We start from the raw sequence: 56330 nt of genomic DNA, 5'->3' as shown, positions 1-56330 counted from the left end.
GGCCAGAATCTTCAGGGGGTCAAGGGCCTGGCGGGCGCTACCATTACCGGCGATGGTGGCATTGCACTCATTCTGGATGTCTCGGACCTGGTCACCCTGCTGGTGAATCAGGTACCGGGCAGCGGGCGCGCGCGCCGGGCCGCCCGACGAGCTGAGGGCTGAGGATGCCGGTCAAGGTTCTGGTGGTGGATGATTCCGGGTTTTTCCGACGCCGGATTGCGGAGATCCTGAACGCGGATATCGGGATCGAGGTCGTGGGTACGGCCGAGGATGGCCAGAAGGCGGTCGACGCCGTGAAGGAACTGGACCCGGATGTCGTGACCATGGACATCGAGATGCCGGTGATGGACGGCATCACGGCGGTCCGCAAGATCATGGCCGACCATCCGCGACCGATCCTGATGTTCTCCAGCCTGACCACCGAGGGTGCCCAGGCAACCCTGGACGCGCTGGAGGCCGGTGCGGTCGACTTTCTGCCCAAACGCTTCTCCGACATGGCCGGGGACGAAGACAGTGCGCGTGCCCTGCTGCGCCGGCGGGTCCGCAGCCTGGCACGCAGCCGCGCTCGTTCCTCCAGCGCGCCGGGAGGGGACCGGCCGAAAACCGAGGCACCGGTCTCGGAACGCCGTCAGGCGGCGGACCGCAAGGCGAGCGAAACCGCGCGCGAGACCCCCAAGCCGCCGGTGGCCCGTCCGCCGGCACCGCTCAGCTCCCTGCGCGCGGTGCTGATCGGGACCTCCACCGGCGGGCCGGTGGCGTTGCAGGAGGTGCTCAAGCACCTGCCGGCGAACTTTCCGCTCCCGGTGGTGCTGGTCCAGCACATGCCGGCAAGCTTCACCCCGGCGTTCGCCGAACGACTGGACGCGATCTGCCCGATCCGCATCAAGCAGGCGGTGGACGGCGACTTCCTGCGTCCGGGCACGGCTCTGCTGGCCCCCGGTGGCCAGCAGCTGACGCTGGAACGCGGTTCCCAGACCCGCGTGCGGGTGACCGAGAGTCCGGCGGGCACCATCTACAAGCCGAGCGTGGACGCGGCCTTCGAATCGGCCGTCGATGCGCTGCGCGGCCAGGTCCTGGCCGTCATCCTGACCGGCATGGGGGCGGACGGCCGCGAGGGCGTGCGCGCGCTGAAGGGTTGCGGGGCCCAGGTGTGGTCACAGGATGCGGCGACCTCGGTGGTGTACGGCATGCCGGCGGCCGTCGCGGAGGCCGGATTGACGGACCACGTGTATCCGTTGCCGGAGATTGGGCCGGCACTGGTCAAGGGGTTCTGCTGACGTGGATATCCTGAGCCTCATCGGGATTCTCCTGGGGCTCGTTGCGGTGCTGGGCGGCAGCATCGCCAAGGGTAGCGGGATCGGTGCGCTGTGGAATGCCGCGGCGTTCATCATCGTGGTGCTGGGCACCCTCGGCGCGACGCTGGTGCAGGCGCGCCTGGGAGTCTTCATGCACGGCATGAAGATGCTGCCGTGGGTCTTTCGTCCGCCGGCGATCGACAACGCCGCGATGATTCGCCGCGTGGTGGAATGGTCGAACATCGCGCGCAAGGAAGGACTTCTCGGACTGGAGAGCGTAGCCGAAGAGGAACGCGACCCGTTCGCCCGCAAGGGGCTGCAGCTGCTGGTGGACGGAACCGAGCCGCAGGTGATCCGGCAGATCCTGGAATCCGACGTGGACAACCGCGAGGCCTTCGATCTGCAGGGCGCCAAGGTCTTCGAGAGCATGGGGGTGTATGCGCCCACGCTCGGCATCGTGGGCGCGGTCATGGGGCTGATGGCCGTGATGCAGAACCTGACCGATCCGGATCGCCTGGGCGCCGGGATCGCGGCCGCGTTCGTGGCCACGGTCTACGGGATCGCTTCGGCGAATCTGCTGTTCCTGCCGGTGGCCAACAAGCTGAAGGCACTGGTGCAGGAACGCTCCCGTCACCAGGAGATGCTGATGGAGGGTCTGATCGCGATCGCGGAGGGAGAGAACCCCCGCAATATCGAGAGCAAGCTCGGCGGCTACGTGCACGGGTAGGACGAACATGGCCCGGCGCAAACATCAGGAGGAGGAAGCCAACCACGAAGCCTGGGCGATCCCCTACGGCGACCTCGTGACGCTGCTGCTCGCATTTTTCGTGGTGATGTATGCGATCTCCTCGGTCGACGAAGGCAAGTACCGGGTGCTGTCCGACTCACTGGTGGAAGCCTTCGGGACCCCGGGGCAGCTGGAGCCGATCCAGGTCGGCGATCCCGGTGTGGTCGCGCCACCGTCGGACGCGGACGTACCGCGTTCGCTGGCGCCCATCGACATCCGGCCGGGGCTGCTGGACGAGGGCCCGCAAGCTCTGGACCGGGCGGCCTCGGGTCTGTTCGAGGAGCGCGGTGACGAAGATCTGCAGGGCCTGCTGGACGAGATCGCCGAGGTCGCCGCCGAGATCGAATCGGCGATGGCACCGATGATCGAGGACGGGCAGGTGGACGTGACGCGGGACACCTACTGGCTGGAGATCGAGATCACCAGCCAGTTGCTGTTCCCCAGCGGCGAGGCCACTTTGAACCCGGACGCGGAGCCCGTGCTGGAAGATATCGCGGGGGTGCTGGCGCCGCGCGCGGCGCGCATTCACGTCGAGGGGCATACCGACAATGTGCCGATTACCACCGCGGTCTATCCTTCCAACTGGGAACTGTCCGCCGCGCGGGCGGCCACAGTGGTCAGGATGTTCGAACAACAGGGCATGGACCCGGCCGACATGGTGGCGCTGGGGCACGGGGAATATCGACCGGTGGCGGACAACGAGACCGCGGCCGGGCGGGCGGAAAACCGCCGGGTGGCGATCGTGGTGCTGCCCGGGGCTCCCCCGCGCGAAGACGGACAACGGGAACCGGAACAGCTGCGCGACGAATTGCCGTCGCCGTAGCCACGAGAGGACGTCGCATGAAGATCTGGGCAGTGGCCAACCAGAAGGGCGGGGTGGGCAAGACCACCACGACGGTGACCCTGGGCGGACTGCTGTCCGGTCCGGACCAGCGTGTGCTGCTGGTGGACATGGACCCTCACGGCTCGCTCACCGCGTATTTCGGACACGACCCCGAGACCGCGACGCGTGGCGTGTACGAACTGTTCAATCAGGCGGTGGAAGGCGAGCGTCCGGACCCGGCCGGGCTGATACGCGAGACACCGTTCCCGGGACTGGATCTGCTGACCGCGAGTACCGCGCTGGCGACGCTTGACCGTCAGCTCGGTACGCGGGGCGGCATGGGGCTGGTGCTGCGCCATGCCCTGGAGGGCGTGCAGGACGACTACGACTATGTCCTGATGGATTGCCCGCCGATGCTGGGCGTGCTGATGGTGAACGCCCTGGCGGCCTGCGACGAACTGCTGGTCCCGGTACAGACGGAATTCCTCGCCCTGAAGGGGCTGGAGCGCATGATCAACACCCTGACGATGGTCCAGAAATCGCGCAAGGCACAGCTGAACTACCGCATCATCCCGACCCTGTTCGACCGGCGAACCCGCGCGGCGCACGAGGCGCTGGCCGAGTTGCGGCGGCAGTACGGCGACGAGGTCTGGTCCGGGGTGATTCCGGTGGATACCAAGTTCCGTGATGCCTCCAGCGCAGGACAGCCGCTGTGCTTCATGATCCCGGATGCCCGCGGCGTGCTGGCCTATGCCGACCTGCTGGAAACCATCGGCGGACGGCTGCCCCGGACCCATGGGGAGAGGAGACAGGCAAAATGAGCCGTCACCGGCAACAGAACGGGCCGCTGCTCGCCGAGCCACAGGCCCTCGAGGACTACTTCGGCGACCTGCTGGATGCGCCGGAGCCGGCCCCCGCCGAGCAGAAGGAGGAACGGACCGCGCAGGATTCGCGTACACCGGTGGCCGAGGCACCGGCCGGCCCGCGCAGCCTGATGCGCGACGACATCCTGGAGCCGGTGGACACCCCGGTGGAGGTTCCGGCGAGCGAACCGGCGCCGGTTTCCGGCCCCGCCGCACCGCCGCCGGAAACTCCCGTGGGTCCGACGTATCCCCGGCCGGAGAAACCATTCTCGGCCCTGGTGATCGAAGCCGGGCCACTGACCCTGCTGGCCCCCCTGGTGGACCTCGGAGGCGTGACACCGCTGGATCAGCTGAACATCCGCCCGACGCCGGCGCATTCCCCCTGGTATCTGGGGATCGCGGACAGCAAGCAGGGGCGGGTGCAGTTGATCGACCTGGCCGCCATCGTGACGCCGTCGGACCGGGAGTACGAACCGGATACCGCGCGTCAGGTGGTCTTCCTCGCGAACTCGCGCTTCGCGCTGGCCTGCCGGGCGATCCACGGGACCCGCACGATCGATCCCGAGCAGTTGCGCTGGCGCAGCGAACGGCGCCGGCTGCCGTGGCTGGCGGGCGTGGATCGCGAGAAGATGGCGACCCTGCTGGACCTGACGGCGTTGCACGGCAGTCTCGAGGCCGGGGACTGGGAGTCCGGTCAGCAGTGAACCACCGGCCGGACCAGGTGGCATTCAAGCCGCCAGGACGTCGGCCGTTACATTGAAAAAGAATCCATGTTGCGTGTCCGTCCCGGCGGACACGACCGCTCCAAGAGGATGAGCATGAGCGCACAAGACGTTGAATCCATGGCCAAGGCCGATACCGCTCCGTACGTGACCTTCAGCCTGGCCGACGAGACCTACGCCATCGACGTGCTCCAGGTCCAGGAGGTGCTGAAGGTGTCGGACATCGCGCCGGTACCCGGCGTACCGGATTACATCCTCGGCATCATCAACCTGCGCGGCAACGTGGTCACGGTGATTGATGCGCGTCGGCGCATGGGGCTGGAAGACCGCGAGCCGGACGATGCCTCGCGCATCGTGATCATCGACGTGGACGATCAGAACGTGGGGATCCTGGTGGATTCGGTGTCCGAGGTGGTGCGGATTTCGCCCGACAGCGTGGAGGCGGCGCCGGAGGTCGGCAACGACGAAAGCAGCCGTTTCATCCAGGGCGTAACCAGTACCGAAGCGGGTCTGACCATCCTGGTCGACCTGAACAAGCTCCTCTCCGACGAGGAGTGGGCGCAGCTGCGGGAGCTGTAGCCCGGCGCTGGCTTCGCCCGGTCGGGCGGGACGGCGCACCGATGCACGGGCAGACCGTGCGGGAGGTAAAAAAATGGTGGACGAGCTCCAGCACGACCGTTCCGTACGGCCGCTTTACCCGGTCCTCAGGCCACCTCGCGACGTGCGTCCGGTGCACACCAGTGTGGCCGGCCACGCCCTCAGCGACGACCATGATCGCGACCCGATCCTGCGCCCCGGGATCCCCCCGGCCCAGCAGAAACCGCCACGCCTGGCCGAACGCGAACGGCGCCGGGGCGGGCGGATCGACGAATACGCCTGATTGCCGTCGCATCGCATCTCCGGACTGGCCTCGGACCGTGACTTCACGCGACAATCGGGCCAGCCAACGGGGAGCACGGGTTGATGGGAGAGAATCTACTGGTCTGGCTTGCGGCGGGGATCGCGCTGCTGGCCACCATCGTGGCGGGATTCGCCGTTGCGCTGGTGCTGCTGCTGCGGCGGCAGCTCACGGCTCTGCGGCAGGACTACCAGCGCCAGGCGACCTCCCTGATGGCCCTGCAGGGGGCGATGAAGGTCCTGTCCGAGGGGGTGATCAATCACGGTCAGGCGCAGGCTTCGGTACAGCGGGCGCTGGAACGCCTGCACGACCAGCACACCGAGCTGCGTGCGCGTGACCCGGACCAGGGGTCGTACGAGAAAGCCATCCAGCTGGTCCGCGAGGGTTATCCGCGCGAGGAAGTCCGCCGGCTCTGCAGCCTGACCGCCGCGGAACTGGACCTGATCTACAGCCTGCACGGTGCCGGGAGCGCGCGTGACGACGACTGACGGGGGCTGATCAGGATCGTCCGAGGTCCTCCGGCGTGATCCCCGCCAGCAGGAACACGAAGGCCAGTACCTCCGCCACGGCAACGTAAAGCTCCTCGGGGATCTCCTCGCCCAGCGGCACCTGGGCCAGGGCTTCGGTCAGGGCGGTGTCATGATGCAGCGGGATATCGTGTTCCTCGGCGATCCGGAGGATCTCCTCCGCGGTCACTCCGGCGCCCGACGCGGTGATGCGCGGTGCCTGCCGGCGATCCCACTCCAGGGCGACGGCCCGGTCATGCCCCGGTGCCCCCGTGGCCCCGCCCGTTCGCCTGTCGCGGCCACGGGTCATGCTTGTTCGTCCAGCATGCCGTGCGCCCGGTCCGGCCGGGCCTGCGGATCGGTATCCACGTCGCCCTGGCGCACCGCAAGACTCGCCGGTTCCAGGTCGCGCGCGGCCAGGTTGTCGCGCAGGGACCCCTGGCCGGCCTGCAGGCGTTCCACGGTCTCCGCACGTTCGGCGGTAAAATGTACGTGCAGTTGTCCGGCCCGTGAATGCAGCACGATGAGGGTCGGACCCAGGGCCGGCAGATCGAGGGTCAGGTGACAGCGCCAGTCGCCTTCGGTGGCCCCGTCGTGCTCGCCGGCGTGTCGTTCGATCTCGCCATGCAGGCCCTGTACCCCCTGCGGGGTGCGAAACGGCAGTTCGAACAGCCAGCGCTGAGGATCCGCTCCGTCGCCGGTGGCCTGCAGCTGGAGACTGGCGAGGCGAGCCAGCATGCCCTCCAGCAGCGGGCCCGTCCCGCCCGCGGGGGCCGACCCGGCACCGCCGCCCGGGCCGGTACCGGGCATCTGCCGCAGGGCGTCGGCCGCCCGCAGCAGCCGGGCCTTGAGGTCGCCCGACACGTTCGGGCCCGCGCTGCCCGGTGTGCCGGACTGGGCCAGCATGGACTCCAGCCACACCCCGGAGGCACGCGTCGCCTGCTGCAGCCCTTCGGGGCGGGTCAGGCCGGAGGCGTCGGGGAGACCGCGCACCAGGGCGTCGATGCGCGTCGAGGCCGTGTCGGCGCGGGGGTCCGGAGGCGTTGCCGCGGCGGAGAGGGCCTGCAGCGTTGGCGCCAGGGCGCGCGCCGCGGGCAGGGTCCGGCGCAGCAAGGCCCCCAGGCGATCCGTCTCCGCCGGCGACCCGGTCCCGATGCCCGGTGAACCCGCGGCCGGCAGGAGCCGCACTTCCAGCGAGGGCGAGCTGCGCGTGACCTCGGCCATCAGGCGCTGGCCGCTTTCGGCACGGGCAGCCAGCGCCTCGGACATCGCGCCGGCCAGCCGAGCGACCATCACGCCGGGGCGATCGCCACTACCACCGCTACCACCCCCGGTGGCGGGCACTTGCAGCCGGACGTTGCCGTCCGCCAGGCGCTCGATCATGCGGACCTCCATCCGCTGTCCAACGGCGGCCAGCGGATCGCGGACCCCGCCGGCACGCGCACCGTCCGCGGAGGCGGGGAGGGGTAGCAGAGGACGCGAGCCGGTGAAATCGCCCATGGGAACGCTCTTCTCGCTGGAATGCCGGATCAGCATGGCACAAAGCCCGGCTCGGGCGGAATCTCGGGCACGAGCATGCCTGCTTGTCACAAGGGCCGCGGCCGGGCAGGCTCCTGCCGCGTCGAGTCATTTATTCATCAACAGAGGAAACAACACATGTCCAAGCTGCGTGTACTCATGGTCTGCATGGGTAACATCTGTCGTTCGCCGATGGCACATGGCGTATTCGAACAGCGCCTGCGCGAGCGCGGGCTGGAGAACGTGATCGAAGTCGATTCCGCCGGGACCCATGGCTATCACATCGGCTCCGGGCCGGATCCCCGGGCGCGCGATGAAGCCCGGGGCCGCGGCTACGACATCAGCCACCTGCGCGCGCGTCAGCTGGAACGCGAAGACTTCGATGAATTCGACTACATCCTGGTAATGGACGAGGCGAACGAGCGGATTGCTCGCCAGTTGCAGGGCAAGGATACGCGCGCGCGCCTGCAACGCTTCCCCGAGTACGCCGTGAACCGGCCGGAAACCGAGGTCCCGGACCCGTATTACGGTGGAGGGGAGGGGTTCGTCCATGTGATGGACCTGGTCGAGGCGGCCGCGGACGGCCTGCTCGCGCACTTCGAACGCGAGCACGGCATCAGGCCGCGGAAGGGATCCACTGGCTGACCGGGAATCCCGCCTCCACAGGTACATGCCTGCGGGGACGGGATTCATGGAACCAGCCCTCAGTCCTTCTTCGACCCGGAACCGTCTGCGTCCGTCTCGCCGCCGGTGTCTGCGGGCGCGCTGTCCGCGGGCTTGCTGTCCCCGGCGTCCGCCGCCGGGCTGGCGTCGGAGGCCTCGCTCGCGGGTGCGCTCTTGCGGGACCGGGTCGAGCTCGTGCGGCGACGGCGGCTGGACGGGGCCGTGCTGGCCTCCGGGGATTCGTCGGATGATCCGGCTTCGGGCGCGGATGCGGAAGCCGCGTCGCTGGCGGGCTCCGTCACCGGCTCCGCGCTGCCCTCGTCACTCGTATCGCCCTCCGCCTTTTGCGCGGCCCGCGAACGTCCGCGGCTGCCGGAGGAACGCCGCCGACGGCTGCTGCTTCCACCCGCGTCTTCGCCGGTGTCATCGCTGGCCGCCTCCGGAGCCTGCTCCGCCTGTGCCTCGGCAGGGGCCTGGTTGTCCGCGTCCCCTTCGCTGGCGGCGGATTCCTTCTTTTTCGCCGGCTTGCGGGTGCGGGGCTTCCGCCCGCCGGATGCCGATGCCGCCTCGCTGTCTTCCTGCGAGGGGCTTGCCTCCGGAGCTTCGGCGTCCGGCGCGGCGGCTGGCGCCGGTTCGGCGTCGGAGCGGACCGGGGTGGTGGCCTGCGATTCGGATTCGCTGCTGTCGGCTGTGGGCTCGCCGGAGTCGGTGCCGCTGGAGTCGGTGGCGTTGGCGTCCTGGTCGTCACGGGGCTCCTGGCTGTCCGCTGCCGCGTCGCTGCTGCGGGCACGGCCGCCGCGACGCCGGCCACCACGGCGGGAACGCCGGCTGCGGGTCCGCCCCTTGCCGTCATCCCCGCTGTCCTCGCCGCTACCGGAGGTCTCCGGCGCACGATCCGCGGCTTCCTGTGTGGTGGCCTCTACGGGCGTATCCGCGCTGGTTTCGGCCGTCTTCGGGCCTTCATTCGCGCCTTCAGGGGCGGTCTTGTCTTCGCTTTTGTCTTCACCCTTGCGGGACTTGTCGGCGCCGCCGGCCTTGCCGGAACGCCCGCCGCCAGCGGACTTGCCCTTGCCTTCGCCGGCCTCGCCGGTCTTCTCCTTGCGCGGCTTGTCATCACCTTCGGGCTTGCCGCCGTTCCGGCCGCCACCCTTGCCGGTGCGCGTTTCCTCCCCGGACTTGTCGGGTTTGTCGGACTTGCGGGACTTGTCACCCTTGCCGCCGCGGGAACGGCGGCTGCCATTGCCACCGCTGTCGCCGCTCCTGTCGCCGGACTTGCGGTTGCGATCCGGCCCGCGCTCGCCACCCTTGCCACGGCGCCGGCCACGCGCTTCGCCCTCTGCCGGCGTGTCCGCTTCGGTCGGCGTGCCGGCGGTGCTGGCCGGGGGACGGCTGTTGGGGAACAGCGCGGACCAGATGCGTCCGAAGAAGCCAGGCTGGGCCACCGGTTCCGGCGGCGGCCCGGCCGGAGCGGAGGGGCCCGCGCCGGTCGGCGGCGCGGCCGGGGACTCCGGCGGTGGTGCGGATACCCTGACGCCCTGAACCAGCGGCTTTTCCGGCTTCTGCCGACGCTCCTGGTGCGGGTCCGGGTCTTCCTCCACGATCTCCACCAGCTGGTGGCTGCTGCGATCGCTGACCACGTCCTCGCGTTCGTCGCCGCGCACGCGCTGCACGGTGAAATGCGGGGTAAAGAACTGCGGGTTGGGGATGATGCTGATCTCGACCCCGTGACGCTCTTCGATCTCGCCGATGGCCTGGCGCTTCTCGTTGAGCAGGAAGGTGCCCACGTCCACCGGGACCTGGGCCAGGACCAGGCCCGTACGGTCCTTCATGCCTTCCTCCTCCATCAGGCGCAGGATGGACAGCGCCATGGATTCCACGCTGCGGATCTGGCCGTGGCCGTGGCAGCGCGGGCAGGTGATCTGACTGGATTCGCCCAGCGAGGAGCGCAACCGCTGGCGCGACATCTCCAGCAGCCCGAAGCGGCTGATGCGGCCGACCTGGACCCGCGCGCGATCCATCTCCAGCGCCTCGCGCAGGCGGTTCTCGACCTCGCGCTGATGCTTGTTGGCGCTCATGTCGATGAAGTCGATGACGATCAGGCCGCCGAGATCACGGATCCGCAGCTGCCGCGCGACTTCCTCGGCCGCTTCCAGGTTGGTGTGGAAGGCCGTCTCCTCGATGTCGCCGCCCTTGGTCGAGCGCGCCGAGTTGACGTCGATGGAGATCAGCGCCTCGGTATGGTCGATCACCAGGGCACCGCCGGAGGGCAGCTGCACCTCGCGGTCAAAGGCACTCTCGATCTGGCTTTCGATCTGGTAGCGGTTGAACAGCGGGACCGGGTCGGTGTAGTGCTTCAGCTTGCGCAGGCTGTTGGGCATGACCATGCGCACGAACTCGTCGGCCTGTTCGTAGATGGTGTCATCGTCGATGATCACCTCGCCGACATCGGTGCGCATGTGGTCGCGCAGGGCACGGATGATGACGTTGCTTTCCTGGTGGATCAGGGCAGGGGCCCGGGCCTTTTTCGAGGCCTCGGTCACCGCCGACCACAGCGCTGTCATGTAATCGAGGTCCCACTGGAGCTCTTCGGTGCTGCGGCCGACACCGGCGGTGCGGGCAATCAGGCCCATCTCTTCGGGGATGTTCAGGCCCGACAGGGCCTCGCGCAGTTCGGCCCGGTCCTCGCCCTCGATCCGGCGCGAGACGCCGCCGGCCTTCGGGTTGTTGGGCATCAGGACCAGGTAGCGCCCGGCCAGGCTGATGAAGGTCGTGAGCGCCGCACCCTTGGTGCCACGCTCTTCCTTTTCGACCTGGACCAGGATTTCCAGGCCTTCCTTCAGGAACTCGCGGACGGGCTTGTCGCTGTCGGCCGGTGCTCCCACCGCCGAATGCGCGATTTCCTTGAACGGCAGGAAGCCGTGGCGGTCAGCCCCGAAGTTGACGAAGGCCGCTTCGAGGCTGGGCTCGACGCGGGTGATCTTCGCCTTGTAGATGTTGGCTTTCTTGCGCTCGCGCGAGGGAAGTTCGATGTCGAGGTCGTACAGCCGCTGGCCGTCGACCATGGCGACGCGCAGCTCTTCCGGCTGCGTTGCGTTGATCAGGATGCGTTTCATGCGATGGACTCGTTGGGGCGTCCCGCTGCTCCCCGACAGGGCCGGTCGGGCGGGCGGTGACCGTGCGGCACGGATGCTGTGCTGAAAGAGTGCGCGCAGGGGCGGCGCGTAGCGTGAGCCAGCGCGCCAGCCAGGTATTCACCAGCAGCCACGGGATCAGCCGTCCTTCTGGACAGCGACCGGGGAAGCAGGACTGGGTTAAAAGAAATAGTGTCACGCGTTCGCTCTTGGCGAGGGCCGTCCGGCCCCGGCGCCTGAGGCGCGGGCCGGAGCGGTGGATGATTCGTGGCGGCGTACGCCCGAAACGGGGTACCGCCAGCGGGCAATGTAGGATACAAGGCCCTGCCGCGGCAAGTTTTTTGCTACTTTATGATGACGGACGGCAGGATCCGTTCTGTTCCCCGGGTGAGATCGTCGCGGCGTCGGCAAGCACGGCGCGCATGGCCGCGGGCAGGGGACTGCGGTAGCATTCCGCGCATGAAATCCCGATCTTCCGACGCCGGCGCTTCCGGCCCCCGCGAGCTGGTGGTGGGCGAGCGCGCCGACGGCCAGCGTCTCGACAATTTCCTGTTGCGCGAACTCAAGGGCGTGCCACGGAGTCTGCTCTACCGGCTGATCCGCAAGGGGGCCATCCGCGTGGACGGCCGGCGGGTCAGCGCGCGCCAGCGCCTGGCCACGGGCTCGAAGGTCCGCGTGCCGGACCTCGAGCGTCCGCAGGAGACCGGGACCCCGGATGTGCCGCCGAAGGTGCTGGAACGCCTGCGCGGGGCGATCCTGTTCGAGGACGACGACTACCTGGTGCTGGACAAGCCCTCGGGTCTGGCGGTGCACGGGGGCAGCGGTCTGCCGTTCGGGATCATCGAGGCGATGCGGGTGTTGCGGCCGGATGCGTCGCTGGAACTGGGTCACCGCCTGGACCGCGAGACCTCCGGGTGTCTGGTGCTGGCCAAGGGGCGCGAGCCGCTGCAGGCCCTGCACGAAGCCCTGCGCGACGGGCGCGTGGACAAGCGTTACCTGGCGTTGCTGGTCGGCCGCTGGAAAGATGATCAGCCCATCCATTGCGATGCCCCGCTGAGCGCGGATCGCGGCGACGACGGGCGCCGTCGCATGTCCGCGGCGGGCGACACCGGCGGACGCCAGCGCGCGGCGAACAGCGTGTTCGTGCCGCTGGAAGCCCATGGCGCCTTTCAGCTGGCCGAGGTCCGCATCGGCACCGGACGGACCCACCAGATCCGGGTGCATGGCCGCGAGATCGGTCATCCGGTCGCGGGCGATCATGAGTACGGCCTGCCGGATGCCAATCGCAGGCTGCGTCAGCTGGGCCTCGAACGCCTGTTCCTGCATGCCCAGGCGCTGCGCTTCGAGGACGGAAGGGGCGAGGAGCGGATCTTTTCCGCTCCCATGCCGGACGAACTGCAGCAGGTGCTGGAAAATCTGGACACGGCGGACACGACGACATGAAGGCAACGGGCACGGATACGCAGGTGGCATTGCTTCCGCCCGACACCGGGGAGCTCCGCCTGGTGGTCTTCGACTGGGACGGGACGCTGATGGACTCGCCGCGGCGCATCATCCATTGCCTGCGCCGCGCGGCCCGCGAGCACGGCCTTCCCGAGCGCGAGGAAAGCGCGCTGCGTGGCATCATCGGGCTGGGGGTGCAGGCGGCGGTACGTCAGCTCCATCCCGAACTGGACGATGCCGGGATACAGGCGTTCGCCGCGAGCTACCGCCAGTGTTACCTGGAGGCCACGGATGCCCCGGACGAGCCGCTTTACGCCGGCGTGGAGGCGCTGCTGGAGGACCTGGACCGGCGCGAGATCCTGCTGGCGGTGGCCACGAGCAAATCCCGCGCCGGGCTCGACCGGACGCTGGCGGCCAGTGGACTGGGCCCCCGCTTCGTGGCCACCGTGACCAGTGACGAGCAGCCGTCCAAGCCCGGCCCCGCGATGCTGGAGGACCTGTTGCGGCGTACCGGGGTCGCCCGCGAGCGGGCGCTGATGGTGGGCGACAGCATCTACGATCTGCAGATGGCGCGGGCGGCCGGGGTACGGGCAGTGGGGATCACCCACGGGGCCCACTCGGATGCGCGCCTCGCCGCCGAGGAACCGGCGGCGCTGGTGCCGGACATTCCCGCGCTGCACCGCCGACTGATGGAACCGTGACGGACCGCGGCTAGAAGAGGACGAACGAGATGGGATGGTCGAAAGACGACAAGCCGGGCTGGGAACGTGAAACCCTGGAGAACCTGGTCCAGGCGCAGGTCATCGAACAGCGCCGCGCGCGCCGCTGGGGCATCTTTTTCAAGATCCTGCTGTTCGCCTATCTGTTCGCCCTGCTGATCCTGGTGCGGGGCGACGGCTTCGACAGCTGGTTCGAAACCGACAGGAAACCCTCGGAACACGTGGCCGTGGTGGACGTGGACGGCATGATCGCGGCCTCGGCCCGCGCCAATGCGGAGGACCTTACCCGGACGCTCAAGCGGGCGTTCGAGGATGACGGCACGCAGGCGGTGATGCTGCGCATCAACTCCGGTGGCGGCAGTCCGGTGCAGGCCGGGATCATCCACGACGAACTGCTGCGCCTGAAGGAGGAACACGAAGACATCCCCCTGTACGCGGTGATCGGGGACATCGGGGCTTCGGGCGCGTATTACATCGCGGTAGCGGCCGACGAGATCTACGCCGACCGCGCCAGCCTGGTGGGCTCCATCGGCGTGCGTCTGGACAGCTTTGGCGTGGTGGACCTGATCGACAACATCGGTGTCGAGCGCCGGCTGTTCACCGCGGGCGAGAACAAGGCCTTCCTCGATCCGTTCCTGCCGCTGGAGCCGGACCATGTGGATCACATGGAAGGCCTGATCACGGACGTCCATCAGCAGTTCATTGATGTGGTCCGTGCCGGACGCGGCGAACGTCTGGCCGAAGACGCCGATATTTTCAACGGGCTCACCTGGACCGGCGAACGGTCCGTGGAGCTCGGGCTGACCGACGGTCTCGGCAATCCGCGCAGCGTGGCTCGCGACGTCATCGGTATCGAGGAAATGGTGGAATTCCGTCCGCGCCGCACGCCCATCCAGCTGTTCCTGGAGGACCTGGGCACGGTGGTGATGCAGCAGGTGCTGAATCTGGAATCCACGCCTCAGTGGCGATGAGCCGGTGAGCCGGAACCCGGCAGGGGCTGGGCCGCCCCGCGGACTCCATGTCCGGCGGGCGCGCGCCTCAGTCGCTGGTGTCGATGCGCGTGACGCGCGCGATCATGCCGACGACCGGGTGATCAAGATAGAACAGGTCGTCACCCGAGTTCATCCGCTGATGCCCCCGGACGGCGATGGCGGTATCCCCGGCGGTCGCGTCATGGAAGATCAGGTCGGTCTCCAGATGCAGGAAACGACCGACCCAGACCCGCAGGCGGCCTTCCAGTTCGTGACGTTCCTCTGCCGGTTCCTGCAGGATCGGTGAGACCGGACCACGATCGTCGTACAGCGGCGTGCGGCGGTCGAGCGAGCGTCCCTCACTTACCGTCAGCCACGGCGTGGAGGCATGGTCCCGGCCGCGCTGGTCCCACGCGAGGGTGGCAATCAGGCGGCTGTCGCGATCGTCCTCGATGCGCCGGACCACATGGCCGAGGTCGAAGCCCCGGCGCGAACGCCGGTAGGTCCCTTCGCCGATCGGGCCGGAGCCGGGAGACGGCTGCAACGCGGCCCCCGTCGTTTCCAGCAACCGGCGGCTTTCTTCGGTCAGGTGCTGGAAGATCACCAGCTCGATGCGGTACTCACGCCCGACCTGGGCCAGCGCCGGAGTGGCGGGCACCAGCCAGGGCAGGGCCACCAGCGCGCCCAGCAGCCGGCGCCGACCGGGGCTGTGCGGACCGGACCGGACGTCGGTCGACGGGGACTCGCGATGTTTGCGTGACATTCAGGCCGCCTCCTGGTTGCGGCTGATGGTGTTCAACAGGCGGTGAACCGCCTCGGTTCGGGCTTCCAGCGTCTCCATGCTGCCATGGAAGTGGAAGGCCTTCTGTCCGTCCAGACGATACCCCTGCGGGTCCGACTGCACCAGTTCTACCAGGGCGCCGATGTCCAGATCGGGATCCGTTCCAAAGACCAGGCGACCGCCGGCCGGCCCCATCTCCAGCTTGCGGATGCCCAGAGGGGTCAGCCGCAGGCGCAGCTGCGCCGCAGCGAACAGGGTGCGCGCGGCATCCGGCAGCAGACCGAAGCGGTCGACCAGCTCCACTTCCAGATCGCGCAGGGCTTCCTCGGAATCGGCGTTGCTGATGCGCTTGTACAGGATCAGGCGGGTGTGCACGTCGGGGACGTATTCGTCCGGCAGCAGCGCCGGCATTCCCAGCTCGACCTCGGTGCCGGCGGGCTCGGGGGCCTCCAGCTCGGGCATCTTGCCGGAGCGCAGGGCGTTCACCGCGCGGTTGAGGAGGTCGTTGTACATGTTGAAACCGACCTCGGTGATCTGCCCGCTCTGTTCGTCGCCCAGCAGCTCCCCGGCGCCGCGGATCTCCAGGTCGTGCGAGGCGAGGGTGAAGCCGACCCCCAGGTCCTCCAGCGAGGCGATCGCCTCCAGACGCTTCTTCGCGTCCGCGGTGAGGCTCTTCCACGGCGGGGTCAGGAGATAGGCGTAGGCGCGATGATGCGAGCGGCCGACGCGGCCGCGCAGCTGGTGCATCTGCGCCAGACCCAGCTTGTCGGCGCGGTTCATCACGATGGTGTTGGCGGTGGGCACGTCGATCCCGGTCTCGATGATGGTGGAGCAGACCAGGATGTTGTAGCGACGGTGATAGAAATCGAGCATCACCTGTTCCAGCTCGCTCTCGCGCATCTGGCCATGCGCCACGCCGACCCGCGCGCCGGGCAGCAGTTCGCGCACCTGCGCGGCGGTCTTGTCGATGGTGTTGACCTCGTTGTGCACGAAGTACACCTGTCCGCCGCGCCGGATCTCGCGCAAGCAGGCCTCCTGGATGACCGCGTCGTTCCATTCGTTGACGAAGGTCTTCACCGCCAGGCGCTCGCGCGGCGGGGTGGTGATGACCGACAGGTCGCGCAGGCCGGCCAGCGCCATGTTGAGCGTGCGCGGTATCGGCGTGGCGGTCATGGTCAGCATGTCCACCTGCGCGCGCAGCTTCTTCAGGGCCTCCTTGTGGCGCACGCCGAAGCGCTGTTCCTCGTCGACGATCACCAGCCCGAGGTTCTCGATCTTCAGATCCTTCTGCAGCAGCTTGTGAGTGCCGATGACGATGTCGACCTTCCCTTCGCGCAGGCCCTCGAGCACGGCTTCCTGCTGTTTGGCCGAGCGGAACCGCGACAGCGATTCGATCTGCACCGGCCAGTCGGCGAAGCGGTCGATAAAGTTCTGGTGATGCTGCTGCGCGAGAAGAGTGGTGGGCACCAGCACCACCACCTGCTTGTGGTTCTGCACCGCGACGAAGGCGGCACGCATCGCCACTTCGGTCTTGCCGAAGCCCACGTCGCCGCAGATCACCCGGTCCATCGGTTGATCCGCAGCCATGTCGGACAGCACCGCATCGATCGCCTGCTGCTGGTCGAGGGTCTCCTCGAACGGGAAGCCGGCGGCGAAGGCGTGATATTCGGGGGTCTCGGTCTCGAACACCGTGCCCTGCGTCGCGGCCCGGCGGGCATGGATATCCAGCAGCTCCGCGGCCACGTCACGCGCCTTCTCCGCGGCCTTGCGCCGGGCCTTGCTCCATTGCTCGCTGCCGAGGCGGTGCAGCGGGGCGTGTTCGGCATCGGCCCCGGCGTAACGGCTGATCAGGTGCAGCGAGGAGACCGGCACGTACAGGCGCGCGCCATCGGCATACTCGAGGGTGAGGAATTCGGAGGGCTGGCCGTTGATCTCCATGGTCTGCAGGCCCAGATAACGGCCCACGCCCTGTTCCTCGTGCACCACCGGGGCGCCAATGGTCAGGTCGGAGAGGTTCTGGATCACCGCGTCCGCGTCGCGGGTAGGGCGCGCCCGCCGCCGGGTCTGGCGTGCGCGCTCGCCCATCAGGGCGGATTCGGGGACCACGATACGGTCATCCGGCAGCCGGAATCCTGCCGCCAGTGTACCGACGGTCACGTGCAGCCCCGGTTCGCTCGCGAGGAAGTCCTCCCAGCCAGCCACCGCATGATGGTCCAGGCCGTGATCCCGCAGCAGGGTCAGCAGGGCCTCGCGGCGTCCGGCGGACTCGGTGGTCACCAGCACACGCGGGCCTCCGGAGAGCACGTCCTGCAGCCGCCGCGCCGGGTCGTCGCGGGCGGGTTCCAGGGCCATGTCGGGGTGATCCTCGCACTGGAATCTCACCTCGCGCCCGCGCCCGGCGGGCAGGGGAGCGGGGTTGGCTCCCAGGGCGAGCCCGGACGTGTCCCCCAGTGCTCCGGCCAGCGCCTCGGGGTTGAGATACAGCTCGTCCGGAGGGAGCAGGGGCCGGTCCACCTGATGACGCAGCTGGTCATAGCGCTGGAAGACCTCGTCGGCGAACTGTCCGGCCGCTGTGGCGATGTCGCCCACCTGCACCACGCGGGCCTGCGGGCAGTAGTCGAACACCGTATCCAGCGCTTCGAAGAACAGCGGCAGATAGGATTCGATGCCCGGCGGCACAAGTCCTTCCGAGATGTCGCGATAGATCGGGTGGCTGCCGGGATCACCTTCGAAACGGGTGCGGTAGCGGCTGCGAAATTCCCGGATCGCCTCTTCATGCAGCGGAAATTCGTGGCTGGGCAGGATCTCGAGGCGCTCGGTGGTCTCGGTGGAGCGCTGGGATTCCGGGTCGAAATGGCGCAGCGAGTCGATCTCGTCGTCGAGGAACTCGATGCGCACCGGCTGTTCCGCGCCCATCGGGAACAGATCCAGGATCTCCCCGCGTACCGCGAATTCGCCGTGGCCGATCACCTGCTGTACCGGGTTGTAGCCCGCCTGAACCAGGTCCTCGCGCAGCTGCATGCGGTCGAGACGCTGACCCTTGCGCAGCGCGATGCCCTGTTCCGCCAGCCACTGGCGCGGGGGCAGGCGCTGCATCAGGGTGGCGACCGGCATCAGGATGATGCCGCGCTCCAGACCCGGCAGACGGTACAGGGTGCGCAGCCGCTCGGAGATGATGTCCTCGTGGGGCGAGAACACATCGAACGGCAGGGTCTCCCAGTCCGGCAGGCGCAGCAGAGGGATATCCCGCCCCGCGGTAAAGAACGACCATTCCTCTTCCCACTGGTCCGCGGCCTCGTTGGACTCGGTGATGACCAGTAGCGGATGAGGGAAATCCTGCACTGCCTGCCCCAGTGCCAGCGTGCTGGCACTGGGGCCCAGGCCGGTCCAGGTCTCGAACCCGGAGCGGGGAAGGCGGCCGGGATTCAGGGGGTTGCGCAGTTCTTCGGACATGCGGTGTGAAGCTTTCGGAATGGCGGACGCGGCATTATACGGATTCCGCGCTTACGATTCCGGGTCGATGTAGCGCTTCAGGATGGGGTCGTAGGCGTCGATGCGCCGGTCCCGCAGGAACGGCCACATGCGCCGGACGGTGTCGACGCGGGCGATGTCCAGGGTAAACGCCAGGACCTCGGGCGCGTGCTCGCCGGCGCGGGCGAGGAATTCGCCCTGCGGGCCGGCCACAAAGCTGCTGCCCCAGAAATGGGCGCCGGCAGACGCGCCCGACGGGTCGCGTTCGTGCCCGGTGCGATTGCACGCGACGAGCGGCAGACCGTTGGCCACCGCGTGCCCGCGCTGAACCGTGATCCAGGCTTCGCGCTGGCGTTCGCGTTCGTCCGGGGGATCCTCCGGATCCCAGCCAATGGCGGTGGGATAGATCAGTACCTCGGCTCCGGACAGGGCCGTGATCCGGGCGGCTTCGGGGTACCACTGGTCCCAGCAGACGAGCACGCCCAGCCGGCCCACGGAAGTATCGATCGGCCTGAAGCCGGTATCTCCGGGGGTGAAATAGAACTTCTCGTAATAGCCCGGATCGTCGGGGATGTGCATCTTGCGGTACGTGCCCACCAGGCGCCCGTCGCTTTCCAGCACCACCGCGGTGTTGTGGTAGAGGCCGGGTGCGCGGCGCTCGAACAGCGACCCCACCAGCACCACGCCGTGGCGCCGGGCGATCTCGCCGAGGCGGCGGGTGGAGGGGCCGGGGATCGGCTCGGCGCGATCAAAGGTCGCGGCGTCCTCGGTCTGGCAGAAGTAGGGGCCGGTGTGCAGCTCGGCCAGCACGACCAGCCGTGCGCCACCGGCCGCGGCCTCGGCCACCGCGTCCTCGGTAACCTGCAGGTTGGCGTCGACGCTGCCGGCATCGCGATGCTGGACCAGTGCGGCCTGCAGGGGCGCCCGGCGATCGGGACGGGGTGCGGCGGTCATGCGTTGGCGGCTTCGTCTTCCTCCGGGATGCCGAGGGCGCCCCGCGGATAATGCATGGTCAGACAGTGCAGACTGCCACCCTGACGCAGTACCGCACGGGCGTCCAGCAGCAGGACGTCGCGTCCGGGAAAGGCCTCGGCCAGACGTTCGCGGGCCACGGCATCGGCCGGATCATCGTGCGCCGGCACCAGCACCGCACCGTTGAGCAGGACGAAATTGGCGTAGGTGGCCGGCAGGCGCCGGCCGGCATGCTCCAGGGGCCGCGGCCAGGGCAGAGGGATCAGGCGGTAGGGCTCGCCCGAGGCCTGATGCAGTACCTCGAGCTGACGCTCCATCGCCGCCAGTTCCGCGTAGTGCGGGTCGTCGGGGTCGTCGCAGTGCTGGTAGGCGATGGTGTCCGGGGCGCAGAAGCGCGCGAGGGTGTCGATGTGGCCATCGGTGTCATCGCCTTCCAGGTGGCCGTGTTCCAGCCAGAGGATCCGCCGGGCGCCCAGGTGCTGGCGCAACGCGGCCTCGATGGTTGCATCGTCGAGTTCCGGATTGCGGCCGGCGTGGCGCAGGCAGGAGCGGGTCACCAGAAGGGTGTCCTGACCGTCACTCTCGATGCTGCCCCCCTCCAGCACCAGGGGGACGTCCTCCACCGGGCTGGTGCCGAAGACCCCCTGCGCGGCGAGGGCGGCGGTGATCGCATCGTCCCGGTCGGCCGGATATTTGCCGCCCCAGCCATTGAAGGTGAAATCCAGCAGATGTGGCCGACCCTGGTGATACACCGTGATCGGGCCGTAATCGCGCGCCCAGGTGTCGTTGGAGTCGGCGAGCGCGAACCACAGACGGTCGCTGCGGATACCGGCTTCCACCAGCAGCCCGGAAAACGACTCGATATGTTCGGGATCGCGGGCCACGATCAGTACCGGTTCGTACTGGCTGATGGTGGCCGCAAGTCGGGCGAACACCGGCTCGACCTCATCCAGGCTGTCGGCCCAGTCGCTGTCCGCATGCGGCCAGGTCAGCTGAATACCCGCATGCGGCTCCCATTCCGCCGGCAGCCGGCGGATATTTTCGTGTCCGGTTTCCAAGGCGGCGTCAGTCGTCGTTGCCGTGCACGATGGTGTGGATCACCCAGCGATCCTCGAACACCACCGAAAAGCGGCCGTAGTCCCAGCGGGTGATCGGTGGCTCGCCCACGGTCGGATGCCGGGTTGCCGGCTCGCCGTAACGGCCGCGTACCGTTTCCTTGGTCTGCCCGCGAGTTGGCACGCTCTCGCGTTCCTTGATGGTGAACGAACCGTCCTCGAGCCGCAGGATGTCGGCCTGGGCGGTTCCGGCAAGCCCCGCGCCGCCGGCGAGAAGGAGGGCGGCAAGCACTCCGGTCGCACGGTGGATCGGGGATCGGGAGGCAACGCGTTTCCCTGGCATGGCCATGTCTCCGTCTGGATGTGGGTCCCGGGGTCGGACCGGGCTGGCTCGCACTTATAGTAGGGGAATATGGGATTTTGTGCATCCGCGTTGCGGCCCTTGCCGGTAGAACCACTACCGGCTGCGTACCGCGCCTTGTCTCGGAAAACCCGGGGTGCCGGCCAGAGCGTGTACATCGATCGGTGTTTCTTCGGGGGATGGGCGGACGTTCGCAGTTCTGGCATGCTTGCGGGATGTTCCGACCCCTGTCCGTTGCGATCGGCCTGCGCTATACGCGCGCCAAACGTCGCAATCATTTTATTTCGTTCATCTCCGTGGTCTCGATCCTTGGCCTGATCCTGGGCGTGATGGCGCTGATCACGGTGCTGTCGGTGATGAACGGCTTCGAGAAGGAGCTGCGCGAGCGGATCCTCGGCATGGCGTCGCACGCCACGCTGGAGGAGAGCCGACGGGCCCTGGCGGACTGGGAAAGCGTGAAGGAACGCGTGCTCGCCGTCGACGAACGCGTGCTGGCCGCGGCCCCCTACGTTCAGCGCGAGGCCATGCTGAGCGCACGCAACCGGATTTCCGGCGGCATGATCCGGGGAGTGGATCCGGCACTGGAACTGGAAGTGGCACCGATTGGCGAGCACATGGAGGAGGGTGCGCTGGAACAGCTCGAAGGCGGCGCCTACCGCATCATTCTGGGCCGCGAACTGGCCGCGGAACTGCAGGTGCGGGTGGGTGAATCGCTGATCCTGATGGCCCCGCAGGCGAGCGTGTCTCCCGCCGGGGTAATGCCGCGCATGCGGCGCTTCGAGGTGGTCGGGCTATTCGAGGTCGGCATGTATGAATACGACCGGGGTACGGCCTTCATTCATCTGGACGACGCCCGCGCGGTGTTCCGCACCGGCGAGGATGTCTCCGGGCTGCGCCTGCGCGTGGACGACATGATGCAGGCGGGCCGGATCGCTCAGGACCTGACGCGCGAACTCAACGGCGCCTATTTCATCTCCGACTGGACCCGGCAGCATGCGAATCTGTTCCGGGCGATCCAGATCGAGAAGATGGTGATGTTCATCATCCTGTCGCTGATCGTCGCCGTGGCGGCCTTCAACATCGTGTCCACGTTGATCATGCTGGTCACCGACAAACAGGGCGATATCGCGATCCTGCGCACCCTCGGGATGCCGCCCTCCGGCATCATGGCGGTATTCGTGGTCCAGGGGATGGTGATCGGTCTGTTCGGGATCCTTCTGGGGACGGCGGCGGGTGTTGCGCTGGCGCTCAACATCGACGTGGTGGTGCCGTTCATCGAACAGGTGACCGGGGTCGAATTCCTGTCCGCCGATGTCTATTACATCAGCGATTTGCCATCGGAACTGGATCCGGCGGATGTGCTGCGCGTGGGCGGGGTGGCGTTCCTGCTGACCGTGCTGGCGACCCTGTTCCCGGCCTGGCGCGCGGCACGGACTCAGCCGGCGGAGGCGCTGCGCCATGACTGATCACGACGTGCATGCAACGGTACTGGAGGCGCGGGGTCTGGAACGCCGCTTTCGCGACGGCAAGCTGGACGTGACCGTGCTCGGCGGGGTGGATTTCACCCTGGAGCCCGGCGCGCTGGTCGCGATCATCGGCGCCTCCGGCAGCGGCAAGAGCACGCTCCTGCATCTGCTCGGCGGCCTGGACCGTCCGACCGCCGGCGAAGTCCGGCTGCTGGGCACGCCCTGGTCCGGGATGAGCGAGGCCCGGCGCGGGCGCCTGCGCAACCGGCATCTGGGCTTCGTGTACCAGTTCCACCATCTCCTGCCCGAGCTGACGGCGGCCGAAAATGTCGCCATGCCGCTGCTGATCCGCCGGACCCCGGGGCCGCAGGCACGCCGCGAGGCGCTGCACTGGCTGGAACAGGTGGAGCTGGGTGATCGTGCGGAGCACAAGCCCGCGGAGCTTTCCGGTGGCGAGCGGCAGCGCGTTGCCATTGCCCGCGCGCTGGTGACACGCCCCTCGGCGATCCTCGCGGACGAGCCAACCGGCAACCTCGACCAGGAACGGGCACAGCACGTCTTCGCTCTGCTGCGGGAGATGAACCGCGCCACGGGCACGGCGCTGGCCCTGGTCACCCACGACACCACGCTGGCCGCGCAGATGGACCGTTCGGTTCACCTGGTCAAGGGCCACCTGCAGGGTAACGGCGACTGAGGGAAACACTGATCAATGCGGGCGCGAACGGTCGTCGTCGCCGGAACGCGTGCCGGAAGCCTGCGAGTCCGCTTGCCGTTCGACGGCCTTCGTCTCGCGTGATTCCCGCGGCGCTTCCGGATCGACCGGGCTGCGGGAGAAGACCTCGCGCAGCTCGGCCTCGCGCTCGCGCCGCTGGCGTGCGAGGTACCGCCGATGGCGCACGCGCTGGATCACGTTCAGGCGCCACAGACCCCGCACCAGCAGATAGCCGGCCAGTCCTGCCGCCACGCCCAGTACCAGTGACCCGGTCATCAACGGCTTCCACACCGTCAGCATCTCGGTGGCGAACCATTCCCAGGTGATCTCGGTGCTGAATTGGCGCGGTTCTTCGCCCAGGAGCTTGCGGCCCACGGTATAGGCCGTATACAACATGGGGGGCATGGTCACCGGGTTGGAAATCCACACCAGGATGACCGAGATGGGCAGGTTGACCCGGGCCAGAATGGCGATCGCACCCGCGATCAGCATCTGCATCGGGAGTGGCAGGAAGGCCACGAACAGCCCCACGGCAAAAGCACCGGCCACGGAGCGGCGGTTGAGATGCCACAGATCCGGCGAGCGCAGGCGGGGCCCCAGCGGGGCCAGCGCACGGTGTCCCCGCAGGCGGTCCATGCCGGGGAACAGCTTCTTGATGATGTGTCGGGCCATGGTCTCGGGTTCGACTCCTGCCGGCCTTGCGCGTCACCGCCTGGGGCAGGCGGACCCTACCCCGTGGATGCCCCGCGGACAATGCCGGGGCAGGCATGATTCCCTTCGCAGCGGGTTTTGTGGCCGCTCTGTGGCTGGTGCACCAACTGCCGGCCCTGCCGCCACCGTGGATCTTCGCGGCGCTCGCCACCACTCTCGTCGCCTCCATGGTAACGCGCCATCCGGCGGCACTGCCCGCGATCCTGGCGGGGACCCTCGCAGGGCTGCTGCTGGGGACCGTTCATGCCACGACCTGGCTGGACCGGGTGGTGACGCAAGCCGAACCGGAGGCCACGCTGAGTGGCCGGGTCGTGGACCTGCCGCGCCACGGCGAACGCAGCTCGCGATTCCATCTGGCGACGCACGGCGACCCACCGCGCCGGCTGGAGGTCTCGGTCTATCCCCCGCGGGCGGATGTTGAGGCCGGGGACGTGCTGCGCCTGAAGGGGCGCCTGTATCCACCGCAGGGCCGTGCCAATCGTGCCGGCTTCGACCGTGAGGCGTGGTTCTATCGCGCAGGCCTCCATGGTCGCCTGAACGTCTCGGCCGCTGACCTGCGTCATGCGGTCGATGACACGGCCCCGGGGGCCCTGCGCGGAGCCCTGCACCGACAGCGCGCCACGCTCCGGGACCGCCTGCAGGCCGCCGCTCCGGAACTGCGCCACCCGGGACTGGTGCAGGCGCTGGTGATCGGCGAGCGCAGCGGCATGACGGATGCCGAATGGACTGCCTTCCTGCAGACCGGCACCAATCACCTGATGGCGATCTCGGGGTTGCACGTGGGCCTTGTGGCGGGGTTCGCGGCCCTGCTGGCCACGCTGCTCTGGCGTCATGTGGCCGGCGTACGGGAACGCTGGCCCCGCCGCGTGCTGGCGGCCACCGCGGCGGCCCTGGCCGCGCTGGGATATGCGGCGCTGGCGGGTTTCAGTATCCCCACCCAGCGCGCTCTGCTGATGCTGCTGGCGGTGCTGGCCGCGTTGCTGCTGGGGCGGGGCGGGACCCCGTGGCGGGCGCTGGTGCTCGCAGCGCTCATCATCCTGATCCGTGACCCGCCCGGCGTACTGGCGCCGGGCTTCTGGTTCTCGTTTGGTGCCGTGGCGGTGATCCTCGGCCTGCTTCAGGGGCGCCGCGCTCGCCCCGGGCTGCGCGAAGCCATGGCGATCCAGGTGCTGCTGGCGCTCGCCATGCTGCCGCTGGCGCTGGCATGGTTCCAGCTGGGATCGTGGATCGCGCCGCTGGCCAACATCGTGGCCGTCCCGTTGATCTCCTTTGTGGTACTCCCGGCACTGCTGACAGGGGCCGGACTGGCCATGCTGTGGCCGCCCCTGGGCGGCCCGCCGTTGTGGCTCGGCGATGCGGTGCTGGGGCTGCTGGTCACGCTGCTGCAGGCCCTGGCCGACCTGCCGGCCGCGGTGGCCGAACGGGGCGTTCCGCTTGCGGCGGCCCTGCTCGCCGGCCTGGCGGTGATCTTTCTGCTCCTGCCCGGACGTCGCCGGATGGCCCCCTGGGTGCTGCTGGCGGCCCTGCCGCTGGGTTTACCCCTGCGCCCGGACCTGTCCCACGGCGAGCTGCGGGCGGAATTGCTGGATACCGGGCGCGAGGCGGTGGTCCTGCTGGAGACCCGCAACCACGTGGTGGTCTACGGCCCGGGGCGTGCCCGCGACGTGGAATCGGCCTTGCTGCCTGCCCTGCGGGCACGCCAGCGAAACCGAATCGACCGGGTCATCGTGGCCGACGGGCGGCTTGACGACAGCGGGTCGCGCGCCGCCGCACTGCAGGCACTGACCGCGGCCGTGAAGGTGGAGCGGGTGCTGCACCGCGACGAGCGACACCCCCGACGGATCCGCGAGTCCGGTCCGGTCTATCGGGCCTGCCGGGCCGGGCAGCAGTGGCAACGGGACGGGGTGGTGTTTCGCGTCCTGCATCCACCACGCGGCTGGGACGCCTCGCGCGCCGCCAGTTGCGTGCTGCGGATCGAGACCGCCGGTGGCGCATTGTTGCTGACCGGCGGGCTGCGCGGACTCGGTGCGGCGGTGCTGGGCCACGAAACGCCCGACGAGGACCTGCAGGCACGCCTGCTGGTGACCGCCGAACCCGCGAAGGCCGTCGACGACGGAGAGGGGCGGGCCGGGGTGCGGGCACCCACCCGCTGGGTAGCCGGCACGATGCCCGACGGGCCCGTCGGGTCGGGCGCTGGCGGCCTGCGTGCCACGTCCACGGACGGGGCCCTGCGCCTGAGGGGCGGAACTGCCTGGGAGGCGGGAGCGGGTTGGCGGAACGAACGTCGCCGGTTCTGGCAACGGCCGCACCCCTGAACGGCCGAGGCAATCCATGTCACTCCACGATAAACTGGGCGGATGAACGATTTTGTCTCCGATACGATTCGCCCCGTCCGCTTTGCCGACGACCGTCTGTGGCTTCTGGACCAGCGCCGTCTGCCCGCGGAGGAAACCTTCCTGCCCCTGGATGATGCCCCGGCGGTGGCAGACGCGATCCGCGAAATGGTGGTACGCGGGGCACCCGCGATCGGCATCACCGCGGCGTTCGGCGTGGTGCTGGCCTGTCATCGGGCGCTGCAGGCCGCGGACTGGCGCGAGCGCGTGGGCGCCGACATCGCGACCCTGCGGGCGGCGCGGCCCACCGCCGTGAACCTGTTCTGGGCGCTGGACCGGATGCAGGCGGTGGTGGCGGCCGCCGGAAGCGCCCGGGCCGCGCTGACCGCGACGCGCGAGACAGCCATGGCGATGCTGGAAGCCGACATCGCCGGCAATCGCGAGCTCGGCGCCCATGGCGCCGCGCTGATCGAACCGGGCCGCGCCGTGCTGACCCATTGCAACACCGGCTCTCTGGCGACCGGGGGCTACGGGACCGCGCTGGGAGTGATTCGCGCCGCCTGGGACCAGGGGCGCATCACCGGGGTCTACGCCGACGAGACCCGTCCCTGGATGCAGGGCAGCCGGCTGACGGCCTGGGAGCTGGTGCATGACGGGATTCCGGTGACCCTGCTGTGCGAAGGCGCCGCGGCGCGGCTGCTGCAGAGCGGGGAGGTCGGCTGCGTGGTGGTGGGGGCGGATCGCATTGCGGCCAATGGCGACACCGCCAACAAGATCGGCACTTACGGGCTGGCATTGCTGGCGCGCGCGCACGGCGTGCGTTTCATGGTCGCCGCCCCGGTCGCCACCATCGATTATGCAACCCCCGCCGGCGATGCCATCCCGATCGAACAGCGCGATGCCGGAGAAGTACTGACGCTCGCGGGCCAGCCCCTGGCAGCCGCCGGGGCTGCCGCCTACAACCCGGCATTCGATGTCACCCCCGCCGGGCTGATCGACGCCATCGTGACCGAGCGGGGAGTGATCGAAACCCCCGACGCCGAACGGCTGGCGGCGTGGCGGCCGCACCCCGGAGATACCCCCGAACCGCGAGGCGTTCACGAGGGAACCTGACCGCCCCGGCAGGGCTCCTCCGGCGGGGGAATATGGTATGATCGCGGGCTTGTTCTAACGGACGGCGTGACCCATCAATGGCTGAATTCGCCAAGGAAATCTTCCCGGTCAATCTCGAAGACGAGATGCAGCAGTCCTACCTCGATTACGCGATGAGCGTGATTGTGGGACGCGCGCTCCCCGATGTGCGCGACGGCCTCAAGCCCGTCCATCGTCGTGTGCTCTACGCCATGCGCGAGCTGGGCAACGACTGGAACAAACCGTACAAGAAATCGGCCCGCGTGGTCGGTGACGTGATCGGTAAATACCACCCGCACGGCGACTCGGCCGTATACGACGCCATCGTCCGCATGGCGCAGTCGTTCTCGATGCGCTACATGCTGGCCGACGGGCAGGGCAACTTCGGTTCCATCGACGGCGACTCGCCGGCCGCGATGCGTTACACCGAAGTACGCATGGCGCGGATCGCAACCGAGCTGCTGGCCGACATCGACAAGGAAACCGTCGATTTTGTCGACAACTACGACGGTTCGGAACAGGAACCTTCGGTCCTGCCGGCAAAATTCCCGAATCTGCTGGTCAACGGCTCCTCCGGGATCGCCGTGGGCATGGCCACCAACATCCCGCCGCACAATCTGCGCGAGGTCATCAATGCCTGCGTAGCGCTGATCGACCACCCCGAGATCGACATCGACGGCCTGATGCAGTACCTGCCGGGCCCGGATTTCCCCACTGCCGGGATCATCAACGGCCTCGAGGGGATCCGCGAGGCCTACCGCACCGGGCGCGGTCGGGCGGTGATCCGTGCGCGTTCGCACGTGGAGCCGCTGGAAGGCGGGCAGCGCGAGGCCATCGTGGTCACCGAGCTGCCGTACCAGGTGAACAAGGCGCGCCTGACCGAGAAGATCGCCGAGCTGGTCAAGGAAAAGCGCATCGAGGGCATCTCCGAGCTGCGCGACGAGTCCGACAAGGACGGCATGCGCCTGGTCATCGAGCTCAAGCGCGGCGAAATGAGCGAGGTGGTGCTCAACCATCTGTACATGCACACCCAGATGCAGAACGTGTTCGGCATCAACCTGGTGGCGCTGGTCGACGGTCAGCCGAAGGTGCTGAACCTGCGGCAGATCCTCGAGGCGTTCCTGCGCCACCGCCGCGAGGTGGTGACCCGCCGCACCATCTACGACCTGCGCAAGGCACGGGAGCGGGCCCATGTACTGGAAGGGCTGGCGATCGCGCTGGCCAACATCGATCCGGTGATCGAACTGATCCGCAACGCACCCAATCCGGCCGAGGCGAAGGCCGGACTGCTGGCGCGCAGCTGGCCGCCGGGCATGGTGGAGGGGATGCTCGACCGCGCCGGGGCCGCGGCCTCGCGCCCGGAAGACCTGGAAGCCGAATTCGGCATGGGCGAGGACGGCTACCGCCTGTCCGAGACCCAGGCCCAGGCGATCCTCGACCTGCGCCTGCACCGCCTGACCGGGCTGGAACAGGACAAGATCGTCGACGAATATCGCCAGCTGCTGGATACCATCGAGGACCTGCTGGACATTCTCGGCTCGCCCGAACGCCTGCAGCAGGAGATCCGGGGCGAGCTGCTGGGCGTGGCCGAGCGCTTCGGCGACGAGCGCATGAGCGAGATCCGCGAGCAGCAGGCCAACCTGACGCTGGAGGACCTGATCGGCGAGGAGGACGTGGTGGTTACGCTGTCGCACGCCGGTTACGTGAAGTACCAGCCGGTGGCGGACTACCGCGCACAGCGCCGCGGCGGACGCGGCAAGGCGGCGGCCAGCTTCAAGGAAGAGGACTTCATCGACCGCCTGCTGGTGGCCAACACCCACGATACGGTGCTGTGTTTCTCCAGCCGCGGCCGGGTGTACTGGCTGAAGGTCTACGAGCTGCCACAGGGCTCGCGCGCATCAAAGGGCAAGCCCATCGTCAATCTGTTGCCTCTCGAATCCGACGAGCGCATCAATGCGATCCTCCCGGTGCGCAGCTACGATCCGGATCATTACGTGTTCATGGTCACGGCCCAGGGCACGGTCAAGAAGACCCCGCTGACGGACTTCTCGCGGCGGCGCGCCAGCGGCATCATCGCCGTGGATCTGCGCGAGGGCGACCACCTGGTGGACGTGTCGCTGACCGACGGCAGCCAGGACGTGATGCTGGTGACCACCGCGGGCAAGGCGGTGCGCTTCTCCGAGACCGACGTGCGCGCCATGGGCCGCACGGCCTGCGGGGTGCGCGGCGTGCGCATGGACGACGACCAGCGGGTGATCGCACTGCTCAACGTGGACGAAGGCGCGGCGCTGTTTGCCACCGAGAACGGCTACGGCAAGCGCACCCGCTTCGACGAGTTCCCGGTTCACCGGCGCGGCGGCCAGGGCGTGATCGCGATCCAGACCGAAGGGCGCAACGGCGCCCTGGTGGGAGCCGCCCGGGTGCAGGAAGACGACGAGGCGATGCTGATCACCAATGGCGGCACGCTGGTACGCATGCCGGTGGAAGAGATTCCGCTGATCGGCCGCAACACCCAGGGCGTACGCCTGATCCGTCTGGATTCCGGCGAACAGCTGGTGGAACTGGCACGGGTGGCGCGCTTCGCCGGCGACGAGGACGACACTGACGCGGAAGCCGACACGGAGAATCAACAGTCGGCCGCCCCGGAAACGCACGAGGACGAGGCGCAGGGCGGCCGCGAACCCAGCGAAAAGGGAGATGAAGAATGAGCCGAATCTGGAACTTCAGCGCCGGCCCCGCGGCCCTGCCGCAGGCGGTGCTGGAACGGGCACGCGACGAGATGCTGGACTTCCACGGTACCGGGATGTCGGTGATGGAGATGAGTCATCGCGGCAAACCCTTCATGGAAGTCGCTGAAAAGGCGGAAGCCGATCTGCGCAAGCTGATGGGCATCCCCGACGACTACGCGGTGCTGTTCCTGCAGGGCGGGGCGACCGGGCAGTTTTCCGCGATCCCGATGAACCTGCAGCCGGGTGGCCAGCCGATGGACTACATCGATACCGGGGCCTGGTCCGGAAAGGCGATCAAGGAAGCGCAGAAGGTGGGGCCGGTGAACATCGTCGCCAGTTCCCAGGCCGAGGGCTATGCGTCCATCCCCGAGCGTTCGACCTGGAAACTCGATCCGAACGCCGCCTACGTGCACTACACGCCGAACGAGACCATCGGCGGCGTGGAATTCCACGAGGTGCCCGACGTGGGCGACAAGCCGCTGGTGGCGGACATGTCCTCCACCATCCTGTCGCGTCCGATCGATGTCTCGAAGTTCGGCGTGATCTACGCCGGCGCCCAGAAGAACATCGGTCCGGCCGGCGTGACCGTGGTGATCGTGCGCAAGGACCTGCTGGAACGCGAGAAGGGCCAGGTACCCGCCGTCCTGGACTGGAAGCTGCAGGCCGACAACGACTCCATGTACAACACCCCGCCGACCTTCGGCTGGTATTTCGCCGGCCTGGTCTTCGAATGGCTGCTGGAGCAGGGCGGGCTGGAAAAGATGGCCGAGATCAACCAGCGCAAGGCGGACAAGCTCTATCGTTTCATCGACAACTCGGCGTTTTATCGCAACCCGGTGGAGCCCAGTGCGCGTTCGTGGATGAACGTGCCGTTCATCCTCGCCGACGACAGCCTCGACGGTCCGTTCCTGAAGGAAGCCGACGCGGCTGGTCTGTCCTCGCTGAAGGGCCACCGCTCGGTGGGCGGCATGCGCGCGAGCATCTACAACGCAGTGCCTGAAGAGGCCGTCGACGCCCTGATCGAATTCATGGCGGATTTCGAGGAACGCCACGCCTGAAAAGGAGGTCGTGATGTACCGCGTCAAGACCTACAACAACATTGCGCTGCGGGGGCTGGAACGCTTCCCGCGCGAAACCTACGAAGTCGCCTCCGGTCTGGAAGACCCGGATGCGATCATGCTGCGCTCGCATGACCTGCACGGGGAGACCATCCCGGATTCGGTGCTGGCCGTGGGGCGCGCCGGCAGCGGGGTGAACAACATCCCGGTGCAGGATCTCACCGAGCGCGGCGTCGCGGTCTTCAATGCCCCCGGGGCCAACGCCAACGCGGTCAAGGAGCTGGTGATCGCGGGGCTGCTTCTCGGAGCGCGAAATCTGGTGCCGGCCGCCGGTTATGTGCAGTCCCTGGATCCCGATGATTCAGGGTTCACGGCCGCAGTAGAACAGGGCAAAAAGCGCTTTAGTGGCTTCGAACTCCCGGGGCGGCGGCTGGCCGTGCTCGGCCTGGGGGCGATCGGGGTCAAGGTGGCGAACGCCGCCCGGTCCATGGGGATGGAGGTCGTGGGCTTCGACCCCAAGATCACCGTGGAGAGCGCCTGGCAGATGGCATCGGACATCGAGCGCGCGCGTTCGGTGGATGCGGCGCTGGAAGGGGCGGATGCGGTCACGGTTCACGTACCCCTGACCGAAAACACGCAGAACCTGGTCAATGCCGAGCGCATCCGTTCGATGAACCCCGGCGCGATGGTGCTGAACATGGCCCGCGACGGGATCGTCGACGACGCCGCGGCCGGCGAGGCCCTCAACGAGGGCCACCTGCACGCCTACGTGACCGATTTCCCGGTCCCCGGCCTGCTGGATCACCCGCGGGTGATCACTCTGCCGCACCTGGGGGCGTCGACCACCGAGTCGGAAGAAAACTGCGCGGTGATGATCGCCGACCAGATGCGGGACTATCTCGAGAACGGCAACGTCGTCAATTCGGTGAACCTGCCAACCCTGGTACTGGAGCGGAAGGGGCAGGCGCGCATCGCCGTAATCAACCGCAACCTGCCGGACCGTGTAGCGCAGATCTCGCACGTCATCGGTGAATCGGACATCAATATCCTGCATCTGATGAACGACTCGCGTGGCGACATCGCCTACACCGTGCTGGACGTGGACGGACATCCCAGTCCGACCACGCTGGATGCGCTCTATCGCATCGACGGTGTACTGCGGGCGCGGGTGCTCTAGGTCGTGAGCGAAGGGGAGTCCCTCGCATCGCTGCGCGCGCGGATCGATGCGATCGACGGCGAGTTGCTGGCCCTGCTCAGCGAGCGGGCCCGCTGCGCGGAATCGGTCGCGCGGGTCAAGCGCGACAACGGCGAGGAGCCGGTGTTCTACCGGCCGGAACGCGAAGCCGAGATCCTGCGTCGGGTGCGGGAGGAGAATCCGGGGCCGCTGGCGGATGACGTGATCGTCCGGCTGTTCCGGGAGATCATGTCCGAATGTCTGGCCCTGGAGCATCCGCTGACGGTAGCCTATCTGGGGCCGGAGGGGACCTTCACCCACCTGGCCGCACGCAAGCATTTCGGCCATGCGGTCACGACCACGCCGCTGGCGTCCATCGACGCCGTGTTCGGCGCGGTGGAAACCGGGCGGGCGCAGTTCGGCGTTGTTCCGATCGAGAACAGTTCCGAGGGCGTGGTCACGCATACGGTGGACTGCTTCATGGACTCGTCGCTGCAGATCTGCGGCGAGGTCGTGACGCCGATCCACCATCACCTGCTGTCGCAAAGTGCCGATCTCGGGGAGGTCCGCCAGGTACTGGCCCACGCTCAGGCGCTGGCGCAGTGCCGGGAGTGGCTGGATACCTGGCTGCCGCACGCCGAGCGCCATGCGGTGGCCAGCAACGCCCGCGCGGCGGAACTGGCGGCCGGGGATGGGTCCGCGGCGGCGATTGCGTCGCGCGTGGCGGCGGAGCACTACGGGGTTCCGGTGCAGGTGGAGCACGTGGAGGACCGCGCCGACAACACCACCCGGTTCCTGATCATCGGCACGGCCACCACCCGTCCCAGCGGCGCGGACCGTACGTCGATCATGCTGAGCACGGCCAACCGGCCGGGCTCGCTGTACGCGTTGCTGAAGCCGATCGCCGAGGCCGGCATCAGCCTCACGCGCATCGAATCCCGTCCCTCGCGCTGTGCGCAGTGGACCTACGTGTTCTTCCTCGACCTGCTGGGACACCAGGAGGACCCGGAAATCGCCGGGTGCCTGGAACAGCTGAGGGAGACCGCCGACACGGTGAAGATCCTGGGCAGCTACCCCCAGGCCGCAACCTGAGAGGCATCCATGGCAACGAATCCTTCCGAATCCGAAGCCCCCGGGCCGGGTCCGGCCGCCCGGGCCGTGTCCGGCGTGCAGGGACTGCAGCCGTATCAGCCGGGCAAACCGGTGTCCGAGCTGGAACGCGAGCTGGGCATCAGCGAGGCGGTCAAGCTCGCTTCCAACGAAAACCCGCTGGGCCCGTCGCCGCGCGCCGTGGAGGCGGCCCGGGGCGTGCTGGGCGAAGCCCATGTCTACCCCGACGGCAATGCGTTCGAGCTGAAGGCGGCGCTGGCGGTGCGTCATGGAGTGGACCCGGCGCAGATCACCCTAGGCAACGGCTCCAACGAAGTGCTGGAGCTGATCGCGCGGACCTGGCTGGCGCCGGGGCGGGCGTCGGTGTTTTCCGCCCACGCCTTCGCGGTGTACCCGCTGGTGACGCAGGCCACCGGGGCCGAGGCGCGCGTGATCCCGGCCGTGTCGGCGGACGATGCCCGCCAGCCGTTCGGGCACGATCTGGATGCGATGCGCGCCCGGGTGGATGACGACACCGCGGTGGTGTTCGTGGCGAACCCGAACAACCCGACCGGTACCTGGCTGGATGCGCAGGCGCTGGAGGCCTTCGTGGCGGCGATGCCGCCGCAGACCATCGTCGTGATCGACGAGGCGTATGCCGAATACGTGGAAGAAGACGGTTATCCGGACGCCACACGCTGGCTGGACCGCTATCCCAACGCGGTCGTCACCCGGACCTTTTCCAAGATCCAGGGGCTGGCGGGGCTGCGCCTGGGCTATGCCGTGAGTTCGGCGCCGGTGGCCGACATGCTCAACCGCGTGCGTCAGCCGTTCAACGTGAACGCGGTCGCTCAGGCGGCCGGTCTGGCCGCGCTCGAGGACAGCGACCACATCCGGCACTCGGTGGCGGTCAACCGGGAAGGCCTGGTGCAGCTGGGGCGCGAACTCCGGGCCATGGGCCTGCGGGTCATCCCTTCGGTCGGCAATTTCATTACCTTCGACACCGGCACCGACGTCAACGCGGTGCATGACCGTCTGCAGCGGCGTGGGGTCATCGCCCGGCCTGTGGAAAACTACGGGCTGCCCGGGCATCTGCGCGTCACGGTCTCGACCGCGGAGGATAACGAACGATTCCTGGCCGCCCTGCGCGAGGCCCTTGCATGATCGACCGGCTGGTCATTTTCGGAGTCGGCCTCATCGGCGGTTCGCTGGCCCTGGCGCTGCGCGAGGCCGGGGAGGTGGGGACGGTCGTGGGCTGTTCGCGCAATCCGGACAATCTGCGCGAGGCCGAACGCCTCGGCGTGATCGACGAATGGACCACCGATCCGGCCGAGGCCGCCCGGGGGGCCGACATGGGCGTGCTGGCCGTACCCCTGGGGGCCATGGAAGGGCTGGCGGCATCGCTCGCCGGGATCTGGCCGGAGGATGCGCCGCTGACCGACGTGGGCAGCAGCAAACAGGCGGTGCTGGAGGCCCTGGCGCGGGGGTTCGGCGAGGTTCCGCGGCAGTTCGTCCCCGGGCATCCGATCGCCGGCACCGAGCAGAGCGGGGTGGCGGCCGCCTTTCCCGAACTGTTCCGCGAACGGCTGGTGATCCTGACGCCGGCCGACGCCACCAGCGTAATGGCGACCAACCGCGTGACTGCGATGTGGCAGACCGCCGGCGCGCGGGTCGAATTCATGACGCCGGCGCATCACGATCACGTGCTGGCAGCCACCAGCCACCTCCCGCACGTGCTGGCCTTTACCCTGGTGGCGTCGCTGTCGAAGATGAGCGACCGCGACGAGATCTTCCATTATGCGGCGGGCGGTTTCCGCGACTTCACCCGCATTGCCTCCAGCGATCCGGTCGTCTGGCGCGACATCTGTCTTGCCAACGGGCCCTCCATCCTGGAGGTGATCGAACGTTACCAGGCCGATCTCGAATCCCTGCGGCAGGCGATCGAGCAGGGCGACGGGCAGCGCCTGGAGCAGGAATTCACTCACGCCAAGACCACGCGGGATCGTTTCTGTGATCCCGCCCGAGCTCAACTGGATACCTGAACCGATGGATACCCTGACCGTTCAACCCGGCGGCGTCCTCAGCGGGACCCTGCGGGTCGCCGGCGACAAGTCGATTTCGCATCGGGCGATCATGCTGGGGGCGCTGGCCGAAGGCGCCACCCACGTGACCGGCTTCCTCGAAGGGGAGGACTGCCTCGCTACCCTGGAGGCGTTTCGCGCGATGGGTGTCCCCATCCGCCGCGAAGGGCCGGGCGAGGTCATCATCGAGGGGGTCGGGATGCACGGCCTGCGTGCGCCCGATGGTCCGCTGGACATGGGCAATTCGGGTACCGCCATGCGACTTTTGTGCGGTGTGCTCGCCGGGCAGGCGTTCGACAGCGAGCTCACCGGCGACACCTCCCTGTCGCGTCGGCCCATGCGCCGGGTCACCGAGCCGCTGGCGCGCATGGGCGCGCAGATCGACACCGCCGAAGGCGGCACCCCGCCGTTGCGGGTGCGGGGCGGACAGCCGCTGCAGGGCACGGAATACGCCCTCGAGGTCGCCTCCGCCCAGGTCAAGTCCGCACTGCTCCTTGCCGGCCTGTGGGCCGAGGGCCGCACCTGCGTGACCGAACCCGCGCCAACCCGCGATCACACCGAACGCATGCTGGAAGGTTTCGGCGTCGAAGTGGAACGTGACGGGGCCACGGCCTGTGTGGCCGGCGGCGGGCGCCTGCGCGGTGGCGACGTGGACGTACCCGCGGACATCTCTTCGGCCGCCTTCTTCATGGTCGGGGCGTCGATCGCGCCAGGTTCCCACGTGATCCTGCGCCACGTCGGGGTCAATCCGACCCGGACCGGCGTGATCGAGATCCTCCGCCGCATGGGCGCCGATATTCGTCTGCTGGATCTGCGCGAGGTCAGTGGCGAGCCGGTGGCCGACATCGAGGTGCTGTCGCACGAGCTGCGCGGGATCGAGATCCCGGAGGATCAGGTGCCGCTGGCCATTGACGAATTCCCGGCCATCTTCATCGCCGCCGCCTGCGCCCACGGCGAGACCGTGCTGACCGGCGCCGAGGAATTGCGCGTCAAGGAAAGCGACCGCATCCAGGTGATGGCCGACGGCCTCGCGGCCCTCGGCGTCGACTGCGAGGTTCGGCCGGACGGCATCCGCATTCAGGGGGGCGACGGTTTTCAGGGTGGCGAGATCCAGAGCCACGGAGATCACCGCATCGCCATGGCCTTCGCCATGGCCGCACTCCGCGCCGACGCGCCCGTCACCATTCACGATTGCCGCAACGTCGCGACGTCGTTCCCCGACTTCGCCGACCTGGCGCGGCAGACCGGACTGCACCTGGAGGCCCAATGACCCCGGTACTGACCATCGACGGTCCCGGCGGCGCAGGCAAGGGTACCGTCTGCATGCGCATCGCGGCGGCCATGGGCTGGCACCTGCTCGACAGCGGCGCGCTGTACCGCCTGGTGGGCCTGGCCGCACGCCGGCAGGGTGTGGAGCCGGACGACGCGGCGGCCGTCCCCGACCTGGCTCAGGCGCTGGACGTACGCTTTGAAATCGACCGCGATGCCACACGGGTCACGACCCTGCTGGAAGGCGACCCCGTCGACGAGGAGCTCCGCACCGAGCAGGCGGGCAACGACGCCTCGCGTGCAGCAGCCATTCCCGCCGTACGCGAGGCGCTGCTGCAGCGCCAGCGCGATTTCGCGGTGCCGCCGGGCCTGGTCGCCGACGGGCGCGACATGGGGACCATCGTGTTCCCCGAAGCGGATCTGAAGATCTTTCTCGATGCCAGTGCCGAGGAACGTGCGCGGCGTCGCCAACTGCAGTTGCTGGAACAAGGACTTAGTGCTAGCCTTGAAGATCTTCGGGAAGAGATGGAAGAACGCGACCGTCGCGACCGCGAACGCAGCGTGGCGCCGCTCAAGCCGGCCGAGGATGCCTGGGTCCTGGATACCACGGATCTGGACATCGTCGCCGTGGTCGATCTCATCCTGGAGCGCCTGCGGGACGTACTCCCGGAAGACCGCCCCCCTGCCGACGAAACCCCCGGCAGCGGGATCGACAACACTTGAAACCGGTTTCAGGAAGTTTCTGTAACCGCATTTAATTTAACAGGTTTTTAAATCCATGAGTGAAAGTTTCGCGCAACTGCTCGAAGAGAGCATGGCCTACACCCAGATGCAGCCGGGTGCCATCCTCAGTGCCACCGTCATTGAGGTGAACCCGGAAGTCGTCGTGGTGAACGCGGGCCTGAAGTCCGAGGGGGTCATCCCCACCGAGCAGTTCATGAACGACGAAGGGGAACTCGAAGTCGCCGTGGGCGATGTCGTGGAAGTTGCCCTGGAAACCCCGGAAGACGGCTTCGGCGAGACCCGCATGTCTCGCGAGAAGGCCAAGCGTGCCAAGGCCTGGGATCGCCTCGAACGGGCGATGGAAGACGAGGAATACGTCACCGGCAAGATCTCCGGCAAGGTCAAGGGCGGCTACACCGTCGAACTGGGCGACATCCGTGCATTCCTGCCGGGTTCACTCGTGGATGTCCGTCCGGTGCGCGATACCGCGTATCTGGAAGGCAAGGAGCTGGAGTTCAAGCTCATCAAGCTGGATCGCCGTCGCAACAACGTGGTCGTGTCGCGTCGCGCCGTGGTCGAGCAGGAATACAGCGCCGAGCGCGAGGAACTGCTCAAGAACCTGCAGGAAGGTGCGCAGGTCAAGGGTATCGTCAAGAACCTCACCGACTACGGTGCGTTCCTGGATCTGGGCGGCATCGACGGCCTGCTCCACATCACCGACATGGCCTGGAAGCGCGTCAAGCATCCGTCCGATGTCGTTGAAATCGGCCAGGAAGTCGAAGTCAAGGTGCTCAAGTTCGATCGCGAGCGCATGCGTGTCTCGCTGGGCCTGAAGCAGCTGGGCGAGGATCCGTGGGAGAACATCACCCGCCGTTACCCGACCGGCACCCGCATCTTCGGCAAGGTCACCAACATCACCGACTACGGCTGCTTCGTCGAGATCGAAGACGGCGTGGAAGGCCTGGTGCACGTCTCCGAAATGGACTGGACCAACAAGAACGTGAACCCGGGCAAGGTCGTGGCCATTGGCGACGAGGTCGAGGTGATGATCCTGGACCTGGACGAAGAGCGTCGCCGTATCTCGCTGGGCATGAAGCAGTGCCAGTCCAACCCGTGGGACGACTTCGCCGCCAACCACAACCGTGGCGAGAAGGTCCGTGGCCAGATCAAGTCGATCACCGATTTCGGCGTGTTCGTGGGCCTGGAAGGCGGCATCGACGGCCTGATCCACCTGTCGGATCTCTCCTGGAGCGAGTCGGGCGAAGAGGCTATCCGCAACTTCAAGAAGGGTGACGAGGTCGAGGCCGTGGTCCTGTCCGTGGATCCGGAACGCGAGCGCATCTCCCTGGGCCTGAAGCAGCTGGACCGCGACCCGTTCGCCAACTTCGTGGCCGAACACAGCAAGGGCAGCATCGTGAAGGGTACGGTCAAGGAAGTGGACGCCAAGGCCGCCGTGATCGAACTGGCCGATGGCATCGACGGGATCCTGCGCGCCGCCGACATCTCCCAGGACCGCGTGGAAGACGCGCGCACGGTGCTCAACGTGGGCGACGAGGTCGAGGCCAAGTTCATGGGTGTGGACAAGAAGACCCGTGCGATCAGCCTCTCCATCAAGGCGAAGGATCGTGCCGAGGAGGCCGAAGCCGTGTCCGAATACGGGCAGGGCGGCGGCGCCACCACCTCGCTGGGCGACCTGCTGAAGGAACAGATGGGCAAGAACGACTAAGCCCCGTTCCACCGCCCGCATCCGCGTCGCAATCGCGGGTGCGGGCCTTTTTTTGTCTTTCCTCCCCCTTTGCTGCGAGTGCCAGATGACCAAATCGGAATTGATCGACAATCTTGCCCGCAAATCACCGCACCTTCCGCCACGCGACGTCGAGCTGAGCGTCAAGGCCCTGCTGGAGCGGATGAGTCAGGCACTGGCCAGTGGCGAACGGGTGGAAATTCGCGGATTCGGCAGCTTTGCGCTGCATTTCCGGCCCCCGCGCATGGGTCGGAATCCCAAGACCGGCGAGGGCGTGGCCCTGCCCGGCAAATATGTCCCTCACTTCAAGCCCGGCAAGGAATTGCGGGAACGCGTCAATGACGGCGCGCAAAAGGACCAGTAGGCGGATACGACGAATGGCCGAGCGCGGAAAGTCCCGGCTGCGGCATTGGGTCGCATTCGTGGCCCTGATCCTGATCTCCTCGAGCATCGGGATCCTGGTGGTGTTCAACGAGGGCGCCGCCACCCTTCATCTCCCCGGTCTCACCCTCGAGGCCCCCTTGATCGTGCTCCTGGGCCTGAGCGCCCTGGCGGGTGTACTGATTGCATCCCTGATCTTCTGGCTCAGGCTGCGGCGTCTGCAACGCAAGATCGACCGGCTGCGGGATGAGAACCGTGCGCTGCGGGTCGAAGTGGAACAGCTGCGGACCGCGCCGATGCGGGATTTCTACTGAACCGGAATGATTGAGGACTGGTTCTGGCTGCTGTTGCCGGTTGCCGCCGCCAGTGGCTGGTGGGCCGCGCGCCGAGGTGTTCCCGAGGAGGAAGAAACCCGCGATCCCGCGCTGGACCGCTATCTCCAGGGCGTACGATATCTGCTGGACGATCGTACCGACGATGCCCTGCAGACCTTCATCGAAATGGTCGAAGTCGACCATGAAACCTTTGAAACGCACGTGATCCTGGGGCGCCTGTTCCGGCGGCGGGGCGAGGTGGACCGCGCGATCCGCATTCACCAGAACCTGGTGGCGCGCCCGGCGCTGACCGACGCCCAGCGGGCACAGGCGCTGTGCGAACTGGGCCAGGACTTCCTGCTGGCGGGGGTGCTCGATCGGGCCGAGGGGGTGTTCCGCGAACTCATGAATTCGCCGAACCAGGCCTCCGAGGCACTGGAAGGCTTGCGGCACGTGTACGAGACGCAGCGCGAGTGGGGCAAGGCGATCGAGGTCGGCAACCGGCTGCGCGCCGAGGGCTCGCCACAGGAACCCCTGCGGGTTGCGCATTACCATTGCGAACTGGCGAGCGAGGCGCTGGAACGCAATGACCTGGCCGAGGCCTCCGAACGGGCAGGCCAGGCCGAAGCCCTGGTACCGGGCCTGTCGCGGTCCCTGCTGCTGAAATCGGAAATCGCCGAACGCGAGGGACGCATTCGCGAGGCCATTGATCACGGCAGCGACGCAGTCGCCCGGACGCCGCGGCTGGCACCGTTGCTGGTCCCGCGGCTGGAGCAGTTGCATCAGGCCCTGCCGGGCGAGCATCGTCTGGCGGCGCTGGAACAAGTACTGACCGACCTGGCCGAGGAACGCGGCGTGACCATGGCGCGTATCGCACTGATGCGGCTGTATCGACGGACCGGACGCATGGACCGGGCGCTGCATGAGCTGGGGGTCATCCTGGCCCAGCGTCCGGTGCCCACGTCGGGGCTGCTGGAGGCGGTGCGCTGGATGAAGGTACTGCCCGCGGTGCAGAGCTACGTGAGCGAATTTACGGCCTTCGAGAAGGCGCTGTCGGATCAGCTGCGCAGTCAGCACCTGTATCAATGCACCAACTGCGGCTACCAGGGCCGCGGCCATGTCTGGCAATGCCCCAGCTGCCGGCGCTGGGACACCCTGCGCGGGCTGGATTTCGATATCGATCAGACCACCGAGGACGCCGAAGCGGCGCTGATTCGCGAGGAGAGCCACTGAATGGACCCGGTAACGGAAACCCCGAACCTGCAGGAGCCGCGGCTGATCGTCGCCCTGGACTTCGCCTCCGGCGACGAGGCGCTGGCCTTTGCCCGCGGTCTGGACCCCCGCCAGTGTGCGCTGAAGGTGGGTTTCGAGCTGTTCATGGTCGCCGGACCGGACCTGGTCGAACGCCTGCACGCTCTCGGCTTCCGGGTATTCCTGGACCTCAAGTTTCACGACATCCCCAACACGGTTGCGGCCGCCTGTCGCGCGGCTGCCCGCATGGATGTGTGGCTGGTGAACCTGCACGCTTCCGGCGGCCTGGCGATGATGCGGGCGGCCCGTGACGCGGTCCGCGAGGTCAATGAACGGACGGCCCTGCTGGCCGTAACGGTGCTGACCTCCAGTGACCGCGCAACCCTGGAGGAGACCGGCGTACAGGACACCCCGGATGGCCAGGTCATGCGCCTGGGGCGCCTGGCGGTGGAGCAGGCGGGGCTGGACGGGCTGGTCTGCTCGGCGCGCGAAGCTGCGATGCTGCGCCGGGAGCTGGGAGCGGCGCCCAGACTGGTGACACCCGGGATTCGCCTGGAGACGGCCGGGGGCGACGACCAGAAACGGGTGATGACGCCGGAACGGGCACTGGAGGCCGGCGCCAGTGCCATTGTGGTCGGCCGGCCGATCACCCGTGCGCAGGATCCCGCCGCGGCGATGCGGACGATCGCGGGACGCATGCAGGGGGTTTCCCCGACGCAGTGATCGGGCTAGGATCCATGGTGAGCGCACGGAAGATGGCGCTCGCCACCATTGAAAAAACAAGGAGGTTCACCATGATCCGTACTGTATCCATGTTCCGTTTTGCCCGGGTGTTGCTGCCCGCCATGGCGCTGGGGCTGAGCCTCGGCTCGCCGGTCACTGCCGGCGAACAGGTGCCCGTCAACGTCAATTCGGCACCGCTGGAGGAGCTGGTCACCCTGAGCAATGTCGGTGAGGTCACGGCGCGTGCCATCCTCGAACACCGGGAAGAACACGGTGATTTCGAATCCGTGCAGGCCCTGACCGAGGTGTCCGGCATTGGCGAACGGACGGTGGAAATGAATCTGGATCGGATTGAACTGGAATAGGTAGAGCGGCCGGGGCATGACCGCCATCGTGCGGCCATGCCCCGCAGCCCGGAGGGCACATGACCGAAAAGAGCAAACGAATCCGTACCGCGGTCTTTCCCGTGGCCGGCATGGGGACGCGCTTTCTGCCGGCGACCAAGGCCAACCCCAAGGAAATGCTCCCGGTGGTGGACAAGCCGCTGATCCAGTATGCCGCCGAAGAGGCCGTCGCGGCGGGGATCGATACCCTGGTGTTCGTCACCGGACGTAACAAGCGCGCCATTCCGGATCACTTCGACAAGGCGTACGAGCTGGAGAACGAGCTGGAGGAACGGGGCAAGACCAAGCTCCTCGAACGCATCCGCAACATCGTTCCATCGAGCGTCACCTGCGTGTATCTGCGCCAGGCCGAAGCCCTGGGGCTGGGGCATGCGGTCGCGTGTGCGCGCCCCGTGGTGCGCGAAGAACCGTTCGCCGTGATCCTGGCGGATGACCTGATCGAGGCGGTCGATGGCGGGGCCACCGCGCAGATGGTGGAACAGTACAACAGCCATGGTTGCAGCGTGCTGGGCGTGGAAGAGGTGCCCGAAGACCGCACCCATCAGTACGGCATCATCGATCCGGAACGCACAGCCCCCCGCAGCTGGGACGTGAAGGGCATCGTGGAAAAACCCGATCCGGCCGATGCGCCGTCGAACGTGGCCGTGGTCGGGCGCTATGTGCTGACGCCGCGGATCTTCGATCTGCTGGAACGGCAGGAACCCGGGGCCGGCGGCGAGATCCAGCTGACCGATGCCATCGACCGCCTGCGCGAGGAGGAGCGCGTGACGGCCTGGGAGTTTTCCGGGCGACGTTTCGACTGCGGCAGCAAACTCGGCTACCTCAAAGCCACAGTCGAGTTCGCGCTCAAGCACCCCGAACTCAAGGACGATTTCCGCGACTACCTGCGCACGCGGACGGACAGCTGACGCGTCCGGGCCCGGCGCTCACCACCAAAGCCGACGATGCCGGGGCCGAACCGGCAACCGCCCGCGCCAGTACTGGATCATCAGCAGGCCGACCACCATGCCGCCCAGATGCGCGAAATGGGCGATCCCCGACATGGTCCCGGACACCCCCAGATAGAGCTCGAGGATGCCGTAGCCGATCACGAAGTACTTGGCCTTGATCGGAATCGGCAGGAAGATCAGGAACAGGCGCTGGTTGGGGAACATCATCCCGAATGCCAGCAGCACCCCGAACACCCCGCCGGAGGCCCCCACCGTGGGGTAGATGGCATCACCGTTGCCCCCCGCTGTAACCACCAGCTGCACCAGACCGGCCCCGATCACGCAGATCAGGAAATAGGTCGCGAACATGCGCGAACCCCATGAATTCTCGACCTGAACACCCAGCATCCACACCACGAACATGTTGACGAACAGGTGCAGCGGCCCGCCATGCAGGAAGCCGTAAGTCACCAGCTGCCAGATCTGGAAATCCGGCACGCGCATCATCGACCCGTCCTGCATGATGGTGGACGGGGTACCAATCGGCCACAGGGCGAAATGGGCCATCAGCCAGTTGCCCAGGGCGGGCATGGCCAGGAACAGCAGGACGTTGGTGACCAGCAGAAAGCCGATCACCGGAGGCATCATGCTGAAGCGTGGCGAGCGCGGGTCAGGATGAGTCATGCGGAGGGTGCGCCGGTCCGGCTCAGAAGTCGTCGGTCACGGCGCCGCGGCTGGCCGAGCCGACGGAGCGTGCATACTTCGCCAGCACCCCTCGGGCCGCGGGTGGCTCGGGGGCCTTCCAGGCGGCCCGGCGGCGTTCCAGTTCCTCGGGATCGATGTCCAGATCCAGCTGGTTCCGGTCGGCGTCGATCACGATCGGGTCGCCTTCCTGCACCAGCGCGACAGGGCCACCGGCGGCTGCCTCGGGCGCGACATGACCCACGACCATGCCGTAGGTGCCGCCGGAGAACCGTCCGTCGGTGACCAGGCCCACCGCGTCCCCCAGTCCGGCACCGATCAGCGCCGCGGTGGGAGCCAGCATCTCGCGCATCCCGGGCCCGCCGCGCGGTCCTTCATGGCGAATGACGATCACGTCGCCCTCGCGGATCTTGCCGGCGAGAATCGCGTCGAGGCAGGCCTCCTCGGAATCAAATACCCGGGCGGGTCCCCGGATGCTGCGCCGCTTGAGGCCGGTCACCTTGGCCACGCCACCTTCGGGGGCCAGGCTGCCCTTGAGGATCGCCAGGTGGCCCTGTGGATAGAGCGGGTCGGCCGGAGTGCGGACCATGTCGGCGGCCTCCGCCGGCGGGGCGGCGGGCGCATCGCGAAGGGTCTCCGCCAGGGTTTCGCCGGTGATCGTCAGGCACTCCCCGTGCAAAAGGCCGGCGTCCAGCAGCAGGCGCATGACCAGCGGTGTGCCGCCGGCCTGGTGGAAGGCGGTGGTGACGTAACGCCCGGAGGGCTTGAGATCGCACAGGACCGGGGTGCGACGGCGAATCCGTTCGACATCGTCCAGATCCAGGGGCGCCTCGGCGGCGTGCGCGATCGCCAGCAGGTGGAGCACCGCGTTGGTGGAGCCGCCCAGGGCCATGACCACCGCGAGGGCATTCTCGAACGCCGGCCGGGTGAGGATGTCGCGCGGCTTGCGATCGGCATGGATCGCCTCCAGCAGGACCTCGCCGGAGCGCGCCGCGGACTCGCCTTTTTCCGGATCCTCGGCAGCCTGGGTCGAGGATCCCGGCAGGCTCATCCCCAGCGCCTCGAAGGCCGAGGACATGGTATTGGCGGTGTACATGCCCCCGCAGGAACCCGCGCCGGGACAGGCGTTGCGCTCCACGCCCTGCAGGTCCTCGTCGGACAGCCGACCGGCGCCGTGCTGCCCCACGGCCTCGAAGGCACTGACGATGGTCAGTTCCTGGCCCTTGTAATGCCCGGGCTTGATGGTGCCGCCATAGACGAAGATGCCCGGCACGTTGAGGCGGGCGAGGGCGATCATCGCCCCGGGCATGTTCTTGTCGCAGCCCCCGGTGGCCAGCACCCCGTCCATGCTCTGCCCGTTGACCACGGTTTCGATCGCATCGGCGATCACCTCGCGCGAGACCAGCGAGTACTTCATCCCCGGCGTGCCCATGGAGATGCCGTCGGAGATGGTGATGGTGCCGAAGGTCTGGGGCATGCCGCCGGCCTCACGCACCGCTCGTTCCGCGCGTTCGGCAAGCGCGCCGATTCCCGTGTTGCAGGGGGTAATCGTACTGTGCGCGTTGGCAATCCCGACGATCGGACGCTGGAAATCGTCGTCTCCGAACCCGACGGCGCGCAGCATGGCGCGATTGGGTGTGCGGCGCGGCCCTTCGGTGACCACGCGCGAGCGGCGGTTGTCCTGGCTCATGGTGTCCTCAGTGTGTCCGGGTCTGGTTCTCGCGACTGTAACGCCCGTTCATGAAGCGGTCGAAGAACTTGCCCAGGTCCGGGTGATCGATCTGTTCGCCCGAGGTGTCGCTTTCCAGATGGCGCTCGGCCACATAGGTGCTGTGGGTGTAGCCATCCACCAGCACGTGGTACCACGGTTGGTCCTTGGGCGGCCGGCTCTTCGCGACCGTCTCGTACCATTCGTCCGAGCCGTTGTAGACCGGGTCGACATCCACGATGACGCCGCGGTAATCATACTTGAGGTGATGGACGATCTCGCCCACCGAAAAACGGGTGCCGCTGGCCATGGTGCAATCTCTCTGCTCGCAGGGGTGAAAACAAAAGAATAGACCGGGCGAGCCCGGGGCGCGTCACGCCGTCTCAGGGTTCGTCCGGTTCCTGTCCGGATCCGCTCGGGGCCGCCTCCCGCCGCGGGCCGTACTGCTTGAAAGCCTCCCGCACGCGCTGCATCTCCGCGGCATCCAGCAGGGCGGGGCCGCCGATGGACAGGCTCAGCACGTACTGCTGCGCCAGCAGTTCGACCTCCTCGGTGAGCCACAGCGCGCGTGCGAGGTCCGGCCCGGTGGCGATCATCCCGTGGTTCGCCAGCAGACAGGCGTAGCGGTCATCCAGTGCGGCAAGCGCATGTCGCGAGAGTTCCGGGGTCCCGAAGGTGGCATACGGGGCACAGCGGATGGAGTCGCCGCCGGCGGCCGCGATCATGTAATGCAGCGGCGGGATGTCGCGCTGCTGGATCGCGACCACGCTGGCGTACACCGAATGCACGTGCACCACCGCATGGATATCTTCGCGTTCCCGCAGGATCGCGCGATGAAAATGCCATTCGCTGGAAGGCTTCTGGTGCGCGGGCCAGCGTCCCTCGGCATCCATGTACACCAGATCCTCCGGCGCCAGGTCCTCGTACGCCACGCCGGAGGGGGTGATCAGCAGGCCGTGACCGCAGCGTACACTGACGTTACCGGATGTACCCTGGTTGAGGCCGCGCCGGTTGGTTTCCAGCGCCGTGTCGATCACCGCCTCGCGCAACTGTTGCTCGTTCATGCGCCTGCCTTCGTCCGGAACCGTCCCGCGCATTCTGCCTGACGGGCGCGCCCGGAGCATCCGGCCGCAAGGGTTCCGGGGAGTTCGCCCCGGGCAAGCACCCGTCCGTTCGCGGCCAGGGCCGCTCCTACCTCTGCAGGAGCCTGCTTGCAGGCGAACCGAGCCGGAGTCGCCGAAACGGCCAGCGCGAGCGCCAGCAGCAGGATCATCGTGGTGGCCACGCGCCCGATAACCGGCCAGCGATGCAGCTGGCGTTCGGTCAGGGTCCACCAGTGGGCCAGCCGGGCCATGCCGGGCAGGGGGCGCGGGGCGCTTCGGTCCGGTCCGGATTGCCGCGCCGCGACCGCGCCGATCCCGGGCCACCGGGATCGCAGCCACCATGCCTCGCCTGCCAGCACCCCGGCCAGTAGCAGCGGCCAGAGGCCGTCCCCGAGGGCCGTTGAAGTCAGGGCGTATTCGCGCAGGGAGGTATCCGCTAACCACCAGGGCAACAGCAGCCCCGCAACGAGGGTCAGCAACCAGGGTGTCATGCCCCTGGTGTCAACGGCGCCGCCGGTCGTCGGCTTCAAGTCGGGCTCCGGGGGATGGCTGGCCGCGCGGCGCAGGAAATGCAGCATCAGCAGGGCGGTGGCGGTGCCGGTCACCCCCGCCAGCCAGCCGGGCATTCCGGTCGTGAGGGCGGCCTTGGCCAGGGCGCCGCCGGAGAGCGGCGCGGCCGCGAGCGCGGCCCCGGCCAGCACCAGGCCAAACAGCAACGCCCTCCGGGTGCACCGATCCGCCGCCGTGGCCAGCAGCCCCGTTCCGAGGAACAGCGCCCCCTTGGCCAGACCGTGATGAGCGAGCATCACCGCCAGGCCCGCCCAGACCGCGGCCGGCGACGTCCCGGCCGCGGCCATCCCGAGCAGGGCGACCACCAGACCCATCTGACTGACGCTGGACCAGGCGAGGATGGTCTTGGGTTCGGACTGGCGCAGACCCGCGGCCACGGCATAAAAGGTGCCCGTGAGGCCCAGCGCGGTCAGGATCAGGGCGCCGTGCCCGGGGATCTCAAGACCGCCTTCCAGCAGTCGCCATGCCCCCAGGGCGCCGACCTTGATCATCACCCCGCTCAGCACCGCACTGGCCGGCACCGGCGCCACCGCGTGGGCCCGGGGCAGCCAGGCATGCAGCCCCGGCGCGCCCAGCTTCAGGCCGAAGCCGATCGCGAACAGCAGGGCGGCGGCCGGTTCCATGCCCGCACCCAGTCCGACGAGATCCGGCGAATTCCCCGGACCGGCGAGCATGGTGGTCCAGGCCACCGCCGTGAACAGCGCGACCTCGCCGATCAGCATCAGGCCGAGGTAGAGCCGTCCGGCCCGCAGGGCCGTCACGCCGCCGGTGTGGGTGACCAGACCGTAGGCCGCGAAGGTCATCAGCGCGAAGCCGGCATAGAAGGTGAGCAGATCCGCCGCCAGCACCAGCAGCAGGTAGCCGGCCAGGGTCAGAAGCCAGAACACGGCAAACCGCAGCGGGTGTGTCAGCGGGTGTCGATGGGCGTACGCCCCGGCGAGCAGCCACAACAGGGCGCCGGGCAACAGAAAGGCGCGGGCCGTGCCATCCAGCGCCAGACGGGCCTGATCCAGCAGCCCGGGCAGCACGATCCCGGCATCGGGGTCGGGGCCTGCCAGGGCCAGCAAGAGCGCCGGCAGGGCCGCCAGCGGCAGCAGGATGGTGGCCCGGCGACGCAGGGCGGGGAGCGCGAGCGCGGTCAGGGCCAGCCATGGCGCCAGCACGGCCAGCAGCAGTGCGAGCTGCGTGGCGTTCATGCGGCCAGCCCCCCGGCCGCAAAGGCCGAGCGCAGCGCCGTGGCGAACAGGCCGCTCCCGATCGCCGCCAGGGCCAGCAGCAATGCGGCCCGGGGCATGGCGAGCGGAATGGGCAGCGGTTGCCCCTGTGCGGACACCACGGCCGCATCAACGCTTCCCGCACGCAATGGATCACGCAGGATGCGCCACAGGTATCCGGCGGTGATGAACGTCCCGAGCACGATCACTGCCGCCCAGGGCCAGGCGCGCGCGGCCAGGGCCGATTCCAGCAGCCACCACTTGGCAACGAAGCCCCCGCTGGGCGGCAGACCCACCAGACTCGCCGCCGCCAGCGCGATCGCGATCCAGGCCAGCAGGCTGCCGCCGGCCATCGGCGGGCCGATACGGCGCAGATGGTCGCTGCCCCATTGCCACGCCAGGCAGCCCGCTGCCAGGAAGAGGCTGCCCTTGGCCAGGCCATGGGCCAGCAGCAGCATCAGCATGCCCGCGTGGGCCTGGTCGGGCAGGGCCCCGGCGGTCGCCAGCGGGAACACCAGCAGGCCGAAGCCCAGCTGCGAGACGGTCGAATACGCGATCACCATCTTCAGATGGCGCTGGAGCATGGCCAGCACACCGCCCCAGATCACCGCCGCCGCCCCCAGCAGGCCCAGCAGCTGTGCCGGCAACCCCGGAAGCATTCCGACAAACGGACCGAACCACAGACGCACCAGCAGATAGAACGCCGCGGTCACCACCACAGCGGAAAGCACCGCACTGACCGCCGCATGCGCTCGCCCATGGGCCGAGGGCAGCCAGAAATGCAGCGGGAAGATCGCCCCCTTGAGCAACAGACCCAGGGTGATCATCACCGCGGCCGCCAGGGTGACGGGTTCCTCCGCGGCCCGGCCGGTCAGCAGGGCGATATCCAGCGCGCCGTACTGTCCGTAGAGCAGGGCGACGCCCAGAAGATACAGCGTGGACCCCAGCAGCGTTGCGAGGAAATAGCGCCATGCCGCGGCGAGCGCCGGCCCGCCGGCGGCGGCGATCAGGGCCACCGCCGCCAGCGCCACCATCTCCAGGATCACGTAGAGATTGAACAGGTCGGCGGACAGGAACAAGGCATTGAGCCCGCCCCACAGGAACAGCCACAACGGCCAGAAATAACGTCTCTGGCGACTGTCCGGCACCAGACGGCGCTCGGCAAGGCGATAGATCGCCGCGGCCAGCGCGACCACAGTGGTCAGGACAAGCAGGGTCAGGGCGAGGGCATCGATCTGCCAGCCGATTCCCAATGGCGCGGCCCAGCCCCCCAGATCCTGGCGCCAGGGGCCGGTGCGCAGGTTTTCGAGGACCAGAACGGCCAGTACCGGCAACAGCAGCAGTCCGGTACCCAGCGTCGCCATGCGGCCCCGGCGCGGATGCGCGAAGGCGACGGCCGCCGCCATCAGCGGCAGCCCCACCACCACGGCCGTAGCCAGCGCGGTGTTCACGGGTTGCGCGACTCCTGGTCGCGGCCGCTCACCGGCCCGCCACGGCGTTCCAGCAGGCGGACCATCAGCCCCAGTGCCACCGCGGTGGTGGACACCGTCACCACGATGCCTGTCAGCACCATGGCGTGGGGCACGGGGTCCAGCACCTCGGCTGCATGTGCCAGCGCCACCAGCAGCAGGAAGACCGCGGTGGTCAGGACGTTCAGCGCGAGGATCTTGCGCATCAGCTGCGCACGGACGAACAGCCCGTGCAGGCCAATGATCAGCAGCGCGACCGCCAGCAGCAAGTACAGGGTCATGCCGGCCTCCGGGTGTCCCAGTCGGCCGGGGGCTCGCCACCCAGATACAGCGCGAACAGCAGCAGCGCGATGGAGAGCCCCGCGGCAAGCTCCAGCAGCAGGATCAGCCAGCCGGCCAGCTCGACCGGGTACTCGAAGAACCCGTGACCCCCGACCATCACCGCGAAGGCCACCCCCAGCATTGCGGTCATCCCCAGCGCGAGCGCCCAGCGCCACGGGCCGTAGACGTCACCCGACAGCCAGGGCCGGGCGCCGGCCAGCAGCATCAGCACGCCGCCGGCGCCCATCACCGCACCGGCCGGGAAGGCACCCCCGGGCGCATGACTGCCCCGCCACAGCAGATAGGCCGAAACCAGCACGAACGCCGGGAACAGCACGCGGCCCAGAGCGGGCAGGGCGGGCGACACCAGTTCGGGCGAGGAAGGCCAGGGGGTAGGACCCAGCGACCACAGCACGACCACGCCCAGCAGCAGAATGGCGATCTCCAGCAAGGTGTCGAAGGCGCGGAAGTTGAGCAGTACGGCGGTGACCGGGTTTTCCACCCCGGAGCGCCCGAGTTCCGCGGCCACCGGTTCGCCCAGCCCCGGGGCCGGGAGCAGCCACGCCGCCCCGCCCAGGCCGGCCAGCAGCAACAGCCCCATCGGCAGCCAGAACGCCCGGTCGCGCCCGCGCTGGCACACATCCGACGCGCGCCCCGCCTCCCAGTCCAGCCGCCCCAGCGCGGACAGCAGCAGCGCACCGGTGATGCCCGCGCCGATTGCCGCTTCGGCCAGAGCGATGTCCGGGGCCTCCAGGCGCACCCACGCCAGCGCCATCAGCAGTCCGAACACCATGAAACTGACCACCGCGCGGAACAGCCCCGCCGCGTGGATCGCCTGCCAGGCGGTCCACAGCAGGGCCGTGGCCAGAACCCCGTCGAATGCCAGACCCAGGGCGCCCATTCACAGCCCCCACGGCCGGATACCGCGGCGCAACGCGGCGCGTGCGATCAGACCCGCCCCCACGGCCGTGGCGACCAGCATCAGCAGCCACACCAGCAGCAGTTTCAGGGTCAGGGTCAGACTGCCCGAATACACCCCCAGCCCCAGGCAGATCATGCCCAGGCCGATGTTGTCGGCCTTGGGCTGGGCATGCAGGCGGGTATACACATCCGGAAAACGCAGCAGCCCCAGCGTACCCAGCAGCAGGAACAGCACACCGCCCACCGTCAGGATCCCCCCGATCACGCCCGTCAGGCTCACGGCCGGTGCTCCTCGTCGCTGGAACGGGTGCGGCCGGACCAGGCGCGGTTCACGAACGTGACCACCGCCAGCGCCGATAGCAGCGCAAACACCAGCGCCAGATCCACCAGGGCCTCGCGCTGCGTCAGCACTGCCAGCAGCAGCGCGATGGCGATGGCCGAGGTCGCGAACATCTCCGCGGCCAGCATGCGGTCGGCGGCCGTTGGCCCGCGCAGCACCCGCATCAGCCCCACCACGATGTTGAGCATCAGCAGGATCACCAGGAACGGGAACAGATCAGTCATTGGGCGATTCCGGCTGAAACATGTTCATCACATGCCCCTCCAGACGCTCCAGCATGTCCTGGGTCCGGCGGGGACGGGCCAGCACGTGCAGCGTAATCGCCTGTTCCGAGATGCGCACGCACAGGGTCCCGGGCATCAGATTCACCAGATTGGCGAACATCAGGCGCGGGGTCCCCGCCGGCAGCGCCCAGGGGTAATCCAGCAGGGCCGGCTCCAGCGGGCAACGGGGATGCACCGCACGCCAGGCCACATCCAGCGCGCTGCGCAGCGAAAAGAACAGAAACACCGGCACGAAGGCGATGATCCCGCGGATTCGCCAGCCCCCCGTCCATCCCGGCGCGAAGGGATTGAGCCAGGCCGCCGCCAGGATCGCCGGCACGCCCCACCACCAGGCCCCCGGATCGCCCTCGGTCAGGATCCACCAGATCCCGGCGTAGCCCGCCACGCGCAGCACCCGCCCCGACCAGCGCGCCCGGGCCACCCCCGCACGGTTTCCCCGCAGCCCGCCACCGGATCCGTCCATGCTCCATCCCCGCACCACAGTCGCCAATGCCCGCCAGTTTCCCCCACCCGGGCCGCATCGCGCCAGCGGGCGGAGCAAGGTCGCCTTCGCCCGGAATACACCGAAATTCTGGCATCCTCGCGATTGCGATATTCCCTCCTGGTATTTAGGGTTTAATCGGGAATGCCAGACCCTTCTGTGGTGACCCTGGATACGGGTCGACATCACCGCGAGAGACGACGGGCACGGGGGAGATATGGGTGCAGGAAAAGGCAACGATACCGATTACGGGCCGTACGATGCGCAAGAGATGGAGGGCGCACTGCGGCGGTCGCTGGCGACCGACCGGCTGACGCTGGGCGTGCGGCTGGCCACCCTGGTGGTGTTCTACGCGCTGGCTGCCCGGGCGGTGGCCGACGGGCTGCCCGCCAGCCACCTGCTGATACCGCTGGTGTTCGAGTTCGTTTTCATGCTGTGGCTCGGCCTTGTGATTTCGCGCACCGTGGTCGACTGCCCGGACTTTCGCGCTGCCAACGGAATCGGACTTGTCCCGTTGTTCTGGACGCTGGCCGTGGCCGGAGGAGCGCTGATCTGGCTGGCCTGGGGCGAGGACGGCCTGTCAGCCGCTCGCGTGCCCGATGCGGCGCTGCAAACCTGGCAACACAGCATCGAAACCGGTCTGGTCTGGGCAATGCTCGCCGGCGTCATCGGGCTGACCGCCGCCAGCGCGCACGAGATCGCCGAGTGGCGACGCACCGGGGGAGCTTTCATATGGACCTCGACGCTGTTTGCAACCATGCGGATTTTGCTGGCGATATTCGTGCTCCCGCTGGTTATTTTCCTCCTTCTGCCCCTGTTGATCCCGCTGATCACACAGATGATCCACGGGGAGCTCAATCCCGCCTGGGCGGTGTGGACGGTACTCCTGGTGCTCGACCTCGGCGTGGTAGTGACGGGCGCATTGCTGCATCGTCACCTTGAGCAAAAGGCTGCTCAGGAGGCCTGATTCGTTACGGGAAAGCGGATGCGGGGCGGCCCCGCGAGTTGCTGTAAATGAGGATGTACGGCCCCGGTGCAAGGGCATGAGGGCCTTTGCATGATCGGGGTGGCGGCTGCACGCAAGACGGGGCGACGGATAGCGGTTGGGCTTCCCGGATCGGTTCCGGGGGCGGCATGGTGGCGAGCCCGTGTCCTGACGGAGGAGAGTGTTTGCGCGCCCAGCGGCCGGGGCATGGCCCGGCCGTGGCGGGGTGGAATCGGGATCGATACCATGACGCTCGGCCGGGCGACGGGCGTTGTCGTCACGTCGGGCGAGCATGGCCGGGCAAACGGCGGATGCGACACACCCCCTCACGCGATTCAAGGATGGCCCCTGCATGATCCTCACCCTGAACCAGCTCGAACGGCACCTGTTCGCGGCGGCGGACATCCTCCGCGGGCGCATGGACGCCTCGGAGTTCAAGGAGTACATCTTCGGCATGCTGTTCCTGAAGCGCTGTTCCGACGTCTTCGAGCAGCGGCGGGAAGAGGTGCGCGACAACCTGCGCGCCAGCGGCAAGAGCGAGGAAGAGATCGCCAGGCTCGTCGAGATGCCCAGCTGGTACAAGTCGGACTTCTACGTCCCGCCCAAGGCGCGCTGGGAGTACCTGCTTCACGAGGCTCACCAGGGCGTGGGCAACGAGCTGAACAAGGCCCTGGCCGGACTGGAGGAGCACAACCCCAGCCTGGCCGGGGTGCTGGAGCACATCGACTTCACCCGCAAGGTGGGCTCCACCACGCTGCCGGACAAGAAGCTGCGCGACCTGATCGTCCACTTCAGCGAGTACCGCCTGCGCAACGAGGACTTCGAGTTCCCCGACCTGCTGGGGGCCGCCTACGAGTACCTGATCCGCGATTTCGCCGACTCGGCCGGCAAGAAGGGCGGCGAGTTCTACACCCCGCGCCCGGTGGTCCGCATGATGGTGCGGCTGATGGACCCGCAGGAGGGCCACAGCGTGTACGACCCGTGCATGGGATCGGGCGGGATGCTGATCCTGTCCAAGGAGAACCTGGAAGAGCAGGGCGGCGACACGCGCAAACTCAACCTGTTCGGGCAGGAGGCCTCCGGCTCGGTCTGGGCCATCGCCAAGATGAACATGTTGCTGCACGGGATCAGCAGCGCCGACCTGCGCAACGAGGACACCCTCACCGACCCGCAGCACGTCGAGGGCGGCGAGCTCAAGCGCTTCGACCGCATCCTCACCAACCCGCCGTTCTCCATCGGCTACACCTCCAGCCCGCACTTCCCGGAGCGCTTCCACTACGGCAGCGTGCCCGAGGGCGCCAAGAAGGCCGACCTGATGTTCCTGCAGCACATGGTCGCCAGCCTGAACGGCAACGGCCGCCTGGCCACCGTAATGCCCCACGGCGTGCTGTTCCGCGGCGGCGACGAGAAGCGCATCCGCGCCGGCCTGCTGGAAGACGACCTGGTGGAGGCGGTGATCGGCCTGGCGCCCAACCTGTTCTACGGCACCGGCATCCCGGCCAGCATCCTCGTGCTGCGCGCCAGGGGCGCCAAGCCCGAGGAGCGCCGGGGCCGCGTGCTGTTCATCAACGCCGATCGTGAGTACCACGAGGGCCGCGCCCAGAACCACCTGCTGCCGGAACACATCGAGAAGATCGTCAGCACCTGGGATGCCTTCGAGGATGTGCCCGGCTTCGCCCGGGTCGTGCCCCTCGAGGAGCTGCGCGAGAACGACTACAACCTGAATATCCGCCGCTACGCCGACAACACCCCGCCGCCCGAGCCCCAGGACGTGCGCGCCCACCTCAAGGGCGGCGTGCCGGTGAAGGAGATCGAGGCCCGGCGCCCCCTGTTCGACGCCCAGGGCCTGGACCCGATGCACCTCTTCACGCCCCGTCCGGACGATCCCGACTACGTGGACTTCGCCGACCACCTGAGCGAGAAGCGCGACCTCAAGCCGGCCATCGAGGCCGACGCCGGCCTGCAGGAACGCGAGGCCCGCGTGCTGGCCGCCTTCGAGGCCTGGTGGGGCGTGCACGGCGCCAGCATCACCGCGCTCTCCGGCAACGGCGGCCGCCTGACCCGGCTGCGCGACGAGCTGCTGGGCAGCTTCTCCGCCGCCCTGGAGCCCACCGGCATGCTCGACCGCTTCGCGGTGCGCGGCATCATTGCCGGCTTCTGGTTCGACAACAAGAACGAGTTCCGCACCCTGCAGACCCGCGGCTGCCTCGGCGTGGTGGACGCCTGGCGCACCACTATCGTGAGCCTTCTGGAGGACGAGCAGAGCAAGGCCAATCCGCTGGATCACCGCCTGGTGCACTTCCTGCTGCAGGACTACGTGGCCGAACTCGAAGAGCTGACCGCCCGCAAGGCCGAGCTGGACGCCCGGATCAAGGCCGCCGAGGTCAAGCCCGAAGGCGACGACGACGGTGGGGACGAAGCCACCACCGAGGACGACGATGCCCCGACCCCGGACGAGATCAAGGGGTGGAAGAGCGAACGCACCCAGGTGAAGAAGCAGCACAAGGCCAAAGTCGCCAGCTTCGAGACGCACCTGAACACCGCCGTGGAGGCCCTGGACGAGCCCGCCGCCGCCGAGCTGGTCGGCACCATCCTGCACAACGACCTCAAGGGCATCCTCGAACGCCACATCCGCCAGCAGCGCCAGCAGGTGATCGCCGCCTTCGAGACCTGGTGGGACAAGTACCGGGTGACGCTGGCCGACATCGAGGCCGAGCGGGATGCCGCCGCCAGGGAGCTGCAGCAGTATCTGGAGGGGCTGGGGTATGTCTGAGTGGCAGCAAGTGACTTTACATGAGGTTTGCTCGTTCAAGCGTGGGCTATCTTATTCGGGCTCAGATGTCAAAGAGGATACGCCGAGCGGAATTCCATTTATAACTATAAAAAACTTCCACAAAGGCGGTGGATTCAACTTTTCCGGCTTCAAAAAATATATTGGGAAAAATCACGCCGACTTCACTGTGAGTCCGGGCGACCTATTGATTGCAAATACGGATGTAACAAGGAATGCTGACATAATAGGGTCGGCCAT

The 56330-nt window shown here is 68.0% G+C and carries 55 protein-coding genes (2 of these 55 running past the window's edge); 35 read left to right on the top strand and 20 right to left on the bottom strand.

All coding sequences use genetic code 11. The features are described 5' to 3' along the window. The 9 genes from D893_RS03050 to D893_RS03010 form a co-directional block, all read left to right on the top strand. Nucleotides 1-162, top strand: the final stretch of a protein-coding gene (locus D893_RS03050; protein WP_110619116.1) for a chemotaxis protein CheA. Its footprint begins 2112 nt before the window's first position; only the last 162 of its 2274 coding nucleotides appear in the window; its start codon lies beyond the left edge, outside the window; the stop codon is at nt 160-162. Between the two features lie 2 nt (nt 163-164). After that, a complete protein-coding gene (locus D893_RS03045; protein ID WP_110619115.1) occupies nt 165-1277 on the top strand; it encodes a chemotaxis response regulator protein-glutamate methylesterase in 1113 nt (370 codons plus the stop codon). Nucleotide 1278: 1 nt separating this feature from the next. Beyond that, nucleotides 1279-2022 (top strand): flagellar motor protein, encoded by a 744-nt coding sequence (locus D893_RS03040; protein ID WP_018869469.1) that lies wholly within the window; start codon nt 1279-1281, stop codon nt 2020-2022. A 7-nt stretch (nt 2023-2029) separates the two neighbouring features. After that, entirely contained in the window at nt 2030-2905 is an 876-nt protein-coding gene (motD, locus tag D893_RS03035) for a flagellar motor protein MotD (RefSeq protein ID WP_018945954.1), read from the top strand. 17 nt (nt 2906-2922) lie between these two features. Beyond that, entirely contained in the window at nt 2923-3726 is an 804-nt protein-coding gene (locus D893_RS03030) for a ParA family protein (protein WP_018869467.1), read from the top strand. Then, complete coding sequence (locus tag D893_RS03025; RefSeq protein WP_110619114.1) at nt 3723-4472, top strand: chemotaxis protein CheW; 750 nt, start codon at nt 3723-3725, stop codon at nt 4470-4472. The genes D893_RS03030 and D893_RS03025 overlap by 4 nt, the downstream gene beginning before the upstream one ends. A 138-nt stretch (nt 4473-4610) precedes the next feature. Beyond that, nucleotides 4611-5069, top strand: coding sequence for a chemotaxis protein CheW (locus tag D893_RS03020; protein ID WP_018869465.1), 459 nt, complete (start codon nt 4611-4613; stop codon nt 5067-5069). 73 nt (nt 5070-5142) lie between these two features. Then, entirely contained in the window at nt 5143-5370 is a 228-nt protein-coding gene (locus D893_RS03015) for a hypothetical protein (RefSeq protein WP_018869464.1), read from the top strand. Between the two features lie 83 nt (nt 5371-5453). Beyond that, nucleotides 5454-5876, top strand: coding sequence for a DUF2802 domain-containing protein (locus D893_RS03010; protein WP_018869463.1), 423 nt, complete (start codon nt 5454-5456; stop codon nt 5874-5876). A gap of 10 nt (nt 5877-5886) precedes the next feature. Here the strand turns inward: D893_RS03010 and D893_RS03005 are convergent, their stop codons facing one another. Both D893_RS03005 and D893_RS03000 read right to left on the bottom strand, forming a co-directional pair. Further along, nucleotides 5887-6204, bottom strand: coding sequence for an EscU/YscU/HrcU family type III secretion system export apparatus switch protein (locus tag D893_RS03005; RefSeq protein WP_018945956.1), 318 nt, complete (start codon nt 6202-6204; stop codon nt 5887-5889). Next, nucleotides 6201-7394 (bottom strand): flagellar hook-length control protein FliK, encoded by a 1194-nt coding sequence (locus tag D893_RS03000; RefSeq protein WP_110619127.1) that lies wholly within the window; start codon nt 7392-7394, stop codon nt 6201-6203. Before D893_RS03000 ends, D893_RS03005 begins: the two co-directional genes overlap by 4 nt. A gap of 156 nt (nt 7395-7550) precedes the next feature. On the opposite strand from D893_RS03000, the gene D893_RS02995 reads away from it, so the two are divergent. After that, nucleotides 7551-8057, top strand: coding sequence for a low molecular weight protein-tyrosine-phosphatase (locus D893_RS02995; RefSeq protein WP_110619113.1), 507 nt, complete (start codon nt 7551-7553; stop codon nt 8055-8057). 59 nt (nt 8058-8116) lie between these two features. Here the strand turns inward: D893_RS02995 and D893_RS02990 are convergent, their stop codons facing one another. Beyond that, the gene (locus tag D893_RS02990; RefSeq protein WP_110619112.1) at nt 8117-11188 is read right to left on the bottom strand and encodes an Rne/Rng family ribonuclease; all 3072 of its coding nucleotides are present in this window, start codon (nt 11186-11188) and stop codon (nt 8117-8119) included. A 477-nt stretch (nt 11189-11665) separates the two neighbouring features. Between D893_RS02990 and D893_RS02985 the strand changes: the two genes are divergently transcribed. From D893_RS02985 to D893_RS02975, 3 genes are read left to right on the top strand one after another with little or no spacing between them, the layout of a single operon-like run. After that, nucleotides 11666-12649 (top strand): RluA family pseudouridine synthase, encoded by a 984-nt coding sequence (locus D893_RS02985; protein WP_110619111.1) that lies wholly within the window; start codon nt 11666-11668, stop codon nt 12647-12649. Continuing rightward, nucleotides 12646-13350, top strand: a complete 705-nt coding sequence (locus D893_RS02980; protein ID WP_018945961.1) for an HAD-IA family hydrolase — start codon at nt 12646-12648, stop codon at nt 13348-13350. Before D893_RS02985 ends, D893_RS02980 begins: the two co-directional genes overlap by 4 nt. A gap of 29 nt (nt 13351-13379) precedes the next feature. Next, the gene (locus tag D893_RS02975) at nt 13380-14339 is read left to right on the top strand and encodes a S49 family peptidase (protein WP_110619110.1); all 960 of its coding nucleotides are present in this window, start codon (nt 13380-13382) and stop codon (nt 14337-14339) included. 67 nt (nt 14340-14406) lie between these two features. Here D893_RS02975 and D893_RS02970 read toward each other — a convergent pair whose 3' ends face one another. Genes D893_RS02970 through D893_RS02950 form a run of 5 tightly spaced genes read right to left on the bottom strand, consistent with a single transcriptional unit; the run spans nt 14407 to nt 20910 of the window. After that, complete coding sequence (locus D893_RS02970; RefSeq protein WP_110619109.1) at nt 14407-15102, bottom strand: CsiV family protein; 696 nt, start codon at nt 15100-15102, stop codon at nt 14407-14409. Beyond that, nucleotides 15103-18573: a transcription-repair coupling factor gene (gene mfd, locus D893_RS02965; RefSeq protein ID WP_110619108.1), complete on the bottom strand. Its 3471-nt coding sequence runs from the start codon at nt 18571-18573 to the stop codon at nt 15103-15105. Between the two features lie 51 nt (nt 18574-18624). Further along, complete coding sequence (locus D893_RS02960; protein ID WP_018945965.1) at nt 18625-19545, bottom strand: carbon-nitrogen hydrolase; 921 nt, start codon at nt 19543-19545, stop codon at nt 18625-18627. Then, nucleotides 19542-20621, bottom strand: coding sequence for an agmatine deiminase family protein (locus D893_RS02955; protein ID WP_018945966.1), 1080 nt, complete (start codon nt 20619-20621; stop codon nt 19542-19544). The genes D893_RS02960 and D893_RS02955 overlap by 4 nt, the downstream gene beginning before the upstream one ends. A gap of 7 nt (nt 20622-20628) precedes the next feature. Next, the gene (locus D893_RS02950) at nt 20629-20910 is read right to left on the bottom strand and encodes a hypothetical protein (RefSeq protein ID WP_018945967.1); all 282 of its coding nucleotides are present in this window, start codon (nt 20908-20910) and stop codon (nt 20629-20631) included. A gap of 284 nt (nt 20911-21194) precedes the next feature. On the opposite strand from D893_RS02950, the gene D893_RS02945 reads away from it, so the two are divergent. Both D893_RS02945 and D893_RS02940 read left to right on the top strand, forming a co-directional pair. After that, a complete protein-coding gene (locus D893_RS02945) occupies nt 21195-22445 on the top strand; it encodes a lipoprotein-releasing ABC transporter permease subunit (protein WP_018945968.1) in 1251 nt (416 codons plus the stop codon). Further along, nucleotides 22438-23139: an ABC transporter ATP-binding protein gene (locus tag D893_RS02940; RefSeq protein ID WP_018945969.1), complete on the top strand. Its 702-nt coding sequence runs from the start codon at nt 22438-22440 to the stop codon at nt 23137-23139. Before D893_RS02945 ends, D893_RS02940 begins: the two co-directional genes overlap by 8 nt. 12 nt (nt 23140-23151) lie before the next feature. Here D893_RS02940 and D893_RS02935 read toward each other — a convergent pair whose 3' ends face one another. After that, nucleotides 23152-23829, bottom strand: a complete 678-nt coding sequence (locus tag D893_RS02935) for a DUF2062 domain-containing protein (protein WP_018945970.1) — start codon at nt 23827-23829, stop codon at nt 23152-23154. Nucleotides 23830-23924: 95 nt separating this feature from the next. Here D893_RS02935 and D893_RS02930 point away from each other — a divergent pair, with 95 nt between their 5' ends. The 17 genes from D893_RS02930 to galU all read left to right on the top strand — a co-directional run bounded on the left by D893_RS02930 (nt 23925) and on the right by galU (nt 43180). After that, on the top strand, nt 23925-26183 hold the full coding sequence (locus D893_RS02930; protein ID WP_018945971.1) for a ComEC/Rec2 family competence protein: 2259 nt from the start codon (nt 23925-23927) through the stop codon (nt 26181-26183). A 42-nt stretch (nt 26184-26225) separates the two neighbouring features. Further along, nucleotides 26226-27314: an S-methyl-5-thioribose-1-phosphate isomerase gene (mtnA, locus tag D893_RS02925; RefSeq protein WP_110619107.1), complete on the top strand. Its 1089-nt coding sequence runs from the start codon at nt 26226-26228 to the stop codon at nt 27312-27314. Between the two features lie 77 nt (nt 27315-27391). Then, entirely contained in the window at nt 27392-30040 is a 2649-nt protein-coding gene (gyrA, locus tag D893_RS02920; protein WP_110619106.1) for a DNA gyrase subunit A, read from the top strand. After that, entirely contained in the window at nt 30037-31119 is a 1083-nt protein-coding gene (serC, locus tag D893_RS02915) for a 3-phosphoserine/phosphohydroxythreonine transaminase (RefSeq protein ID WP_018945974.1), read from the top strand. The genes gyrA and serC overlap by 4 nt, the downstream gene beginning before the upstream one ends. 13 nt (nt 31120-31132) lie before the next feature. After that, nucleotides 31133-32296, top strand: coding sequence for a phosphoglycerate dehydrogenase (locus tag D893_RS02910; protein WP_110619105.1), 1164 nt, complete (start codon nt 31133-31135; stop codon nt 32294-32296). A 3-nt stretch (nt 32297-32299) separates the two neighbouring features. Beyond that, nucleotides 32300-33385, top strand: a complete 1086-nt coding sequence (gene pheA / locus D893_RS02905; protein WP_110619104.1) for a prephenate dehydratase — start codon at nt 32300-32302, stop codon at nt 33383-33385. A 9-nt stretch (nt 33386-33394) separates the two neighbouring features. Then, nucleotides 33395-34546: a histidinol-phosphate transaminase gene (gene hisC, locus D893_RS02900; protein ID WP_018945977.1), complete on the top strand. Its 1152-nt coding sequence runs from the start codon at nt 33395-33397 to the stop codon at nt 34544-34546. Continuing rightward, complete coding sequence (locus D893_RS02895) at nt 34543-35424, top strand: prephenate dehydrogenase/arogenate dehydrogenase family protein (protein WP_018869440.1); 882 nt, start codon at nt 34543-34545, stop codon at nt 35422-35424. Before hisC ends, D893_RS02895 begins: the two co-directional genes overlap by 4 nt. A gap of 4 nt (nt 35425-35428) precedes the next feature. After that, nucleotides 35429-36733 carry a 3-phosphoshikimate 1-carboxyvinyltransferase gene (gene aroA / locus D893_RS02890; protein ID WP_018945978.1) on the top strand — a complete coding sequence of 435 codons (1305 nt, stop codon included), beginning with the start codon at nt 35429-35431 and terminating at the stop codon, nt 36731-36733. After that, entirely contained in the window at nt 36730-37455 is a 726-nt protein-coding gene (gene cmk, locus D893_RS02885; RefSeq protein WP_018945979.1) for a (d)CMP kinase, read from the top strand. Before aroA ends, cmk begins: the two co-directional genes overlap by 4 nt. A gap of 55 nt (nt 37456-37510) precedes the next feature. Continuing rightward, the gene (gene rpsA, locus D893_RS02880; RefSeq protein WP_018869437.1) at nt 37511-39181 is read left to right on the top strand and encodes a 30S ribosomal protein S1; all 1671 of its coding nucleotides are present in this window, start codon (nt 37511-37513) and stop codon (nt 39179-39181) included. Nucleotides 39182-39266: 85 nt separating this feature from the next. Further along, nucleotides 39267-39563, top strand: coding sequence for an integration host factor subunit beta (locus tag D893_RS02875; protein ID WP_018869436.1), 297 nt, complete (start codon nt 39267-39269; stop codon nt 39561-39563). A 13-nt stretch (nt 39564-39576) separates the two neighbouring features. Then, nucleotides 39577-39894, top strand: coding sequence for a LapA family protein (locus D893_RS02870; protein WP_018945980.1), 318 nt, complete (start codon nt 39577-39579; stop codon nt 39892-39894). 6 nt (nt 39895-39900) lie between these two features. Continuing rightward, nucleotides 39901-41127, top strand: coding sequence for a tetratricopeptide repeat protein (locus D893_RS02865; protein WP_110619103.1), 1227 nt, complete (start codon nt 39901-39903; stop codon nt 41125-41127). Beyond that, nucleotides 41128-41868, top strand: a complete 741-nt coding sequence (pyrF, locus tag D893_RS02860; RefSeq protein ID WP_110619102.1) for an orotidine-5'-phosphate decarboxylase — start codon at nt 41128-41130, stop codon at nt 41866-41868. It abuts the gene before it with no gap. A gap of 122 nt (nt 41869-41990) precedes the next feature. After that, nucleotides 41991-42233, top strand: a complete 243-nt coding sequence (locus D893_RS02855; protein WP_051073616.1) for a helix-hairpin-helix domain-containing protein — start codon at nt 41991-41993, stop codon at nt 42231-42233. Between the two features lie 59 nt (nt 42234-42292). After that, nucleotides 42293-43180: a UTP--glucose-1-phosphate uridylyltransferase GalU gene (gene galU / locus D893_RS02850; RefSeq protein ID WP_110619101.1), complete on the top strand. Its 888-nt coding sequence runs from the start codon at nt 42293-42295 to the stop codon at nt 43178-43180. An 18-nt stretch (nt 43181-43198) separates the two neighbouring features. Here the strand turns inward: galU and D893_RS02845 are convergent, their stop codons facing one another. From D893_RS02845 to D893_RS02795, 11 genes are all read right to left on the bottom strand, one after another. After that, nucleotides 43199-43885 carry a rhomboid family intramembrane serine protease gene (locus D893_RS02845; RefSeq protein WP_110619100.1) on the bottom strand — a complete coding sequence of 229 codons (687 nt, stop codon included), beginning with the start codon at nt 43883-43885 and terminating at the stop codon, nt 43199-43201. Nucleotides 43886-43907: 22 nt separating this feature from the next. After that, nucleotides 43908-45593 (bottom strand): dihydroxy-acid dehydratase, encoded by a 1686-nt coding sequence (gene ilvD, locus D893_RS02840; RefSeq protein WP_110619099.1) that lies wholly within the window; start codon nt 45591-45593, stop codon nt 43908-43910. 7 nt (nt 45594-45600) lie between these two features. Next, a complete protein-coding gene (gene hspQ, locus D893_RS02835) occupies nt 45601-45921 on the bottom strand; it encodes a heat shock protein HspQ (protein WP_018869428.1) in 321 nt (106 codons plus the stop codon). Nucleotides 45922-45994: 73 nt separating this feature from the next. Then, nucleotides 45995-46675, bottom strand: a complete 681-nt coding sequence (locus D893_RS02830; protein WP_168409924.1) for a class II aldolase/adducin family protein — start codon at nt 46673-46675, stop codon at nt 45995-45997. Next, nucleotides 46672-48480 (bottom strand): complex I subunit 5 family protein, encoded by a 1809-nt coding sequence (locus D893_RS02825; protein ID WP_110619097.1) that lies wholly within the window; start codon nt 48478-48480, stop codon nt 46672-46674. Before D893_RS02825 ends, D893_RS02830 begins: the two co-directional genes overlap by 4 nt. Beyond that, nucleotides 48477-49949, bottom strand: coding sequence for a proton-conducting transporter membrane subunit (locus D893_RS02820; protein ID WP_110619096.1), 1473 nt, complete (start codon nt 49947-49949; stop codon nt 48477-48479). The genes D893_RS02825 and D893_RS02820 overlap by 4 nt, the downstream gene beginning before the upstream one ends. Then, nucleotides 49946-50248 (bottom strand): NADH-quinone oxidoreductase subunit K, encoded by a 303-nt coding sequence (locus tag D893_RS02815; RefSeq protein ID WP_110619095.1) that lies wholly within the window; start codon nt 50246-50248, stop codon nt 49946-49948. Before D893_RS02815 ends, D893_RS02820 begins: the two co-directional genes overlap by 4 nt. After that, nucleotides 50245-51189 (bottom strand): hydrogenase subunit MbhD domain-containing protein, encoded by a 945-nt coding sequence (locus D893_RS02810; protein ID WP_110619094.1) that lies wholly within the window; start codon nt 51187-51189, stop codon nt 50245-50247. The genes D893_RS02815 and D893_RS02810 overlap by 4 nt, the downstream gene beginning before the upstream one ends. Beyond that, nucleotides 51190-51489 (bottom strand): monovalent cation/H(+) antiporter subunit G, encoded by a 300-nt coding sequence (gene mnhG, locus D893_RS02805; RefSeq protein ID WP_018945992.1) that lies wholly within the window; start codon nt 51487-51489, stop codon nt 51190-51192. Next, nucleotides 51486-51773, bottom strand: a complete 288-nt coding sequence (locus tag D893_RS02800; RefSeq protein ID WP_018945993.1) for a monovalent cation/H+ antiporter complex subunit F — start codon at nt 51771-51773, stop codon at nt 51486-51488. Before D893_RS02800 ends, mnhG begins: the two co-directional genes overlap by 4 nt. After that, nucleotides 51766-52296, bottom strand: a complete 531-nt coding sequence (locus D893_RS02795; RefSeq protein WP_110619093.1) for a Na+/H+ antiporter subunit E — start codon at nt 52294-52296, stop codon at nt 51766-51768. Before D893_RS02795 ends, D893_RS02800 begins: the two co-directional genes overlap by 8 nt. Before the next feature lie 235 nt (nt 52297-52531). Here D893_RS02795 and D893_RS02790 point away from each other — a divergent pair, with 235 nt between their 5' ends. The 3 genes from D893_RS02790 to D893_RS02780 form a co-directional block, all read left to right on the top strand. Continuing rightward, nucleotides 52532-53281 carry a hypothetical protein gene (locus tag D893_RS02790; protein ID WP_018945995.1) on the top strand — a complete coding sequence of 250 codons (750 nt, stop codon included), beginning with the start codon at nt 52532-52534 and terminating at the stop codon, nt 53279-53281. A 370-nt stretch (nt 53282-53651) separates the two neighbouring features. Further along, complete coding sequence (locus D893_RS02785) at nt 53652-56072, top strand: class I SAM-dependent DNA methyltransferase (RefSeq protein ID WP_110619092.1); 2421 nt, start codon at nt 53652-53654, stop codon at nt 56070-56072. Further along, nucleotides 56065-56330, top strand: the 5' end (the start) of a protein-coding gene (locus tag D893_RS02780; RefSeq protein ID WP_110619091.1) for a restriction endonuclease subunit S. Its footprint extends 1054 nt past the window's final position; the window shows 266 of its 1320 coding nt (coding positions 1-266); its start codon is at nt 56065-56067; its stop codon lies off the right edge, out of view. The genes D893_RS02785 and D893_RS02780 overlap by 8 nt, the downstream gene beginning before the upstream one ends.

It is taken from the genome of Thioalkalivibrio sp. ALE21 (genome assembly GCF_003208255.1).
GTDB lineage: Bacteria > Pseudomonadota > Gammaproteobacteria > Ectothiorhodospirales > Ectothiorhodospiraceae > Thioalkalivibrio > Thioalkalivibrio halophilus.
This window is presented reverse-complemented; position numbering and strand designations above follow the sequence as displayed.

What these genes read in the sequence shown, in the direction of transcription:
- D893_RS03030 (WP_018869467.1), top strand. Translation starts at nt 2,923, where the DNA reads ATGAAGATCTGGGCAGTGGCCAACCAGAAGGGCGGGGTGGGCAAGACC.
- D893_RS03045 (WP_110619115.1), top strand. Translation starts at nt 165, where the DNA reads ATGCCGGTCAAGGTTCTGGTGGTGGATGATTCCGGGTTTTTCCGACGC.
- D893_RS02995 (WP_110619113.1), top strand. Translation starts at nt 7,551, where the DNA reads ATGTCCAAGCTGCGTGTACTCATGGTCTGCATGGGTAACATCTGTCGT.
- D893_RS02980 (WP_018945961.1), top strand. Translation starts at nt 12,646, where the DNA reads ATGAAGGCAACGGGCACGGATACGCAGGTGGCATTGCTTCCGCCCGAC.
- gyrA (WP_110619106.1), top strand. Translation starts at nt 27,392, where the DNA reads ATGGCTGAATTCGCCAAGGAAATCTTCCCGGTCAATCTCGAAGACGAG.
- D893_RS02845 (WP_110619100.1), bottom strand. Translation starts at nt 43,885, where the DNA reads ATGACTCATCCTGACCCGCGCTCGCCACGCTTCAGCATGATGCCTCCG.
- hisC (WP_018945977.1), top strand. Translation starts at nt 33,395, where the DNA reads ATGGCAACGAATCCTTCCGAATCCGAAGCCCCCGGGCCGGGTCCGGCC.
- D893_RS02910 (WP_110619105.1), top strand. Translation starts at nt 31,133, where the DNA reads ATGTACCGCGTCAAGACCTACAACAACATTGCGCTGCGGGGGCTGGAA.
- D893_RS02865 (WP_110619103.1), top strand. Translation starts at nt 39,901, where the DNA reads ATGATTGAGGACTGGTTCTGGCTGCTGTTGCCGGTTGCCGCCGCCAGT.
- D893_RS02990 (WP_110619112.1), bottom strand. Translation starts at nt 11,188, where the DNA reads ATGAAACGCATCCTGATCAACGCAACGCAGCCGGAAGAGCTGCGCGTC.
- D893_RS03000 (WP_110619127.1), bottom strand. Translation starts at nt 7,394, where the DNA reads ATGGGCGATTTCACCGGCTCGCGTCCTCTGCTACCCCTCCCCGCCTCC.
- D893_RS02815 (WP_110619095.1), bottom strand. Translation starts at nt 50,248, where the DNA reads ATGACCCTGTACTTGCTGCTGGCGGTCGCGCTGCTGATCATTGGCCTG.
- D893_RS02790 (WP_018945995.1), top strand. Translation starts at nt 52,532, where the DNA reads ATGGGTGCAGGAAAAGGCAACGATACCGATTACGGGCCGTACGATGCG.
- D893_RS02830 (WP_168409924.1), bottom strand. Translation starts at nt 46,675, where the DNA reads ATGAACGAGCAACAGTTGCGCGAGGCGGTGATCGACACGGCGCTGGAA.
- mfd (WP_110619108.1), bottom strand. Translation starts at nt 18,573, where the DNA reads ATGTCCGAAGAACTGCGCAACCCCCTGAATCCCGGCCGCCTTCCCCGC.
- D893_RS02945 (WP_018945968.1), top strand. Translation starts at nt 21,195, where the DNA reads ATGTTCCGACCCCTGTCCGTTGCGATCGGCCTGCGCTATACGCGCGCC.
- D893_RS03015 (WP_018869464.1), top strand. Translation starts at nt 5,143, where the DNA reads ATGGTGGACGAGCTCCAGCACGACCGTTCCGTACGGCCGCTTTACCCG.
- D893_RS02800 (WP_018945993.1), bottom strand. Translation starts at nt 51,773, where the DNA reads ATGACTGATCTGTTCCCGTTCCTGGTGATCCTGCTGATGCTCAACATC.
- D893_RS02940 (WP_018945969.1), top strand. Translation starts at nt 22,438, where the DNA reads ATGACTGATCACGACGTGCATGCAACGGTACTGGAGGCGCGGGGTCTG.
- aroA (WP_018945978.1), top strand. Translation starts at nt 35,429, where the DNA reads ATGGATACCCTGACCGTTCAACCCGGCGGCGTCCTCAGCGGGACCCTG.
- D893_RS02875 (WP_018869436.1), top strand. Translation starts at nt 39,267, where the DNA reads ATGACCAAATCGGAATTGATCGACAATCTTGCCCGCAAATCACCGCAC.
- D893_RS02960 (WP_018945965.1), bottom strand. Translation starts at nt 19,545, where the DNA reads ATGACCGCCGCACCCCGTCCCGATCGCCGGGCGCCCCTGCAGGCCGCA.
- D893_RS02825 (WP_110619097.1), bottom strand. Translation starts at nt 48,480, where the DNA reads ATGAACGCCACGCAGCTCGCACTGCTGCTGGCCGTGCTGGCGCCATGG.
- motD (WP_018945954.1), top strand. Translation starts at nt 2,030, where the DNA reads ATGGCCCGGCGCAAACATCAGGAGGAGGAAGCCAACCACGAAGCCTGG.
- D893_RS03025 (WP_110619114.1), top strand. Translation starts at nt 3,723, where the DNA reads ATGAGCCGTCACCGGCAACAGAACGGGCCGCTGCTCGCCGAGCCACAG.
- D893_RS02895 (WP_018869440.1), top strand. Translation starts at nt 34,543, where the DNA reads ATGATCGACCGGCTGGTCATTTTCGGAGTCGGCCTCATCGGCGGTTCG.
- D893_RS02975 (WP_110619110.1), top strand. Translation starts at nt 13,380, where the DNA reads ATGGGATGGTCGAAAGACGACAAGCCGGGCTGGGAACGTGAAACCCTG.
- D893_RS02785 (WP_110619092.1), top strand. Translation starts at nt 53,652, where the DNA reads ATGATCCTCACCCTGAACCAGCTCGAACGGCACCTGTTCGCGGCGGCG.
- mtnA (WP_110619107.1), top strand. Translation starts at nt 26,226, where the DNA reads ATGAACGATTTTGTCTCCGATACGATTCGCCCCGTCCGCTTTGCCGAC.
- galU (WP_110619101.1), top strand. Translation starts at nt 42,293, where the DNA reads ATGACCGAAAAGAGCAAACGAATCCGTACCGCGGTCTTTCCCGTGGCC.
- cmk (WP_018945979.1), top strand. Translation starts at nt 36,730, where the DNA reads ATGACCCCGGTACTGACCATCGACGGTCCCGGCGGCGCAGGCAAGGGT.
- D893_RS02985 (WP_110619111.1), top strand. Translation starts at nt 11,666, where the DNA reads ATGAAATCCCGATCTTCCGACGCCGGCGCTTCCGGCCCCCGCGAGCTG.
- ilvD (WP_110619099.1), bottom strand. Translation starts at nt 45,593, where the DNA reads ATGAGCCAGGACAACCGCCGCTCGCGCGTGGTCACCGAAGGGCCGCGC.
- D893_RS02870 (WP_018945980.1), top strand. Translation starts at nt 39,577, where the DNA reads ATGGCCGAGCGCGGAAAGTCCCGGCTGCGGCATTGGGTCGCATTCGTG.
- D893_RS03010 (WP_018869463.1), top strand. Translation starts at nt 5,454, where the DNA reads ATGGGAGAGAATCTACTGGTCTGGCTTGCGGCGGGGATCGCGCTGCTG.
- rpsA (WP_018869437.1), top strand. Translation starts at nt 37,511, where the DNA reads ATGAGTGAAAGTTTCGCGCAACTGCTCGAAGAGAGCATGGCCTACACC.
- D893_RS02935 (WP_018945970.1), bottom strand. Translation starts at nt 23,829, where the DNA reads ATGGCCCGACACATCATCAAGAAGCTGTTCCCCGGCATGGACCGCCTG.
- pyrF (WP_110619102.1), top strand. Translation starts at nt 41,128, where the DNA reads ATGGACCCGGTAACGGAAACCCCGAACCTGCAGGAGCCGCGGCTGATC.
- D893_RS02970 (WP_110619109.1), bottom strand. Translation starts at nt 15,102, where the DNA reads ATGTCACGCAAACATCGCGAGTCCCCGTCGACCGACGTCCGGTCCGGT.
- serC (WP_018945974.1), top strand. Translation starts at nt 30,037, where the DNA reads ATGAGCCGAATCTGGAACTTCAGCGCCGGCCCCGCGGCCCTGCCGCAG.
- hspQ (WP_018869428.1), bottom strand. Translation starts at nt 45,921, where the DNA reads ATGGCCAGCGGCACCCGTTTTTCGGTGGGCGAGATCGTCCATCACCTC.
- D893_RS02795 (WP_110619093.1), bottom strand. Translation starts at nt 52,296, where the DNA reads ATGGACGGATCCGGTGGCGGGCTGCGGGGAAACCGTGCGGGGGTGGCC.
- D893_RS02855 (WP_051073616.1), top strand. Translation starts at nt 41,991, where the DNA reads ATGGCGCTGGGGCTGAGCCTCGGCTCGCCGGTCACTGCCGGCGAACAG.
- D893_RS02810 (WP_110619094.1), bottom strand. Translation starts at nt 51,189, where the DNA reads ATGGGCGCCCTGGGTCTGGCATTCGACGGGGTTCTGGCCACGGCCCTG.
- D893_RS03020 (WP_018869465.1), top strand. Translation starts at nt 4,611, where the DNA reads ATGGCCAAGGCCGATACCGCTCCGTACGTGACCTTCAGCCTGGCCGAC.
- D893_RS02930 (WP_018945971.1), top strand. Translation starts at nt 23,925, where the DNA reads ATGATTCCCTTCGCAGCGGGTTTTGTGGCCGCTCTGTGGCTGGTGCAC.
- D893_RS03005 (WP_018945956.1), bottom strand. Translation starts at nt 6,204, where the DNA reads ATGACCCGTGGCCGCGACAGGCGAACGGGCGGGGCCACGGGGGCACCG.